Source organism: Prevotella sp. HUN102 (genome assembly GCF_000688375.1).
GTDB lineage: Bacteria > Bacteroidota > Bacteroidia > Bacteroidales > Bacteroidaceae > Prevotella.
On record NZ_JIAF01000001.1, the window covers coordinates 173015 to 230685 of the forward strand.

52 protein-coding genes and 2 tRNA genes (2 of these 54 running past the window's edge) are annotated in these 57671 nt (G+C 41.1%); 24 read left to right on the forward strand and 30 right to left on the reverse strand.

The window, feature by feature from the left end:
* The 7 genes from P150_RS0100820 to P150_RS0100850 all read left to right on the forward strand — a co-directional run.
* On the forward strand, nucleotides 1-373 hold the 3' portion of the coding sequence (locus tag P150_RS0100820) for a hypothetical protein (protein WP_028896061.1). Its footprint begins 164 nt before the window's first position; only the last 373 of its 537 coding nucleotides appear in the window; its start codon lies off the left edge, out of view; its stop codon occupies nucleotides 371-373.
* A 31-nt stretch (nucleotides 374-404) separates the two neighbouring features.
* A complete protein-coding gene (locus tag P150_RS0100825) occupies nucleotides 405-812 on the forward strand; it encodes a single-stranded DNA-binding protein (protein ID WP_028896062.1) in 408 nt (135 codons plus the stop codon).
* Nucleotides 812-2137 (forward strand): gliding motility-associated protein GldE, encoded by a 1326-nt coding sequence (gene gldE, locus P150_RS0100830; protein ID WP_028896063.1) that lies wholly within the window; start codon nucleotides 812-814, stop codon nucleotides 2135-2137. The genes P150_RS0100825 and gldE overlap by 1 nt, the downstream gene beginning before the upstream one ends.
* A complete protein-coding gene (locus P150_RS0100835; protein ID WP_028896064.1) occupies nucleotides 2118-2627 on the forward strand; it encodes a 4'-phosphopantetheinyl transferase superfamily protein in 510 nt (169 codons plus the stop codon). The genes gldE and P150_RS0100835 overlap by 20 nt, the downstream gene beginning before the upstream one ends.
* 181 nt (nucleotides 2628-2808) lie before the next feature.
* On the forward strand, nucleotides 2809-3414 hold the full coding sequence (locus tag P150_RS0100840; RefSeq protein ID WP_028896065.1) for a porin family protein: 606 nt from the start codon (nucleotides 2809-2811) through the stop codon (nucleotides 3412-3414).
* 223 nt (nucleotides 3415-3637) lie between these two features.
* Nucleotides 3638-3710 (forward strand) — tRNA-Lys (locus tag P150_RS0100845).
* Between the two features lie 36 nt (nucleotides 3711-3746).
* Nucleotides 3747-3819, forward strand: a tRNA-Lys gene (locus P150_RS0100850).
* A 203-nt stretch (nucleotides 3820-4022) separates the two neighbouring features.
* Here P150_RS0100850 and P150_RS0100855 read toward each other — a convergent pair.
* From P150_RS0100855 to glf, 28 genes are all read right to left on the reverse strand, one after another.
* On the reverse strand, nucleotides 4023-5132 hold the full coding sequence (locus tag P150_RS0100855; protein WP_255327163.1) for a nucleotidyltransferase family protein: 1110 nt from the start codon (nucleotides 5130-5132) through the stop codon (nucleotides 4023-4025).
* A gap of 162 nt (nucleotides 5133-5294) precedes the next feature.
* Nucleotides 5295-6650 carry a DegT/DnrJ/EryC1/StrS aminotransferase family protein gene (locus P150_RS0100860; protein ID WP_028896067.1) on the reverse strand — a complete coding sequence of 452 codons (1356 nt, stop codon included), beginning with the start codon at nucleotides 6648-6650 and terminating at the stop codon, nucleotides 5295-5297.
* A gap of 8 nt (nucleotides 6651-6658) precedes the next feature.
* Nucleotides 6659-7294, reverse strand: coding sequence for a sugar transferase (locus tag P150_RS0100865; RefSeq protein WP_028896068.1), 636 nt, complete (start codon nucleotides 7292-7294; stop codon nucleotides 6659-6661).
* Nucleotides 7295-7581: 287 nt separating this feature from the next.
* The gene (locus tag P150_RS0100875) at nucleotides 7582-8175 is read right to left on the reverse strand and encodes a GNAT family N-acetyltransferase (RefSeq protein ID WP_028896070.1); all 594 of its coding nucleotides are present in this window, start codon (nucleotides 8173-8175) and stop codon (nucleotides 7582-7584) included.
* Entirely contained in the window at nucleotides 8165-9307 is a 1143-nt protein-coding gene (locus P150_RS0100880) for a glycosyltransferase family 4 protein (RefSeq protein ID WP_028896071.1), read from the reverse strand. Before P150_RS0100880 ends, P150_RS0100875 begins: the two co-directional genes overlap by 11 nt.
* 47 nt (nucleotides 9308-9354) lie before the next feature.
* Nucleotides 9355-10191: a phosphorylcholine transferase LicD gene (locus P150_RS0100885; RefSeq protein ID WP_028896072.1), complete on the reverse strand. Its 837-nt coding sequence runs from the start codon at nucleotides 10189-10191 to the stop codon at nucleotides 9355-9357.
* The gene (locus P150_RS0100890) at nucleotides 10191-11324 is read right to left on the reverse strand and encodes a glycosyltransferase (protein ID WP_028896073.1); all 1134 of its coding nucleotides are present in this window, start codon (nucleotides 11322-11324) and stop codon (nucleotides 10191-10193) included. Before P150_RS0100890 ends, P150_RS0100885 begins: the two co-directional genes overlap by 1 nt.
* The gene (locus P150_RS0100895) at nucleotides 11324-12229 is read right to left on the reverse strand and encodes a glycosyltransferase family A protein (protein WP_028896074.1); all 906 of its coding nucleotides are present in this window, start codon (nucleotides 12227-12229) and stop codon (nucleotides 11324-11326) included. The genes P150_RS0100890 and P150_RS0100895 overlap by 1 nt, the downstream gene beginning before the upstream one ends.
* Nucleotides 12226-13209 carry an acyltransferase family protein gene (locus P150_RS0100900; protein WP_028896075.1) on the reverse strand — a complete coding sequence of 328 codons (984 nt, stop codon included), beginning with the start codon at nucleotides 13207-13209 and terminating at the stop codon, nucleotides 12226-12228. Before P150_RS0100900 ends, P150_RS0100895 begins: the two co-directional genes overlap by 4 nt.
* 12 nt (nucleotides 13210-13221) lie before the next feature.
* Complete coding sequence (locus P150_RS0100905) at nucleotides 13222-14451, reverse strand: hypothetical protein (RefSeq protein ID WP_028896076.1); 1230 nt, start codon at nucleotides 14449-14451, stop codon at nucleotides 13222-13224.
* A complete protein-coding gene (locus tag P150_RS0100910) occupies nucleotides 14451-15635 on the reverse strand; it encodes an EpsG family protein (protein ID WP_028896077.1) in 1185 nt (394 codons plus the stop codon). The genes P150_RS0100905 and P150_RS0100910 overlap by 1 nt, the downstream gene beginning before the upstream one ends.
* A 358-nt stretch (nucleotides 15636-15993) precedes the next feature.
* A complete protein-coding gene (locus P150_RS0100915; protein ID WP_081819248.1) occupies nucleotides 15994-16986 on the reverse strand; it encodes an acyltransferase family protein in 993 nt (330 codons plus the stop codon).
* Nucleotides 16987-17010: 24 nt separating this feature from the next.
* Nucleotides 17011-18042, reverse strand: coding sequence for a glycosyltransferase family 8 protein (locus tag P150_RS0100920; protein WP_051617391.1), 1032 nt, complete (start codon nucleotides 18040-18042; stop codon nucleotides 17011-17013).
* Between the two features lie 54 nt (nucleotides 18043-18096).
* On the reverse strand, nucleotides 18097-19017 hold the full coding sequence (locus P150_RS15595) for a glycosyltransferase (RefSeq protein ID WP_051617394.1): 921 nt from the start codon (nucleotides 19015-19017) through the stop codon (nucleotides 18097-18099).
* The gene (locus tag P150_RS0100930) at nucleotides 19017-20450 is read right to left on the reverse strand and encodes a lipopolysaccharide biosynthesis protein (RefSeq protein WP_028896080.1); all 1434 of its coding nucleotides are present in this window, start codon (nucleotides 20448-20450) and stop codon (nucleotides 19017-19019) included. Before P150_RS0100930 ends, P150_RS15595 begins: the two co-directional genes overlap by 1 nt.
* A gap of 11 nt (nucleotides 20451-20461) precedes the next feature.
* The gene (locus P150_RS15600; RefSeq protein ID WP_036931961.1) at nucleotides 20462-22327 is read right to left on the reverse strand and encodes a hypothetical protein; all 1866 of its coding nucleotides are present in this window, start codon (nucleotides 22325-22327) and stop codon (nucleotides 20462-20464) included.
* Nucleotides 22317-23393 (reverse strand): NAD/NADP-dependent octopine/nopaline dehydrogenase family protein, encoded by a 1077-nt coding sequence (locus tag P150_RS0100940; RefSeq protein WP_028896081.1) that lies wholly within the window; start codon nucleotides 23391-23393, stop codon nucleotides 22317-22319. Before P150_RS0100940 ends, P150_RS15600 begins: the two co-directional genes overlap by 11 nt.
* On the reverse strand, nucleotides 23390-24604 hold the full coding sequence (locus tag P150_RS0100945) for an acetyl-CoA carboxylase biotin carboxylase subunit family protein (RefSeq protein ID WP_036932005.1): 1215 nt from the start codon (nucleotides 24602-24604) through the stop codon (nucleotides 23390-23392). Before P150_RS0100945 ends, P150_RS0100940 begins: the two co-directional genes overlap by 4 nt.
* Before the next feature lies 1 nt (nucleotide 24605).
* On the reverse strand, nucleotides 24606-25721 hold the full coding sequence (locus P150_RS0100950; RefSeq protein ID WP_028896083.1) for a DegT/DnrJ/EryC1/StrS aminotransferase family protein: 1116 nt from the start codon (nucleotides 25719-25721) through the stop codon (nucleotides 24606-24608).
* A 9-nt stretch (nucleotides 25722-25730) separates the two neighbouring features.
* A complete protein-coding gene (locus tag P150_RS0100955; RefSeq protein ID WP_081819249.1) occupies nucleotides 25731-26813 on the reverse strand; it encodes an acyltransferase family protein in 1083 nt (360 codons plus the stop codon).
* A gap of 51 nt (nucleotides 26814-26864) precedes the next feature.
* Nucleotides 26865-27536, reverse strand: coding sequence for a CTP--phosphocholine cytidylyltransferase (locus P150_RS0100960; protein WP_028896085.1), 672 nt, complete (start codon nucleotides 27534-27536; stop codon nucleotides 26865-26867).
* Nucleotides 27533-28507 carry a DMT family transporter gene (locus tag P150_RS15605; protein ID WP_051617396.1) on the reverse strand — a complete coding sequence of 325 codons (975 nt, stop codon included), beginning with the start codon at nucleotides 28505-28507 and terminating at the stop codon, nucleotides 27533-27535. Before P150_RS15605 ends, P150_RS0100960 begins: the two co-directional genes overlap by 4 nt.
* Nucleotides 28491-30086, reverse strand: a complete 1596-nt coding sequence (locus tag P150_RS15610) for a phosphotransferase (RefSeq protein ID WP_036931965.1) — start codon at nucleotides 30084-30086, stop codon at nucleotides 28491-28493. Before P150_RS15610 ends, P150_RS15605 begins: the two co-directional genes overlap by 17 nt.
* Nucleotides 30087-30722: a hypothetical protein gene (locus tag P150_RS0100975; RefSeq protein ID WP_155952885.1), complete on the reverse strand. Its 636-nt coding sequence runs from the start codon at nucleotides 30720-30722 to the stop codon at nucleotides 30087-30089.
* A 290-nt stretch (nucleotides 30723-31012) separates the two neighbouring features.
* Nucleotides 31013-32224 carry a GDP-L-fucose synthase gene (locus P150_RS0100980; RefSeq protein ID WP_028896087.1) on the reverse strand — a complete coding sequence of 404 codons (1212 nt, stop codon included), beginning with the start codon at nucleotides 32222-32224 and terminating at the stop codon, nucleotides 31013-31015.
* 168 nt (nucleotides 32225-32392) lie between these two features.
* Nucleotides 32393-32770: a GxxExxY protein gene (locus P150_RS0100990; RefSeq protein ID WP_028896088.1), complete on the reverse strand. Its 378-nt coding sequence runs from the start codon at nucleotides 32768-32770 to the stop codon at nucleotides 32393-32395.
* A gap of 114 nt (nucleotides 32771-32884) precedes the next feature.
* Nucleotides 32885-33982, reverse strand: coding sequence for a GDP-mannose 4,6-dehydratase (gene gmd, locus P150_RS15615; RefSeq protein WP_051617400.1), 1098 nt, complete (start codon nucleotides 33980-33982; stop codon nucleotides 32885-32887).
* Nucleotides 33982-35109 (reverse strand): UDP-galactopyranose mutase, encoded by a 1128-nt coding sequence (glf, locus tag P150_RS0101000; protein WP_028896089.1) that lies wholly within the window; start codon nucleotides 35107-35109, stop codon nucleotides 33982-33984. The genes gmd and glf overlap by 1 nt, the downstream gene beginning before the upstream one ends.
* A gap of 1263 nt (nucleotides 35110-36372) precedes the next feature.
* On the opposite strand from glf, the gene mtgA reads away from it, so the two are divergent.
* The 4 genes from mtgA (at nucleotide 36373) to P150_RS0101020 (ending at nucleotide 41806) form a co-directional block, all read left to right on the forward strand.
* Nucleotides 36373-37062 carry a monofunctional biosynthetic peptidoglycan transglycosylase gene (mtgA, locus tag P150_RS0101005; RefSeq protein ID WP_028896090.1) on the forward strand — a complete coding sequence of 230 codons (690 nt, stop codon included), beginning with the start codon at nucleotides 36373-36375 and terminating at the stop codon, nucleotides 37060-37062.
* Nucleotides 37063-37130: 68 nt separating this feature from the next.
* Nucleotides 37131-39635 carry an ATP-dependent helicase gene (locus tag P150_RS0101010; RefSeq protein WP_028896091.1) on the forward strand — a complete coding sequence of 835 codons (2505 nt, stop codon included), beginning with the start codon at nucleotides 37131-37133 and terminating at the stop codon, nucleotides 39633-39635.
* A gap of 101 nt (nucleotides 39636-39736) precedes the next feature.
* On the forward strand, nucleotides 39737-40990 hold the full coding sequence (locus P150_RS0101015; RefSeq protein ID WP_028895966.1) for an IS4 family transposase: 1254 nt from the start codon (nucleotides 39737-39739) through the stop codon (nucleotides 40988-40990).
* 270 nt (nucleotides 40991-41260) lie between these two features.
* Complete coding sequence (locus P150_RS0101020) at nucleotides 41261-41806, forward strand: 30S ribosomal protein S16 (RefSeq protein WP_028896092.1); 546 nt, start codon at nucleotides 41261-41263, stop codon at nucleotides 41804-41806.
* A 279-nt stretch (nucleotides 41807-42085) separates the two neighbouring features.
* Here P150_RS0101020 and P150_RS0101025 read toward each other — a convergent pair whose 3' ends face one another.
* A complete protein-coding gene (locus tag P150_RS0101025) occupies nucleotides 42086-42307 on the reverse strand; it encodes a hypothetical protein (RefSeq protein WP_028896093.1) in 222 nt (73 codons plus the stop codon).
* A 314-nt stretch (nucleotides 42308-42621) separates the two neighbouring features.
* On the opposite strand from P150_RS0101025, the gene nth reads away from it, so the two are divergent.
* The 8 genes from nth (at nucleotide 42622) to P150_RS0101060 (ending at nucleotide 51462) form a co-directional block, all read left to right on the forward strand.
* A complete protein-coding gene (nth, locus tag P150_RS0101030) occupies nucleotides 42622-43272 on the forward strand; it encodes an endonuclease III (RefSeq protein ID WP_028896094.1) in 651 nt (216 codons plus the stop codon).
* A 100-nt stretch (nucleotides 43273-43372) separates the two neighbouring features.
* Nucleotides 43373-44083 carry a DUF2461 domain-containing protein gene (locus P150_RS0101035; RefSeq protein ID WP_028896095.1) on the forward strand — a complete coding sequence of 237 codons (711 nt, stop codon included), beginning with the start codon at nucleotides 43373-43375 and terminating at the stop codon, nucleotides 44081-44083.
* A gap of 357 nt (nucleotides 44084-44440) precedes the next feature.
* Entirely contained in the window at nucleotides 44441-44578 is a 138-nt protein-coding gene (locus P150_RS17315; protein ID WP_155952886.1) for a hypothetical protein, read from the forward strand.
* Between the two features lie 245 nt (nucleotides 44579-44823).
* Nucleotides 44824-45579: a cell division ATP-binding protein FtsE gene (locus P150_RS0101040; protein WP_028896096.1), complete on the forward strand. Its 756-nt coding sequence runs from the start codon at nucleotides 44824-44826 to the stop codon at nucleotides 45577-45579.
* 45 nt (nucleotides 45580-45624) lie between these two features.
* Nucleotides 45625-46941 carry an aspartate kinase gene (locus P150_RS0101045; RefSeq protein ID WP_028896097.1) on the forward strand — a complete coding sequence of 439 codons (1317 nt, stop codon included), beginning with the start codon at nucleotides 45625-45627 and terminating at the stop codon, nucleotides 46939-46941.
* Nucleotides 46942-47056: 115 nt separating this feature from the next.
* Entirely contained in the window at nucleotides 47057-48292 is a 1236-nt protein-coding gene (locus tag P150_RS0101050; protein WP_028896098.1) for a glycosyltransferase, read from the forward strand.
* Nucleotides 48293-49426 carry a glycosyltransferase gene (locus tag P150_RS0101055; protein WP_028896099.1) on the forward strand — a complete coding sequence of 378 codons (1134 nt, stop codon included), beginning with the start codon at nucleotides 48293-48295 and terminating at the stop codon, nucleotides 49424-49426. It abuts the gene before it with no gap.
* A 26-nt stretch (nucleotides 49427-49452) separates the two neighbouring features.
* The gene (locus tag P150_RS0101060) at nucleotides 49453-51462 is read left to right on the forward strand and encodes a fructose-bisphosphatase class III (protein WP_028896100.1); all 2010 of its coding nucleotides are present in this window, start codon (nucleotides 49453-49455) and stop codon (nucleotides 51460-51462) included.
* A gap of 700 nt (nucleotides 51463-52162) precedes the next feature.
* Here P150_RS0101060 and P150_RS0101075 read toward each other — a convergent pair.
* Nucleotides 52163-52546 (reverse strand): DUF3127 domain-containing protein, encoded by a 384-nt coding sequence (locus P150_RS0101075; protein WP_028896102.1) that lies wholly within the window; start codon nucleotides 52544-52546, stop codon nucleotides 52163-52165.
* A 221-nt stretch (nucleotides 52547-52767) separates the two neighbouring features.
* Between P150_RS0101075 and dnaN the strand changes: the two genes are divergently transcribed.
* The 5 genes from dnaN to recN form a co-directional block, all read left to right on the forward strand.
* On the forward strand, nucleotides 52768-53892 hold the full coding sequence (gene dnaN / locus P150_RS0101080) for a DNA polymerase III subunit beta (RefSeq protein ID WP_028896103.1): 1125 nt from the start codon (nucleotides 52768-52770) through the stop codon (nucleotides 53890-53892).
* A gap of 82 nt (nucleotides 53893-53974) precedes the next feature.
* Nucleotides 53975-54844 carry a 3'-5' exonuclease gene (locus P150_RS0101085; protein WP_028896104.1) on the forward strand — a complete coding sequence of 290 codons (870 nt, stop codon included), beginning with the start codon at nucleotides 53975-53977 and terminating at the stop codon, nucleotides 54842-54844.
* A 22-nt stretch (nucleotides 54845-54866) separates the two neighbouring features.
* On the forward strand, nucleotides 54867-56069 hold the full coding sequence (gene coaBC, locus P150_RS0101090; protein ID WP_028896105.1) for a bifunctional phosphopantothenoylcysteine decarboxylase/phosphopantothenate--cysteine ligase CoaBC: 1203 nt from the start codon (nucleotides 54867-54869) through the stop codon (nucleotides 56067-56069).
* Nucleotides 56047-56931 (forward strand): DUF4835 family protein, encoded by an 885-nt coding sequence (locus P150_RS0101095; RefSeq protein ID WP_028896106.1) that lies wholly within the window; start codon nucleotides 56047-56049, stop codon nucleotides 56929-56931. Before coaBC ends, P150_RS0101095 begins: the two co-directional genes overlap by 23 nt.
* Nucleotides 56932-56934: 3 nt before the next feature.
* Nucleotides 56935-57671 carry the beginning of a DNA repair protein RecN gene (gene recN, locus P150_RS0101100; protein WP_028896107.1) on the forward strand. It continues 925 nt past the right edge of the window, so the window shows 737 of its 1662 coding nt (coding positions 1-737); it begins with the start codon at nucleotides 56935-56937; its stop codon lies off the right edge, out of view.

The window sequence follows — 57671 nt, forward strand, 5'->3', positions numbered from 1 at the left end:
GGTGCGTCCGCGCGTGTATTTCATTATCATCAAGACCGAAGCCGAGACGATGCTCGATTTCAAGCAGAAGAAGGCTTTGAGAACAAACGACGTGGTTCAGCGCAAGGACACATCTGTATTGATGCACCTGACGGAGGAAAGAGACGGATGGTATGAAGGGACGATCGATTTCAAGCGAGTTGTGTTCCTGCCGGCTACGGGCAAGCACGAGTACCGCGACACGCATTTCGTGGCACGGTGCAAGTCTATCTCCGGTCTGGATTGCTATAATCGCATCATCGATTATCTGAGAGACCACGTGGATTCGCGAAGCCAGTTCCCTTCTGCAAAGGGAAAGAATTTCTCGTTCCGTTATCTCGGAATGTGGAAGTAAGATAGATTGTCTGATTTTTATAGGAAATCTTATGAACAAGGTAATGCTGATTGGAAATGTGGGTAAGGATCCCGAGGTGCGTTATTACGAGCCCGACCAGTGCGTGGCGTCTTTTACGATGGCGACTACGGAGAGGGGCTACACGCTGCCGAACGGAACTTCCGTGCCCGACCATACCGATTGGCACAACATTGTTTTGTTCAAGGGGTTGGCAAAATATGCCGAACAATACATACATAAGGGCGACAAGATTTATGTAGAGGGTAGGGTTCGTTATAGAAATTATGATGATAAGAAAGGAATGCGACGTGTGGTAACTGAAATCTATGCTGACAACATCGAATGGCTGTCGGCACCCAGAAGACAGGAACAGGCATCGGTTTCAACAATAAAGGAATCGGATGATAAGGATACTGACGATTCAAAGCTGCCATTCTAATGGAAGATTTTTTACAACTCATATCGGATAATATTGAATTTGTTGCACCAACAAGTGCTGGTGTCTATATAGCGGCCGCACTGGCCGCTTTGTTGATTTTTATATCAGGCTTTGCCAGTGGCTCCGAAATAGCCTTTTTCAGCCTTACGCCAAATGATCTGGAGGAACTTGATGCCGACAAGAGTGTCGCGGATGCGAACATTGAGCTGTTGCGCAAGGATAGTGAGCGCACGTTGGCAACGATTCTGATTCTCAATAATCTTGTGAATGTTACTATCGTGATGCTTTCCAACTTTGTGTTGGGAAGCGTGCTGAGGTTCTCGGCTGCGTGGATGGAGTTTTTCTGTGTAACGATTCTGCTGACATTTCTCTTGTTGCTTTTCGGCGAGATTATGCCGAAGGTGTTCAGCAGGCTGAATCCTCTGAAGTTTTGCAGAAGAGCCGTGAGAGGCATTATGTTTGCGAGGAAACTGTTCTGGCCGATAGAGAATGTTCTGCTGAAAAGTAGTGCCTTTGCAGAGAAGATGGTTCACAAGGAAAACCGTCAGCTTTCGATGGACGACCTTGAGCAGGCTTTGGAACTTACGAACAAGAATGAGATTCAGGAGGAGAAGGAAATGCTTCAGGGAATCATCAGATTCGTGGACAAGACGGCAAAGGAGGTGATGACTTCCCGTCAGGATATTGTCGATCTGGACATTCATTCCAATTATTCGCAGGTAATCAAGAGCATTGTCGATAATAAGTTCTCGCGCATTCCAATCTATCAGGACAGCGAGGACAATATCCGGGGCATTCTTTACATCAAGGATTTGCTTCCGTATATTTCCAAACCGGGCAACTTCCGTTGGCAGAGCTTGATTCGTCCGCCGTATTTCGTGCCTGAAACAAAGAAAATTGATGATCTTCTGCGTGAGTTTCAGGACAATAAGGTGCATATTGCGATCGTGGTGGACGAGTTCGGTGGCACGAGCGGACTGGTAACAATGGAGGATATTCTTGAGGAAATAGTCGGAGAAATCAACGACGAGTTCGACGATGAAGCAGCATCTTATTCCAAACTTGCCAATAATGTGTATCTTTTTGAGGGAAAAACGTCTATCGGAGAGTTCACGAAGATATTTGAACTCGACGATGAGTTTTTTGCCGATGTGCAGGGCGAGGCCGATTCTCTTGCCGGATTGCTGTTGGAAATCAAGGGCGATTTCCCGCTGATGAATGAGAAGATAAGTTTTGAGCAATTCACTTTTGAGGTGGTGGGAATCGATAACCGTCGAATTACGAAGATAAAAGTTTTTGTGAACGATGTTGGTAAGCATAACTGAACCTGCTGAAAATCTCCATTTGGGCATTTACAAGATAGGAGAGGGTAGAGAAGAAGAGAAGCGTGGTGCGCGGGAGCTTCTGAAGGCTATGCTTGGTTATGAGGCTGAAATCGGACATGATTCGGATGGAAAGCCTGTGATTCCCGGTTTCAACATCAGTATTTCGCACACGAAAGGTTATGTTGCCGTTCTGCTCTCTGCTGTTTTCAAGGTGGGAATAGATATAGAATACCATTCCGACCGTATTCAAAAGATTGCCCGACGCTTTCTCCGTCCCGATGAAATCTATTCGCAGAGCATTGACTTATTGACGGTATGGTGTGTCAAGGAAACGCTCTATAAACTTCGTTCTGAAGAGCATTTGACCTATCAGGAAATGCTTGTGGATGTTGAGAATACGAAGGTTTCTGATTTAAAGGCTGATAATGAATTGGAATATAAGGTTTCCGATTATGGCGATTTTCTCTTGACAATGGCGTGGGAGCTTTAGTTTCTGACAATCGTTTCTCCCCTAAATGGCGTTTATCTTGTTCCTTTTGGTGGATTTTCTTCTTTTTCAGCGAAATGTTTGTTTATTTGTCTTAAAATATTTGTTTGTTCTGTTGAATGTCTTTACATTTGTACCAGTTTTTCAACACTATTATAATAATAGCTATTTAGAGACTTATAAAATGAAGAAATTATTTTTAATGGCAGCAGTTATGCTCGCTTCAGTTGGAGCTTACGCTCAGCATGCAGTTGGTTCATTCAACATTCAGCCTAAAGTGGGGGTGAATATTGCAAACCTTACTGAGTTCAATGATGCAAAATCTCGTGTTGGTTTTGTCGGTGGTGTGGAAGGAGAGTATCAGGTAACTGATCTTTTCTCTGTTTCCGGAGGGCTTTTGTATTCTATGCAGGGTGCAAAGTATGATGTGGAATCTTCTGTTTTGAAATCAAAGGTTACTACTACTACCAAATTGGACTACATCAATGTGCCAATTATGGCTAATGTTTATGTGGCAAAGGGATTGGCTGTAAAGTTAGGTGTTCAGCCGGGTTTCAAAGTGAATGCTTCGCAGAAGGTAGATGTGGAAACTCCAATTGCAGATTATGACAAGTCAGGCGACATCAAGGCAAAGGGATTTGACTTCTCAATTCCGGTAGGTATTTCTTATGAATATGCCAACTTCCAGTTGGATGCTCGTTATAACTGGGGATTGACGAAAACATTTGAATACGGTAAGTCAAAGAACAGCGTTTTCCAGATTACACTTGGTTACAAGTTTGATATATAATTAAAAGAAATAACAAGGGAACTTCTTGATGGAGGTTCCCTGTTTTATTTATATCCATTTAAGCACGTGTTCAGAGTTAAGCGTACTTTTCTCTCTTGATTTTGAACATTTGCTTGTAAATAAGACATTCAGGATATAAATGGCAGTTTTTTCAAAAAAAGACAGAAAACCTTTGCATAGTTTGTAAAAAATCACTACCTTTGCACACGCAAAAACGAAATGAGCACCCTTAGCTCAGTTGGTAGAGCAACTGACTCTTAATCAGTGGGTCTAGGGTTCGAGTCCCTAAGGGTGTACATTTTAGGTAAAACACCAAGCTCATTCGTTTTTATGCACCCTTAGCTCAGTTGGTAGAGCAACTGACTCTTAATCAGTGGGTCTAGGGTTCGAGTCCCTAAGGGTGTACAAAAAATCCTCAAAGATTTCAAATGAAATGCTTTGAGGATTTTTCTTTATATTGCTTGTGGTCTAAAAGTAAGTTAGCCGCCGTAGATGTTAGTAAGCTGATAATTCTTTTATTTTTCTGTTTACATCCACCCTTGTTCTCGTTTTCTTTTTTCGCTTTTTTCTTTGTACCCTTGTTTCCTTATCCGCTTGTTATTACTTTCCTACCTCTTTATCGCAGCTTTTATTTTCTTTGGAATTTCTTTTGTAATTACTGCTATATTTTCTTTTTTAGAGAGGTTGAACAGATGATGGTAGTGCGAAAATTTGATAAACGTTTGTTCTATATAGTATGCAATTCCCGATCTGACTTTTGTTGTTCTTCCGTATTTTCCGAAGTTTCCTCTTTTATATACAACCTTTAGAATGTATTCTGCATACTTTCTGTCCTTTGGGGTTATGGCAATGGGAAATTCATTTTCCGGCAAACCTAACTCATCTACGAGGACTGCACCAATGGCTTTGAAGGCTTTCAGGAAATCCAGTTTAGTAAGAATTCTTATAAGAAAGTCTACGTCGATCTTGTTATTTTCATCTCCTTTGGTTTCGGCAATTTTGTTTCTATGACAGAGCACAGCCACATCGCAGAATTGCCTCAGTCCAACTCCGAGTTCTATAAGATGATGATAGAGATGAAGAAAAGTGTATGCAAGATTCAGCGTAGGATTCAGTGTAGGAATTGCCTTCCCGTCAATTACTGCATACGAAAGTTTCTCTGAATTTAGCAGACCGTCAAAGTAGATTTGATTCTCTTTGTCTGCAAATTTGAAGAGCGTGAAGTGAAGTTCAAAATCAACTTTATTGTATTGAAATGATAAATGTTGTTCTTCTTCATCATCATATTCTATATTGATTTTCAGTTCATCAGTTAATATAAGTCTTGCTCTTTCAAAATCCTCGGGATAGCAATAGAAATCTATATCACCGGGAGTCCGGTAGAGTGGGTTGGGGTAGAGCGATGCCAAGGTCTGTCCTTTTACAATAAAGAATCTGATGTTGTGTTTCTCCAGTAGCTCTGTCAGCATCAAAACATTAGAATTCAGCAGTTGATTTGCTTTTTTGATAGCTTCCAGTAAGGCAAAGGTGCGCAATGCCCCTTGCTGTGGAATCTTGATGTTGTTCTTTATCAATGCCGAACAAATAAGACTGTTCACAGTCTGCATCGATGCATATTCTGTGATAGTTTTATATTCTTCAATGGAGATTTCGTTGAAGTCAAGTGGAGTATTCCACAACTCATTATGCAGTAGATTAAGGAATCTGTTTTTACTCACTATTCTTTATTTTTAGAACTGACTGATTTGAAACTGGAACTCGGGATAAATTCTGAACCCAAAGGAAGAGGGTAACAAGTAAACAAGTTTACAAGTTCTAATTAGTATAAAACCAAACTATCCCTAACAACTTGTTCGATTATCAGGGATAGTCTGTAAAGATTATGCTATTGAACGTTTGATAGCGTCAATGATATATTTCACATCTTCATCAGATACTAACGGACCTGACGGCAGGCATAGGCCAACCTTGAAAAGTTCTTCGCTGACACCGTTTGTGTAGGCAGGGCAGTTTTTATAGACTGGCTGCAAATGCATAGGTTTCCATAGAGGGCGGCTTTCTATATTCGCCTTATCCAGTTCCATACGCATTGCTTCTATATTTGTATTTGGTTCGCAGGCAGTATGCGCCTGACCAGTTGAATGTACAACGCCGGCAGCTCCACCCACAGCTCCCTGAACAGCTTGAGCGTATGCCTTTTCTTGTCCCTTTACCTTCAAGTCCTTGTCAAGAGTGATGGTATTCAGCCAGAAGTTGGAATCATATTCGCTGTCGGGATTATCGTGGAAAGTAACTCCCTTTACCTCCTTCAGGCCTTTTGCATAAAGATCAGCCACGTGCTTGTGGTGCTCGATATGTTCGTCAAGAACAGTCATCTGTCCACGACCTATGCCGGCGCAGATGTTGCTCATACGGTAGTTGTAGCCAATCTCTTCGTGCTGATAGTATGGGAAAGCCTCACGTGCCTGAGTGGCGAAGAACATAATCCTGTTCTTCATTTCAGCATTCGGACATATCAATGCACCGCCACCTGAAGTGGTAATCATCTTGTTGCCGTTGAAGCTCATCACACCAAACTCGCCGAATGTTCCTACTGCCTGCCCGTTATATCTTGATCCGAGTCCTTCGGCTGCATCTTCTATTACAGGAATATCGTATTTAGCAGCAATCTCAAGAATCTCGTTGATTTTTGCAGGCATACCGTAGAGATACACAACAATAATTGCTTTTGGCTTCTTGCCTGTCTTTTTGATTCTGTCCTTGATAGCCTCTTCCAAAAGCTGAGGATCCATATTCCAAGTGTCCTTTTCTGAATCTACGAAAACTGGCGTTGCCCCTTGATAGGTTACGGGATGAGAACTTGCACAGAAGGTAAAACTCTGACAGATAACTTCGTCGCCGGCTTTTACGCCCAAAGCCACCAATGCCAGATGAACGGCAGCAGTACCTGCGCAAAGTGCCACAATCTGCTTTTCTTTGAGTTCTTCGTAACCCTCTTTCCATAAGTTGTCGGGAGCATCCACGTGCGGCTGAATAGATTGAGGATATTTTTCATTTGCAAACTTCTGTCCTTCAGATTTGCTGATAAAGAATCGTTTTAAATCTTCTTCAAATCCATTTACATTAGGCCCAAGTGGCACCACCCAATTGGTGTCGAACGCCTCTTGGATATACTTCATTTCATTACCTGACATATGAGCCAAGCACAATAAAATTCTTTTGTTATTATTATCCATATTTATCTTTATATTATTTCTCCTGCGTACGGCATCTTTTTGCCTAACACGGTACAAACAATCATTTTAATGTCTGCCACAAAAGAGTAATGATGGAGGTAATAGAGATTTAATCTTACTTTGTCGGGAAAGATTACATCGTCATTATACTGTTGAGCATTATCAACCTTTGCTAATAGTTCTTCCTCATTTCTATATTTGAGACTGGCTGGACCGGTAATCCCCGGTTTAAGTTTGAGAATTTCCCGAGCTTCATCCTTTAACTGGTCTGCATATCCGGGAACATCGGGCCGAGGTCCCACAAAGCTCATATCTCCTTTAAGTACATTCCATAGCTCGGGTAATTCATCGAGTTTGTATCGTCGTAATTTTTCACCTAAAGGAGTTATTCTGCTCTGCTCTGTCGATGCTATTGAAGTTGCTTCCGAATCTCTACTGGCAGTTGCAGCTGCATTGTTTACGGTCATTGACCTGAATTTATATACAGTGAACAATTTTCCGTACTGCCCTACGCGCTTTTGCTTGAACAGTATTGGTCCGGGCATCTTCAGTTTGATGAGTACTGCCACTATGACGAGTACCGGACTCAAAAATAAAAGTCCTACCAGTGCCATCGTCTTATCAAATATGTATTTCAATACCATCGTTACTTTTTATTTCTGATTTTTCTATCTCATAAATTCTTTGATATGATGGATTAACAATCTATCTCTATCTGAAATTATGCAATGCACCAATTTTATTATATTCTGTAAATGATTGAAAATCAGCTTGTAAAACCTCGGTTTTCAAATATGCGAAAAACGTATTTCGTTCTTCGCAAGAATAGGCTGTAAACGTGCGAAGATTGTTTGCCATTCTTCGGTTAATTGGAAATTGTCTTTTTACTGTCTGCAATAATAGTGTTATTATGATGGTATCCTTCATATTGTCATTTGGGCAGATATTCCACAAAATAGTCTCCGTTGTCTAATGTCTCTATTACCTTTACCTGATTTGCAGATTCAGCAGATTTTAAAGAAGCAATGTTGTCGGGGGCAATCGTCCCAAAGGAGCGCAGTCCCAATTTTGTGGCAATAGCCGTGGCACATAGATTCATCTGTTTGTTAATACCTCTTCTGCGCCATCTGTAGTCTGTGAAATATCCACGAAAACATTTACCCCAAAAGAAACTTCGCATAAAAAAATAGCCCACGGGTCGCCCTTCGTCATTACACACTATGTAAGCCAAAAAACTTTTATCTGTTGCTAACTTTCGTAAAGTTTTTACATTAAACTCGTGTGGTTTGAAATAATCGAAAGATTCCTTTGGTTGCTCGGCAAACATTTTTGCAAGCAAAGTCGCATTCTCTTGAGTCAAAGAATTGATATGGAAACCATCTTTTTCATACAATTTCGTTATTTGTGATATGACTATAAGTTTATTTTTATATCTTAAGCCAAACAGCAAGGAATTTATCCATCCAATCAGTTCCCAAATAAACGGGAAACGGTCGCGAAGTATATGTGCTATTCTATAAAGCATTGTAATAGTCTAATAATGCTTGCCAAACATCCTTTTGCTCATATCTTTCCACTATCATTCGACGAGCGTTCTTTCCCATACGTTTAACTTCCTCCTGATGTGTGAGAAACCAGCGCATAGTCTGTTCTAAAGGTTGTGTTATATCGTTTACATAAGCACCTTTCTCATTCAATGGGGCTTGGATAATCTTTCCATTAAGTCCATCTTTGATAATCTCATTGCAGCCATTAATATCCGTTACGATTGACGGCAGATTAAAGGCTCCTGCCTGCATAGGAGCATTGGGAAATCCTTCTCGATAACTTGGAAAAACCAATGCGTTTGCAACAGCTAAGAAGGGTCTTACGTCTTCTTGCCAACCTACAAACTTGACCTTCTGTGATGTTTCCAGAAATTCCTGTGTACTTTTTGAAACTGCGTTGTCTTTTTCGAACGTACCTACTAAAATAAGTTGACAATCCAATTGTCGCATACAGGCAACTAATTCCTCTATGCCCTTATCGCGCACGATACGGCCGACAAATACGAATGTAAATTTTCGGGATGCCCAATTTGCCAATTCTTTATCTATTACGGTTGCTTCGATATCATAATATTGAGTATCTATCCCGTTGATATTGCCATAGTGCAGTACACGCAAAGGTTTGTTGGTAATACCGTCCTTTTGCAATATGTGCAATACCCCCTGTCCCTCAGGTATAACATTTGTGGCAAAACGGCAACTCAATCGTTCCATTGTTTTGAGCAAATAGCGAAACTTTCCCTGTGCTCCCTGATAGCGAAGCCCAGTTACCAAGTAGATACGTCGCGGCACTCCTGCCAGCATACCTGCCACCATTGCCAACAAACTGCCCTTGGGTGTATTGGCGTGCAAGATGTCCGGGCGTTCTTTTCTGAACAATCGGTATAATCTCCATAGAGAAACAATATCAGTTTTCAGAGATATTTCCCTGTGCATAGGTATATCTATCACACGAATATCCTCGCGCTCCCCAACTGCATTCAGCACTCCTGTATCTGATGCGACACCCACCACATCATAGTATTGGTTAAGAAACCGGAGTTGCCCTCTCAGCAGACTATTCAGGCTTATATCGGCTGTGGTGATACGGAGTATTTTTTTTCGCTTCATTTTATAGTTATGTAGAATGGTATATTTTGTCTCGTATATAAGATTTGCTATGGCCAATATTCTTTTTCAAAATCTATAAGAACTGGATGATGTTTCCAAACTCTTTCTTCTAAAGGAGGGAGTTGCATATAATTGCCATAATATGTTTTTAATAATTTATCTGTATCCTTATTACACATATAGGTTTTATCCTCAAACTGTATTGAACTCCATTCCTCAAATGCTGCTTTGTCATAATAAATAAAAGCATCTTGGGCAGTTACGAAACATACAACTTTGTTTGCTTGATAGTTTTCGTCATTATACTTTTGTGTCTGATTGAAGAAAAAATTCTTGATTTTTTTATGAAATATTTTAGGTATTCCTTTTAATAGAAATTGTCCGACCCAATAAGCCAAAAATCCATCGTGATTTGAAACATAACCTCTACAATACAGCATATAAAATAAAGCAAATATGCTTTGCGTCTTGGCTCCAATCGAATTATTGCATACTTTATCCATTGGAAATATATCCACAAAAATGCCGTGATGATATTCTGTATTTTCCTCTCCCTTAGAAACAAATGCCGTACCGTTCTTTCTTATTTTCATAAAATTCTGGGGGTATTTAGGAGAGGTTTCTTGCCGTAATAAGTAATACCCCTCTTGTGGGTGTTTTTCCCAGATTTCAATAAATCTATTATAATCCTTACGTGGCATCCAAATATCTAAATCATCATCCCAAGGGATAAATCCTTGATGGCGGACTGCACCTAGCATTGTGCCATAGGCTAAGGAATAATGAAGCCCATTATCTTTGCATACTTTATCTATCACATCTAAGATTTCCAATTCAACATCCCAAATTTTGCGTTGAACGGTTTTATCAAATGTTGATTCCATTATATTGTTCCTCCATTTTTCTCATAAAAACTCATCAGCCATTTCACAGTTTCGTTAATGTCATAACCAGTCGAAGAGGTGTTGAAATTGTAGTTTTCTCTGCAATTGAGATATGCCTTTGTATGTTCTACAATGCCCTTAGCCCAAACTTCATCGCTTTCATTTAAGCTGTGCCAATGTAATAAAGGCGATATCTCCGTCTCTTTGCTAATTGTATCAGCCAAGATTGTTGGCAGGTTAGCCATTTGAGCTTCTATTACAGAAACTGGAAGTCCTTCCCATAGTGAAGGAAAAATCATTCCATCGAATGCTGACATCAATTCAGGAATATCACTCCTAACACCTGTCATAATAATCCTGTCTTGTAGATTGTCTTCCTTTATTTTCTGTTGATATACATCCTCCAATTCGCCTGTTCCGATCCAATAGCAGATTACATTTTCATAATTATTTACCAGAAACTTAAACAAGCTGTAAATTCTTGGTGGATTCTTTGGTTCCGTAATTCTCCCTACTGTACCTATTGCAATCTTCTGCTCGGGGATTCCAAGTTCTTTACGCTTTAAATTTCTTTTTTCCAGATTGAATTTAAATTTGATAACATCAACAGCATTATTGAAATTTTTGTATTTCGGGCTTTTGACAGTAGTTTTTCCATAGCGTTGGATTCCCGCTTCTGTTGAACATCCGAATAATTGATCAGCAACATAACGCGTAGGGAAAGAGAAGAATGCATAGGCGAATCCTCTGAAGTCTCTGATGGAGCCTGCACTATGTGAATGAGCTATTGTGAACTTTCCATATACTTTAGCAGCCTTTAAATAAAGTGCAGCCGAGCTTCCCAAATGCCCATGTACAATCTTTATCTCAGGATGCTGTGCAAAAAAATGTTTGCATTCCTGATAATATGATAAAACATTGTAACCTTTGAAAGCTTGTACACGATAAATCTTTCCTCCAAGCTGAGTTATTTCATCCTCAAACAAACCTTTTTCTTTCTCGTGTACCAAGAAGTCGAATTGAATCCTTGTCCGATCCAGCTTTCTATAAAGATTCATAATTATAGCCTCTGCTCCACCTCTATTCAATATATGCAGAACTTGTAAGACTCTTATCGGTTTACTTTCGTTCATCACTTACTATTCTTTAATGTTCTTTTATCTTTAAGGGCAAAGACTTCTCCTATTGGATATGTCCAGACCCATCTCAGGCCTATCTGTTTGACCTTGCTGACGAATGATCGTTTTGACCAATGTATAAATCGCCAAAAATTAATGGCTCCTTTCAACTTTTCTTTGAATGGCACATCATAGGTTACATACTCAGCATAGTTTATGCCACTAAGTTCCGGACTGTTTACACGAATTCGGACAACACTGGCGGATAAACCATCAGGAAGGTATTCAGCAACATAAATAGGCTTGTATATGTATCTAATTAATTTTTGATTAGAAATTCGTCTCCATACAAGACCTTCTGAACAGAATTTTTCACCTTCAACAGTAGGAAAAGGATGTGCTCTCAGTTCTGTTGTTCTCCAAACTTCGGCCATATCTCCTTGCACATTGTATTTGGTGCGAATGTTTATAGAATCCGAGTCAATCTGCCCAAAATCAGAGCCACCTCCGATTTTTTCACCATTAGGGAAAACCTTCAGACCAGCAATTGCTACAAAGTGGCAATCATCACGAATACGTTCCCACTCATTAGATAACCATTCCACCGCATCGTCTGTGAGGTAATCATCACTATCTAAAATAAGGAATAACTCTCCTTTTGCTTCGCTTGCTCCTGTATTGGTTGCTTGGTGTTTGCCTCCATTCTTCTGCTTTATATAACGGATATCTATTTTTTTTTCTGCAATAAAACTGCGAATAACTTCTTCAGTATTGTCTCGTGACCCATCATCAACAACCAACCACTCAAAGCTATTATTTCCTTTCTGTTCATCTTTAAGAATAGTTTGACTTAGCAGACTTTTGTAAAGACGCAATAGTAAATGCGCCCTATTATATGTTGGAGTAAATATTGTTATCATTTTTGAAATATAAGATTAGAGATTTTGTGCCATATTCTCTGTTGAATCATATTATATATAATGGCAATAGCAAAAACCAAGATGATTAAACCTAAGCCATTGGCGATATATTTCCAATACCCAATACGATAATACATTTCTGTCATAATCTCACGAAAATGAATTGACAGGCACGGCTGCATATGCAACATATAAGCTGAAAGACATGCAGATGCACAGAAATTAACCGCCTTACTATGAAACGACAATTTGTTGAAGATGAGAATGAGACAAACTGCTGGCAAAAGAATGAATGGGTTCGTATAGCGCAGTCCTAAAAGATGTAAATGGAATAGTGATGTCTGAATAGCAATAGAAACCACCAAAACGACTAATTTGTACCTTTCCAACCAAGGAATACCATATAGGTTCAAATAGCGTGCTAAAATATAAAGGTAAATAAACCACAAAATGCTATATCCTCCTCCGACACCAAACACATCACATCGGAATATTAGATCGAATACTAAAATAAAAGCGTATGTTGCTGATAAAAATATGCCTAATTGTCGTTTTGAAAGCTCCTTGACTCCTGCATTGAGCAAGGGAGCAAATAGAAAAAGACCTATATAGTCAAAAATAAACCAATAATTATTACCCCCAAAGACATATTGGTAAAGTCCATCTATTGAAAATATATTTATGCGACCTAACAAAGCAAAAACAACAGCAAAGGGAATGGTGCAGAACAGTAACTGGAAAATCAGCATTGTCAATCGTATATAGTTGCCTTTGATGCCAAACCAGCCAGATATGAGAACAAAGCCATTTACTGCACAAACACAAACTGATTGAATAATACTTTTTGTAATATGCTCTGCTTCTGACTGATAATATGGTACGGAATACCATATATTGACATGTTCCAGCATAACCATCAAAATAAGAACTATGCGTAAAAGCTCAAAACTAGAATTTCGCCTTTCCTTTTCAATTGCCATATTCTATTTTATTCATTCAAACCAACTGAAGAATTCATCAGCGATTTTCTTACGTCCGTGATTAGCTAAGACCGCTTCTCTTCCTGCTTTCGCAATTTTCTTTATCAAGTCTTCTGAATGACAATTCTCCAAAGACCATTGCCTATCTTTAGCCAGTTTAATCAGCCAATTAGCTAATTCCCCACCAGTCTCATACTGCACACAAGATTTACCACTCTCCACTGCGATGTTTTCCAAAGCTCTCAAAGTTCCAATTACCATCAAGCCATTGGCAAAGGCGTCCAACACCTTACCTTTAGTTCCTGTACCAACATTAATTGGTGTTAACTGTATCTCGTGCGATGCAACTTCTGCAGCATAATCATCGACGAAATCTTTATGTTCTATATCAAAGCCTACCCTTTTTAATTGAAATATGCAATCTGCCCAACCTTTCCCAAGAAAAGTAATATGGTAATATTCTTTGATAGAATCCGCTACTCTAATCATTCCCTTTACCGCCTCCTTCATTGCCTCTGCCATATAATGGTTACATTGGCCAGCGATCAAGAGCCGAATAGGTAATGTTAACACCTCGTTTTGACAAATGTTCTTTGAAATATCATAATGTGGATGTTGCAAGAATTGTGCTTGCACTAAAGGATTAATCATTCTAAGGAAAGCCGCGTCTTCCTTACCCACCAAAAAGTATTTGATATTAGTGCCTGTTGGATAATCTGCGGTAATTTTGGCATAGCGATGATACATTAATCCATATCTCAGCAGACTTCTTTTATAAATGGGGACTTGTGGTTGAGACAACATTCTGTAATAATACATTGCTTCGCAATCTGGAGGGAGTATTCCAATATTATATTTCTTAAACATAGAAGCATAACGCGCTAATTCTTCTCCATAAATAAACAGACCACCTTGATTATCGGCACTCAAATATTTTTCTATATCATCTATTACATTTGATGATATGTGAATGTAACAAAGTAGTGGTTTAGGCAAGAATATCCGAATATAGGGGGATTTCATCCACCTCATTCGTTTGGGTACAGGAATAGTATGTATCTTCACATCTAATTCTGTACCAGATTGCTCAATTACTTCCTTGCTACAATGATTCAAATTCAAACTCCATATTTCAGCACTTATATCCTTCCGTCTGAATTTCAAAAGGTGGTAAGGCAATGCACTGGCTCCCTTTGTGTTTGTTGCAGTTGGGGTATGTAACGTTAGTAATGCTATTCTCATTAGAACTTGGGTTTTACAAAAGAGAAAGGCTCTCTATACAGTTTATTATTATCATATTGATGGTCATACTCCCAATGTATCCAAGAGTAATCACCTTCTCTATATCCATTCGTCAAAAAAGTTTTATATGGGTATAGATTCAGATAATTTTGCCAATTTATATAAACTCTTATGTATTGAAAGAATAACATTCCTACAACTACCAAAGCCAATTGCTTCTTGGCATATAGTTTCAATAAGCTACGTTGCGAGACTAAAGTAGAAAAAACATACATAATGCCAAACATAAAATACCATGATAAACGTCCGCCATTGCCTGATCGCAGGAATACTAATAGTGTTGCACAGAACATTAATGCCATGTTGGTAAAAATAATATTTTCTCTATTATTTTCTATTTTATCATAATTATAAAGAATAGTACCAGCAAAAAGAATTACTTCCAAGATATATGCCCATCTTATCCCCGACTCTTCTGCATAACTATTAGATATATCCATCGATGTCGTTTCTATATATATATCGTATATATAAGAGGATACTCCCGAAAGTCCTAATAATAAACAAAAGGATAATCCTAAAATTACATAAGAAGGTTTTAATTTCTTTACAGGAATGAAGAATATTAGAGCATAAAATACTCCCGACTTATGCATTAATACTACTAACAAAATAAATAAAAGAAAGGCTACCCTCTTTTTCTCCAGTAAATATTTTATTGATAATGCGGCAAAAGAAACTCCCATCATCTGCCTTAAATATGTGAATGTAAAATAGAAATACAAACATAGAAATATAATCATTGCAAAGGGATAATTCTTTATATGTCTTTTAATTGCAACGTAGAAATTAAAATACATAAGTAGCGTTATGCATAAAATAAATATATATCTGTTTTTAGAGAACATTGCCACAAGACAATTCAAGGCTACAAATCCTTTCTCATATACATCTGCTATTTGAGGATCGGAGATGGAAATTCCATTTCTCATCCAATCTGCTATGTCGTCAAAATGAGAACTATAGAGATAACGATCGGAGCCTCCCATCATATCGCTCATCCCTACAAAAAATGCCAGAAAAGACATATATAAGCCTAAAACTAATTTATTTCTGGCTATTTTTTCTCCACCAAAGCTATAGAGAAAAATAGGTATAAAAATAATTATAAGATATAACCACATATTTTTTCTATATTAAAGTTGATGACGATTTGTATAATTCAATCTATTTCGTATAATCATCTTCATATCAAAATCTTCAAAATTTAATGTTATTTCCTTATTCAAGAACTTCTTTAGCCACACTCCTTCGACTCTTTTGGTATAGCAAAGTTGAACTGTATGGATTATCTTAAACCCAAATCGGTCATTAGACCGCCAAGTTCATCTTATTGTATTGCTCCCTGCCATCTTTTATTCGCTTTTCGGTATCTTGTCTGTCATTCTGTCTCGGCGTAGCCCGCTACGCCTTCGATAGAATGACAAACAATCTGCTCGATAAGCAAACAAAATATGTGCAGGCTCTAATGACCGATTTGGGTTAAATTGTAATAAGCAAATTTGACAGTTTCTGTGTGACTTTCTGAACAGGAGTACAAATTAGTAAAGGAATAATCATCACTAATAAGATTTTTTGTATATCGTTTCCCGGGCTCAGGAGTCTTGCCAATAAAATATGCAGCACATATAGCTCTAAAGTATATTTCCCTAACCAATTCCAAATGGCAAGTAACAGTTTTATCAAATAAAACTCTTGTAGCTTATGGTAAACTAGGCAAACGAACCAAATTGTGATGGGAAATAAAGCCAAGTCGCAATAATACATATAAAAGCTATTTACTCTTGAGAGTATAAATGAGAATACTGCCAAACACAAGAACAGACCTATATATTTATAAGCCGAACAACTTCTTCTTTCCACAGATAGATGGCCTATGTAAATGCCAAGGAAAAATATCGGGATTTTTGGTAATGCAAGATATACCTTACTGAAATAAGTAGGTAAGGTATAGTAGACCATCAAGCAGCCAATAACTGATGATATAGAAATCAGAATTGTCCTTTTCTGCCAGCTTCTTTGCATCCATTTATAACAAAAAGGGAAAAAGGCATACAACACAATAGACAGAGCTATGTACCACATATTAGTATCTCCAAACCAATATCCTAACGACGTTGCCAGACCTATATATTCCAAGATGTCAAACGTTCCTTTCTGATAATAGCTATATGCATAAAGAGGAATTGCCATCATCATAAATGGCAGCCACATACGTTGTATCCTTCGAATATAAAACTGTTTTAGATTGCTGTTATTGACAAATGAATAATACAGGCCAAGACCACTTAACAACAGAAATCCTGGTGTATGAACCATACAAGAAAACCGGGAAAAAACAAAGTCTATCACAGGATTAGAAAAGGCAATACCAGCCCAATCTATTGTATGGCCGAGCATAACTTCAAAGATAGCTATGCCCATTAAAACCGAACGGTATTTGCTGAAAAGTGAGAAATCAGTTCCTGTGTCCATATTAAGATAAACCAATAGTTTTGACTAAAAACCATATTTCCTCAACCAACTCTGTAGCATAAATTTTTTAAATTTTGAAGGTCGGAAAAGTATGGTAAAGAGTTTTACAAGACGAACAATGTCCAGGCATATTAATTCTATGACATCGGGAACAAAAGGACGGACATATTTTGAAATGTACGAACGCAAAAGCAATCTTCTTATGTCTTTTCGCTTCCAATCTTCGGCGTGTGTCACAATAGGATGTTCAATCCCCGCCAGTTTTACATAATACCAATAATGCTCTTGTTCCGGGAATTTCACATCCAACCACGGCTTAATATGGGCAGAATAATGAATGATAGCTGGATTATAAGCATTTTCTTCGAAATCAAAGTCTTTTTGTTCTCTGTCGAGTACTGCCAATGCGAAAATAGTATGTCCGTATTTGTAAGGCAGCTTATACCACGAATCTCTGAAAACATAATTTAAGGCATCTTGGTCTTCGAGATAAACGCGTTCCTGTTTGATATTTGAAAATTCTAGCAGTTTCTCCTGACAGTTATTTTTACGCCAATAGTCCAGATTAATCAGCATGACCCCTGCACAGAAAGCCTGTTTGCCCAAAGGCAGGCTCATCAGAGTTCGATGTTCGTCATTATAAGGTGAACAGTCTTCCACGGCAGCAACTCCGTATCCGTCAAGATTAATGGTAAAAAGAGGTTTGATATCTTTCAATACAATTACATCACAATCGAGATAAAGAACTCTCTTAATCTGCTCATCAAGCAACGATGGCAACATCAGGCGATAATAAGTTGCAATGGTGACAGGACTATTTGTTCTTCTGTTGACATTAGCGAGAGATGTGTCATCGATTTTATAGAATTGTATGTGCTGATGATAATTGTCTGCCAACTGCGTAAAAACACTTTTTGATTCCTCTTTTAAAGAATCACCGTGTAATAGATGAACAAAGATTTCATGCTCTTTATTATTGTCATAAACTGAGCAAATCATTGCTGCGCAATGCTGTGCATAATTATCGTCTGTACTGCAAGTTATATCTATTCTCATAAATTTCTAATTATTTTTAGTAAGTATATTATTACTAATAGAAATAGTTGCGTCTTAATGGCTAAATGGTTTCTTGATAATGTGTTTTATAGCATCAGCTACACATTGAGGATTGTAATATAGAGCACGGAAGAGATCTCTCCAGAATATTAAAGTGTAAATTTTGTCTACAATGTGAGCCTTTTCAAGAAAACTGATGCCTATTTGCTGGTTAGTACTTTTTTTGCTTAATATAGGGAAATTTTCTTTTATGAATTCTAAATGCTTGGGATACCGTATGATTTTGTTTAGCCTATATTTTTCATTCTGCGTTGCACCTCCTTGATTGATTCTATAAACGGACATCGTATCGCTAAGTCCGTAAATCTTTCCATATGTAGCGCATCGCAAATGCATCACAATATCTCCATAAAGCATCTTTTCGGAATTTTTGAGTTTCATAGATAAAACTTCCTTACGGAACACAACCGAATTTGTGGCAATTATCCAATTTGCGAATATTTCATCGGCAGTATAAGTTCTTTCTTCAATATTTTCGCAATTTATACTCGGCTTATTCTTGGTTTCGTTCTCTATCTTAGTGCTGTGGAAACACATAGAATACTCTTCGTTCTTTTCCAAGAAGTCTATTTGTTTCTGTAATTTGTAAGGGTCTGTCCAATAGTCATCCCCCTCACACCATGCAATATATTTAGATTCACTTTTAATGAGTGCTTCATTTATTATTCTATCTAAACTCCCATCATATCTAGAATGCATGTTCTCATCTTCAAATATGGGTTTTATTATATCAGGATATTTGTTTGCATATTCACGGATAATCTCAGCAGACTTATCTGTGGACGCATCATCATGTACAATGGCTATAAATTTGAAGTTAGTTCTTTGGATTACAAATCCATCTAGGCATTGTCTTAAATATCTCTCATGGTTGTATGCCAAACATTTTATAGTAACTAAGCTTTTTTGTTCCATTATTTCCTCTTTATTATATTAATTACTTCTTTGAGTTCTTCTTTTGTCCAGAATCTACTCATAAATAAATATATAAAAATACCTGTGATTATTGAAAAAAATAATTTTGAAAGTTCTGTGCTAAATAAAAATGTAATCGCAAAACTAAGAAATCCCGTTATAAATGAAATTAATAGTATGGGAGTTAAGTCTTTCATTTGTTTTAAATAGCCTATCTTTATTAATTTCCCCGTATAGTAAGTGTTTATGAATAATGCTATGAATGATGTGAAAACTAATCCAAAACACATAGCCTTTACTCCTAGCGGAACAGTAATAATCATTACGAGTATACCTATTATTTTTTTTATCACTTCTAACCTCAAAAATAAATCGGACCGTCCTTTTACTTGCAGAAGGTTTAAATTTATTGCATGTATTGGATACCACATCATATCAAAACATAGTATCTGCATATATGGTACACAAGAATCCCATTTCGATGTAATCACAACCCTAATTAGAGGTGATGCAGATGCTGCTAAGAGCATCATAAGTGGAAAAACGATAAATGCTGATAGCTTTAATAGCTTTCTATAACTATTTGCTAACAACTCATCATCATTTTGAATTATTGATAAAACAGGAAAAGATACTCTTTGTAAAATTCCTGTGATATTTGATGAAGGTAAACCAACCCACCCTTGGGCTCTTGAAAAGTGTCCTAGCTGAGAAGGAGAATAGAATTTTCCAATTATTATTGGATAAACGTTTACATATATTGTTCCAATCAAGCCTGACGCCAACATCTTTGAGCCATATCCAAAAAGATTATGAAATGCTTCTTTGGAAAATCCTGTTATAGGATACCAGCCTGACATAATCCACATAAGAGCCATTCTAAATATTGCATAAATTAATCCTTGCCATATTAATGCCCATACTCCATAGCCCCAGTAAGCTATTATAATTCCACTTATTCCTGAAGCAATTGTACTTATAATTGATATTTTAGCCTGAGATTTAAAGTCAACCTTAATAGTAAATTGTGCTTGCTGAACTATACATAATGAATTTATTATAATAGTGAGACCAGAAACTTTAATAATTGGATCTAAAATAGGTTGATTATAAAATTTAGCAATTATTGGCGATGTAAAATAAAGTATGCAATAACAAAGAATTCCTATTATTATATTAAAATAAAAGCATGTTGAGAAATCTTCTTCTGTTCTTTCATTTTTTCTGACTAATGCCCCACTAAACCCACTATCAACAAATGTCTGAGCAATAGCAAAAAAGATAATGGTCATAGCAACAATACCATAATCATTTGGCGAAAGAAGTCTGGCGAGGAAAATAGAAAAGATAAATTGAATTCCTTGACTTGAGAAACGGTCTATGCTACTCCAAAGTAAACCTTGAGTTGTTTTTTGCTTTAGATTTTTAGCCATTATATGATTACTTATAAATTCATATTTTGTAGAATTTGATTATATCTTTTTTCTGTAGAAATAATGTTACCATTTTCATCAACTACATTTATTCCTCCATTTTTTAGGCTTGTTTTCCATAGGGTTGCTTTAGGAAATTTATTTTCATAATCCATTAGGTAGGGAACGGCTAAGAATCCCTCTTCAAAAACTTTAAAGAATCCCTCTGGGGAGTATAGATTTGGAATATTTTCTTCAAGTAATTTTATTGCTGCTCGAACTTCATACATTAGTTTATCGTATCTCTCTTTTACGTCTAAGTCATATTTCATATTGGGGATTATTCCTAATTGTCTAGCTATACGGTATTGGTGTAGGGCATTTAGAGTAATCTTGATGCTGTCTATGACAATAGGTGGTGTTGCAAGTCTGACAGCTTCACTGTAGTTTACAACATGTATTATCTCGGGGCTATTATCATTTTCAGGCTCTAAATCATCCATCATACATGTAACAGCCGCCAGTTGAATTTTTGCTTCTTCTAAATCTGGTATAAAATAGTCTAAGCCAGCTCTTGTTTGCAAGCTAACTTTGAAGTTATTGTCTTCCAACTCTCTTACTAATTTGATTAGAACTCTACCTTTTGCCAGATCTTGCACACCCCATGTATATTTAGGTGTATTAAGCATATTTTGGAGTATGAGGTATTTAACGCCAAGTTTCTTTATTGCTTTGGCGGCTAAAAAGCCAGATACAATATAACTAACATCGTCAGCACCACGAAATGCAAAATGATGTGGTACGTTTGGTTCTACGGGCTTTCCGGTAGTAGCTATGTATTTTATAGCTTCAAAATGCTCTTTTAAATTCTCAAGTAGTGAATTTTCTCCTCTTCCGTCTAGTTCATTGAACCACCAGAAAGATAGTGCATGCCAGGATATATTCAAAGTACGCTCATGCATTTTTGCCAGACTGGGTACATTTTTTGTCCCAGAGTAAGTGCGAACTAACATTGGAGAAGCATTTTCTTGAATAATGCGATATTCAATTTCTGAATTTACAGGTACACCTCCTCCGTTAGGTTTATCTTCCCAATCTTCTCCAAAATTGGATTGTGTTAATTGAGAACTTCCGATAGATAATACGTCTAATAATCTTGAGCTTGCAAATTCCTTGCACCACGAATTGTATTCTTTTAATGCTTCTATTCTATTTGAGTTGTATGGACCTGAATGAGTTCTTATTATTGGCAAGGAATGTTTTTTTCTAGCATAATTTAATCGTGCTATGAATGAATCGTTTTTAGTTCCACATTCTTTATAGCCATAATGATCTTGTGGATATTCTAGCTTCCATCTTTCGGACTCAATGAGTTTCTTTGCAAAATCATATCTCATTTTATCGTATTCGTTATCATCTTTGAGAGATGAGGGTAGCAAATCCATCGGAACATGATATCTTTTTAATGAATCTATTGGTGTTTCATTGCCTGAAAAAAAAATGATGGAATCTCCAATTTTATTTCTGATTAGTTGACATGTATCTGGTAAGCCCGCAAATGAAATTTCTAAAATTGGACCGCCAGAAATTGCTAACATTTTATCACTGACAAATCGCATATAAAGATTCAGGAAATAGTCACATCCATCTTGAGGATCCATTCGATAGCTAAAGCCAATTCTATTTATATTATTATCGTTAATCCACTTTTTTACTAAACTATAATTATTTAATTTCGCAATGTCCTCAACAGCTTCATTCACGTCGTCTTTAGCTATTACAACTGAATATCCACAGTCACGTAGTAGATTTGATATGGTATATATTCCCATTGAGTGTATGTCTATTTTAGGTTTTATAAACCCAAAAACATCATTTGAGAGAAGTTTAGTTGCCATTTGTTATATAGTTTAGGATTTCATTTTTACTCATACCATCTAAACCTAATTTTTTTAAGGTTCTTCCGTTTATATTAAAATCTATCTCCAGAAGGTTTTCAATAATTGTTACCATAGATTCTAAGAGTGGTGTTGATACATTTGCAACTTTCCCCAATTCTAATATTGGTAAAACTCCAGTTGGTATATCTTCTGTTAATTGTCTAGTAAATATATTGCCAGGACCTTTTATATCATAGTAGGCTGGATTATTTTTCATTCGCTCCCTAAGCGTCTTCCCTGACACATTATTATATGCCACTTTAATCCATTCGTTAACACTTATCAAATTGATTCCATAAGCTTTTCCTATTTCTATTCGTTCTCTGTCGAATTTCTCTATAAATGCAGCAACTTTATCTGTCATGTCTCTATAAAACCAAAATTCATCTTGGCGTTCAATAGTAGCAGCATTAAAGAGGCAAACACAAGGATGAAACATAGCTCCTACGTTCTCCAATCCTGTATATAAAATATTGGGAACAGATTTGAAGCATGGATAAATAGGCTTAATTTTTTTAAGGATGTATTCTGTTTCGGAAGATGGTAGAGCGCAGAGGTAGACTTCGTCTTTTTTTCCAATGATGTTTACATACCCATCTTTGATAATCCGACATGCATATACTAGCGTTTGAGCTTCAGCTAAGTAATATTTCTTTTGACAACCATTCTTTGCTAAGGCTTGTTTAAATACTAATGCCCCACATGTGCGTCCGGGATTTAAAATTATTATTTGGTTATCTTGTAAATATGGAGCAATGTTTTCGGCAACTTCTTCATGTGCGTTTGCAATGGTTGTCACCATAATAATTTCAGCATCGTAAATGGCCTCTCTATAATTTGTTGTATACAGTTTAGGACTTCCTTTACCTTCTATACACCCAACATATTCTATTTCTTTTTTTCTTTTTAATGTTGCAATTTTTTCAGCATCTCTATCCCATACACTGACATTATGTCCGTGTGATGATAGATAGCCCGCGAAAGCTTGACCACCATTTCCTGCTCCTATAATTGCAATATTCATTTATTTAATAGATTATGAATCATCATATCATTTTCATTCTCATCAATAATCCTTAAAGAGTTGTCAGCAATTATAATTTTTTGTTCCATTTCTTCTTCTGAATTTGCAATAACCAAATACCCACAAGGACGATCGCTAGATGTGTTATGTTTATTATTTGTTGTTCCATCCTTCTGATATTGAAAAAATTCATTAATAATTCCTTTCTCAAGAAGATTTTCTTGCCCTTTAATACATCTGAAAGTACCATTTTGCGAATACACGTAATTCATTGTTGCATAACTGACATTTTTTATAGGAGTTATTGATGGTCTTTCTCCAAGAATCCTATCAACATAAGTTTGCATTATGTTAATTCCAGAAATGTATTCAATTAGTTTATACTTTGAACCTCCCCCCATTCTTGCACTAAATTCAATTATATAAAAACTATCAACAGATTGGATGCATTGAATTAATAAAGGACAATCTTTTAATTCGAAAACTGTTGCGATTTTATTTGCAATATGGGTAATCTTTTTTTCTTCTTCAGTAGTTAATGCAGGGTAATAGCTTTGAACTATTGTAAAGGAATTCGTATTTTTTATTTTCTTTGATTTAGTTGCACAAAGAAATTTTGCATTGTTTCCTTCAATGTAAAAATCAGCAGAAATTTCCTCTCCTGTTTTAAATTCTTCAACAATAACGGTTCGGGTTCTGCTTAGTTGTATGTCTTCTATTATTGCTTTTTTTAGGGCGTTGTGATCATAAACTTTTGTTACACCTTTTGAAGAGTTACAATCCACGGGTTTTACGACTAATGGAAAATCAAGATTACTGATAATATTTGGGCGGTAACAGTCTGTAATAATATATTTGGCAGTAGGAATATTACCGTTTATCATCGTATCTTTCATATAAGACTTGTTAGTAACATTTAATGCAGTTTTATATGAAAGATAACAAGGTAAATTTAATTCTTCTGATACTTTTGCAACAGTAAGCAATGCTTGGTCTGTACAGGCAGTACAAATCATATCTGCTTTTTCTTTAATTGCAATTTGTTTGACTTTTACGTCATCTAAGGTACTTTCTTGATAGTGTATATCCGAATATGGTTTGGCGATAGGATCTTCAAAATAGTCAATTAGTATTATTCTGTGCCTCCTTTTCTTAAGTTCATTGATTAGTGCTATTTGGTCAGCTCCTCCTGCTAAAACTATTATATTCATCTTATCTTTTATAATCAATAATGTTTATGATTTTAAGAATATCTTGTTCTGAAAGTAAATGGTGCATAGGCAAGCAAATAACGCTGTTTGCCATCTTGTGGGCTTGGATGAGGTTTTCTGGATTTGAACTTTCTAATCCGCGGTAAGTTGAGAAGTCACTGATTAGAGGATAAAAATATTTGCGTCCCAATATGTTTTGGACTCTCATCTTGGCATACAGTTCATCTCGGCTCATTCCGTATTTTTCTGCATCTATGAATATCGGGAAATAGGAGTAATTGTGTCTTACCCCCGGCATATCATCCCAAAATGAAATTCCATCAACATTTCGAAGAGCTTCACGATATGCAATTGCAACTTTCTGTCGTGCTGCAATTGCTGCGTCTACTTGTTTAAGATTCAAGAGGCCATAGGCAGAACGTATTTCATCCATTTTACTGTTTATGCCCGGCCCTACAACCTCAACTTCATTGGCAAATCCGAAGTTCTTCAGGTAGTCTATGCGCTTTTTAGTTTTCTCATCTTGCATAACCATTGCACCGCCCTCAATGGTATTGAACACCTTTGTTGCGTGGAAACTGAGCGTAGAGATTTCCCCAGCGTTCAAGATACTTTCTCCATTTACCTCTACCCCGAAAGCGTGAGCAGCGTCATAGATCAGCTTGAGTCCATACTTGTCGGCAATTGCTTGAATAGCCTCTGTATTGCAAGGCTTGCCATACACGTGAACAGGCATAATTGCCGTAGTTTTAGGTGTTATGGCTGCTTCTATTTTATCTGGATCAATATTGCCAGTTCTTGGTTCTATATCTACAAAGACAGGTTTAATGCCATTCCACCACAGTGAATGCGTGGTAGCAACGAAACTATATGGTGTGGTAATCACTTCTCCCGTAATACGCAGTGCCTGAAGAGCCGTAAGCAATGGCAACGTTCCATTCGTGAACAGACTCACATAAGGCACTTTTAAGTACTCCGCCAACGCTTTTTCAAGCTGTTGGTGAAATGAACCATTATTAGTAATCCATTTACTGTTCCATATCTCCTTTAACAACTCGTGAAAATCATCGAGATTTGGAAGTAATGGTAATGTTACTGTGATAAGTTTGTTATCCATATTAATCAATTATATCTTTCCTTTTATTTGATCTATCAGTTTCATTGCAGTATCAACCATAGGCTTTTCAATGATTCTGATGCGAAGATAGTCTATTAGCGTACAGCAGAAGTATATTGTCAGTACTGCAAGAATCACGTGATAGTAAGCATACTCCGTGTGAAAGAACCTAACATTTTGGAGAGTGTCTCTCCAAAGCCATTGTCTCATAGCATCGGAATTGGCGTGTATCAACAGTACTCCAAAAGAGCTTGCCGCTATCGTGTTTATTAGTTTGCTATGTTTTATATTCAGATTCTTGAAAAACATAAATGTACAGACTGCAACAGACACAGCAAGAACCTTGTTTGAGTCTGCAACAAAGTAATATGCCATATCTGCCATAAAAGGTTTATTAAGCCACTGAGATGCAAACAAAATAGAAATCATACTTGCGCATGCAATGAGTATAGTAGCTAAACTGCAATATCCCCAGAATCTAATATCGGTTCCTTTGTATATTGGATACAGGCGGATATAAGATGCAATAAAATAAAGCACACAGAACCATGTTATATAATTGAACGTGACTCCGTAAAAATATGAGCTTCCAATAATGGTGTATATACCCGCAGATAATGCTAAGAGTAAAAGATGAAGTTTCTGACTCAGATTTTGAATTAGGATATTTAAAAAGGGTATGAACAAGAAGAACAGTAAAAAACAACTTGTAAAGCCATCTTTAACGTTGTGGATAGGAGAGCATATTTCTATCAGTGTAGAAAGGGATAGAGAGGTATAGCCTGCCACGATAAAGATAATTCCAAATAGAACAGAATATAGTTCTACTTCTAACAGTAGTTTGAGAAATTTCTGAAGAGTTATCTTAGACTTGCACATAAAATATCCTGTAATCAAAACAAAGCAGTTGATACCCGTTTTTCCCCACATTCCAATCGTCATAAAAACAATGCTTTTAACAGTTGTTGGCTCTTTAATGGCTTCTTGTAATAATCCTGAGTTTACTACGTAATGATGAGCCACGATGAGTAGCATTGTTATTATTCTGTAAAGTTCTATATTAGAGGATCTTACGAGTTTTTCGGGGGGCATATTATTTATGAATCTGAATAGTTCTCCTGTAAGGACTATTATGTCTTTATCCTACTCTAAAGATTTCTCTAATTCTTCAAGCTCGGCAACGGTATCTATTTCGTAAATATCTTCAACGCCTTTTACGCAGATATCTAATGTCGGGTATATATTGAGTACGGCATTATCCCAGAACAAGTCTTTGAAATCTTCCTCTGTTACCAATCTTTCAATTTCGGAAGTGATTTTTTTTGCATCGTTTGCTGTCCAATAGGAAATACCTGACATTATATAGCCTGAGCCTGAACCTATAACGACTTCTTTAAGTTTATTACCATTTAAAACCAACTTCCATTCATTCTTATAGTTGTCTTTGTGCTTCGAGAAATATGTAGAAGTGGTAATGGAGGCAGGGAAACAGTTGCTGTTCATAAAGACATCACCCTCTATGACAAAGGAATCCGAGAAAAGATGCCTTACAAGGTATAATGAATAGATGTTATTGAAAACATCGTATTTATCATTGTGTATGATTTTAACATTATACTTTTCCTTGAGATAATCCAATTTTTCTGCTTTATATCCCGAAACCAATGTGATGTCGGTAACAGAGGATTCGTGAAGGAACTGAATCTGCCGTTCTATAAATGGAGTGCCTGATACAGGCACTAAACATTTGGGAATATCGTTGGTTAGCGGGCGAAGACGTGTACCCATGCCTGCTGCTAAAATTATTGCATTCATTCTGCTTTACGTTTAACGAGTGTGGCAACCGTCACTCCCGATATGATGAGTATTGAACCAATCACTATATTGAGAGTGAGTTCAGACTGAAGAAAAATAAAAGTGAAAACTACTGCCCAAAAAGAATAAGTTACATTGAAACACAATGCTTTTGCTGCACCTATGCTATTGATAGATGTGTACCACATTAAAAATGAACTTACACCGACAAATGCTGCGGCTACTATCAACAAGATGGCAGTATTGTCGGATATAACGGCAGACACTCCTTGGAATCCAGCCTGAAAGGCACCTGACATAATCGGAACAATGAGTACAATATATGCCAAAGCAGAGGTTAATTCTCTGATAAGCAATGCCATCTGTGGACTTATCTTGTCATTTTTCATACCATATCCACACACAACGGCCTCCGTTGCCCATCCTATTGCTGCAATGAGCGAGAGCATAATTCCATTTGAAATGTTTATCTGAGAATTGTCATTTGGCAAATATCCCACCAAAATTATACCAAAAATACAGATAAGCAATCCTATCCATCCCTGCATCTGTATTCTTTCTTTCAAAATAAAGACTGCCATTGCTGAGCCCAGCAATGGATAGATTGCCGTTACGGTTGCTGTCAGAGCAGGACCTCCTTCTCCAATAGCCATCATATAAAAGCTCATTGCCAATGGGCCTCCGAAAACTGCACCTAAAATACAGAACCAAGCATCCTTGATTTTAAAGGCAGGTATAAGGTTTTTCAGTTCTCCTTTAAAGCCCATAAAAAGTAGCATCCACAGTGCAGCAAAAAAGTCGTGGAGCATACTGCATACGAATGCCCCTGCAAGCAGTAAGACTGGGTCGTTGACAAAAGGACTGCAGGCCATAGCTGTTCCAATGAGAACCGTGTCAAGTCCCCAAGTCATTCCAGAGCCTATTCCCGTGATATAGCCTAATCTCTGCGTTTTCTTATTTTCCAATTTCATTGTTCAATTGTTTTAAAAGGTGCAAAGCCCGGTTATATCTGTCTATGCCATAGGTGCCGAAATCATCGCCTTTTGCTTCCTTAATTACTGTCCAAAGTGCCCATAAAACATCCATCAGAATCTGATAAATCAAAATCTTTCTTTCTGTATGTTCGGGAATTTTATCATTATAGTAATAACTCAATAGTAAGTGTTTATTGTCATCTGTAAATTCAGATTCAAGGAACAAGGCTGCCAAATCCCACAGTGGATCATTCATTCCCGAATATTCCCAATCTATCAGATAGATTTCTCCAGAAGATGATTTAATAAAATTCTCAGCAACGGAATCATTGTGGCACGGAGTGATGGTTATGCCGTATTCATTTAGCAGATTTTCCAAATCAAGAATCTCTGTCCTAACGGCATCGTACCCATCATACATCTTAGCATCTGCTTCTCTCAACAGTCTTTCGTATTTCTCTATTTCGTGAAAAACATTAAAATCGTTATTGAACCTAACGTTGGAAAGATGCAATCTTCTATAAATATCGGCTATCTTGGCAATGTTATCATTCCTCTGTATTGTTGCTCTGTTTAAAGTTTCTGCCTCAGGAACAAAATCTGCTAACTTTATACCGGTATGGCTGTCGAAATGGCGTATTGATGGGTTTATGCCAATGTTGGAAGCAAGGATAGAATTTTGTTCCTCGAAACTTCTGTTTACCATCCCATCAGAACCTAATCCGGGAACTCTCAATACATATTGCTGATGGTCAAACGTTACTTTGAAGTTCTTGTTAGACATTCCTCCGATTTGTTCTATCTTTAGGTTATCCTTAATCGTCTTATCCGGAAAAATCCTTTGGATATGAGCAACTAAATTATCATAATCAAAAGGATTGTCTTTTCGCCTGAGTTTAGGATAAATACGTTGGCTGAGTCGTTCAAAGTTTGCCTCATTATCCACATCGCCCCAAATCAGGTTAGTGAATCTTATAAACGGGCGGTCAGTAATGCCTGCGCAGTCAAGGAACATATATTCATAATTCATATATGGATTGCTGCACGCTTTCCACTTATATGCCATCTTGCTGAAGGTATATTGGCTGATTTTACAAATTCCAAGCAATTCTCCCTCTATATTGGCAAGCTGATGCCTGTCTTTTGAAATCTTCGCTATAAATCCCTCTTTAGTTTCAACAAAAGCTTCGTCTCCATTGCCTGATTCTTCCGTTACTGCCAAACAATTCTTGTATTCAGATTGACAAAGTTGTCTGATAACATTTTCCTCATAGAAAGTATCGCCTTCTACCAAGAGAAAATCCTCTTTGATATATGGCTCTGCTAAAGCCAAGGATGCCATTGAAGACGTATATCTGAAATTATTATTTTCAATAAGCGTAATCCCCTGATTGCCGTATTTTGCATACAGTTCCTTCTTGTATCCTACAACCATTATTATATTTGTGAAATCCAGTGATTTAAGAATACACAAGGTGCGGTCTATAAGGTTTATCCCGTCGGCAAACGGTCTTAAAGGATAAGGTATTTCAGAAGCCGGGTCTCTTCTTGCTATTAAGATTACTGCACTTTTCATTTATGTATGCAAATAGAGTGAAAAGGTTACAAAAGATTTTTTCTTATATGGATTATAGATATATGAAGTACTTACCGGCAATGCAAACTTACCGAACTTAATGCTCGACATATACCTCAATGCGACATTGACAATGCTGAACCGTTTACTATACTCCGTATAAAAACTCTTATTGAAAGTGGCTCCACAGCATAATGACAGCACATCATTGTTATGGAACTTATGCTGATAGCCCACTTCGCCATAAGTTGAATAGGCTTGATGGCCGTCAGCACCCTTGTCGGCTCCGAAAATATATGTCGATCCTGTTATCCATATTGGGAGTTTATTGAAGTTGTATGTTCCGTATAGTTCTACATAATGTTTGGTGCTATGACTGTCGTATTTAAAATAGGAATCTTTTTCTCCGACTCCAGAAGGATAGTAATAATCAGCAATACCGACGGACAGATTTTTATATGTATATCCTAAACTTAAATCCACTTCACTGTGAGAACCATTCAGACTGTATGTTCCTAATATGGAGGCAGAAAAACCACCTCTACTGTAATTAATCGAAGAAAATACTGTTGGTGCGGTTCCATATTCCAAACCACGCCACATATACTTCGTAGTAAGTTCAAACCCAATACTCAAAGTGTCAAGATACTTCTTGTTAGTGTTTAAGTTATTTTTATTCTCATTGGCTTGCATTGATAAAGCGAAACCTATAAATAAAAATATAAATATTCTGCGCATAATAATTTTTATTTGCTGCAAGTGATTATAAAGCAATACCAACATTGTATAATAATATTCTTTCTTATGTTGTGTATTTTTTGCGAAATATTTTTGATTTATTTAATATTGGTTTCTGTACTTACTGCTTTGAAGCGTATGGTTTATTTCAAACAATTTTCTTTAATAAAATTATGGCCAGAGGTTACTTATGCCTCCAATGACTGTTTATACCAGTCGTAAAGTTTGCTTACTCCTTGTTCCAGTTCGATGGAATGGTGCCAGTTCAGGGAGTGGAGCTTGGTTACGTCGATGAGTTTGCGGGGTGTACCGTCGGGTTTGGAATCGTCCCAGATGATATTGCCGGTAAAACCGATGGTGCTGACGATGAGTTGGGAAAGTTCCTTGATAGTGAGTTCCTTGCCTGTGCCGATGTTGATGTGGCAGTTACGGATTTCGCCGAGTGAGGGGATGGCACCGCCACGGCCGTCGCTGTTGTTGCGGTCTACTGTGCCGCTGGCAGAAGTGCCGAGATGGACGCTGGAATATTTCTCGATGCCGATGATGTCCTTGAAATCTACATTCAGGAGGATGTGTACGGAGGCATCAGCCATATCCTCGCTCCAAAGAAATTCGCGGAGAGGAGAGCCTGTGCCCCAAAGGGTAACTTTGTTGCTTTCGATGCCGTAGAATGCAAGAGCTTTCAAAATGCGTTCCTGAAAGCTGTTGCCGTCCACGTTTTCCTTGCCAATCTGTTCGCTGAGCTTAGCCACGGGATTGATAGGACGCTTATTCATATCCACCCTGATGGCATCCCAGTTGTTTTCGTGGATGAGCTTGGCCAGATATATCTTGCGCATCATTGCCGGCATTACGTGGCTGTTTTCCAAATGGAAATTGTCGTTTGGCCCATACAGGTTGGTCGGCATAACAGCGATGTAGTTTGTACCATATTGCAAGTTGTAGCTTTCGCACATTTTCAGTCCGGCAATCTTTGCGATGGCATATTCCTCGTTGCTGTATTCCAGAGGAGAGGTAAGGAGTGCGTCTTCCTTCATCGGCTGTGGCGCATCTTTGGGATAGATGCAGGTGGAACCTAAAAAGAGAAGTTTCTTTACCTTATGTTTGTAAGCACTTGAGAATACGTTGCACTGCATCTGCATATTCTGCATTATGAAGTCGGCACGGTAGAGGCTGTTTGCCATAATGCCACCGACGAATGCTGCGGCAAGGACTACTGCATCGGGCTTTTCGGTAGCAAAGAAATCTTCAACTGCTTGTTGGTTCGTGAGGTCAAGCTCAGAGTGAGTGCGACCAATCAGGTTGGTATAGCCACGGGCTTCGAGGTTCTTCCATATCGCAGAACCTACGAGGCCACGGTGGCCGGCGATGTATATCTTGGAATTTTTATTTAATGTCATTTTCTTCTTGCAGATTATGGAATAATATTCTTGCAGATGTTAATATGTGGTTCTCGCAGATTTCGGAGATTCCGCTGATGCTTCTCGGAGATAAGAGTAAGGATATTCTCGCAGATTTCGCTGATAACGCAGATATTCTGTTCTGTTGTTTTTGTGTATGCAATAATTTTACAAGTGATTGACAACTCGATGAATGTTCTGACGAATGTTGTCGGTATTGAAATTTACGAGTATTCCTAATTTTTTGTTACTTAGGCGAAGATAGGTCAGAAGTTGTTTGAAGAAAACGTTCTGCATTTCGCTGACAGATTTTAGTTCGATAATTACCTTATTTTCTACTATTATATCTGCTCTTAAATCGTTCCCAAACGACTGACCATCATATATTATAGGAATTGAAATCTGACTTTCTGCTTTTAGTCCTCTTTTCTTGAGTTCATAAAGAAGAACTTTCTCGTAAACATTCTCAAGTAGCCCCGGACCTAAAGAATTGTAAACGTTGTATATGGCACCAATGACTTCGTATGATATATCATTTTCTGTCATACTTCTTAGTGATTGGTATTTTTTTTGCAGATTGCATAGATTTATACTGAAGTGTTCTTTGGTAAACATTTACAATTTAATATCTGCGCCATCTGCGAAATCTGCGAGAGATTTCTACTTTACTATCCCTTTCTCGAGATATTCTGCGAGATTCACGTGGACACGGGAGGCGGCATCGTCGCCGGCAACTTTCTTCATATCGCTGTCTACCATAATCTTTACCAATTCCTCGAATGAGGTCTTGGTGGGATTCCAACCTAATTTGGCCTTGGCCTTGGTAGGGTCGCCCCACAGGTCTACAACATCCGTTGGGCGGAAGAAGTCGGGAGACACTTCAACGAGGACTTTGCCAGTAGCCTTGTCGATACCCTTTTCGTTCACGCCTTCGCCTTCCCACTGCAATTCAATGCCTACATATTGGAAAGCAAGTTGCGTAAATTCACGGACGGTGTGCTGTTCTCCGGTAGCGATAACGAAGTCTTCCGGTTTCTCGTTCTGCAAAATGAGCCACATACATTCCACGTAGTCCTTTGCATATCCCCAGTCGCGGCGAGAATCGAGATTGCCCAGATACAGCTTTTCCTGCTTGTTCTGCTTGATTCGTGCGGCAGCCAGCGTAATCTTGCGCGTTACGAATGTTTCGCCGCGGCGTTCGCTCTCGTGATTGAACAGGATGCCGTTGCAGGCAAACATATTGTAGGCGTCGCGATATTCCTTCATTATCCAGAAACCATAGAGCTTTGCCACGGCATAGGGGCTGTATGGGTGGAAAGGCGTGTTCTCGTTCTGCGGCACTTCCTCCACCTTGCCGTAGAGTTCGGAAGTGGAAGCCTGATAGACACGGCACGTTTCCGTGAGTCCACAGGCTCTTACTGCCTCCAAAATGCGGAGCACGCCGACAGCATCAACGTCTGCCGTGTATTCGGGAGCATCGAAACTTACCTGCACGTGGCTCTGGGCAGCGAGGTTATATATCTCGTCGGGACGGAGCTGACCTACCAAACTTACGATACACATCGAATCGCTGAGGTCGCCATAGTGCAGATGGAACTGAGGATTGCCCTCCAAATGCGCAATGCGCTCGCGATAGTCTACGGACGAACGACGGATGATGCCGTGAACATCGTAGCCCTTTTCGATAAGAAACTCTGCAAGATAGCTGCCGTCTTGCCCCGTAATGCCAGTGATTAATGCTATTTTTCGATTTTCCATTATAGATTCATTTTCAGCACCTTGTCTACGATAGGTGCCATATCGTAGTATTTGTATTCAGCCAGACGCCCTCCGAAGACCACATTCTTTTCCTCGTCTGCGAGTCGTTTGTACTGAAGATACAGATTATTGTTTTTCTCGTCGTTCACAGGATAATACGGTTCCATACCCTCCTGCCATTCCGTGGAGTATTCCTTGCTGATGATGGTCTTGGATATTTTCTCCACTTCCTGTCCGAACATTTCAAAATGCTTGTGCTCAATCACACGTGTGTAAGGCGTTTCCCTATCCGTGTAATTGACAACGGCATTTCCCTGATAATTGCTTGTGTTGATAACTTCTTCTTCAAAGCGAACCGTGCGGTACTCCAGTTTGCCGAACTGATAGTTGTAAAACTCGTCAATCTTGCCCGTGAAGATAATTTTGTCGGCAATGCCTGTCCAGTGCTCTCTGTTGTCGAAGAAGTTCGTTTCGGTCTTGGTGTCCGTTCCTTTGAGCAAGGCTGCAATCAGTTTGTTGTAGCCACCCTTTGGAATGCCTTGATAGGTGTCGTTGAAATAGTTGTTGTCGAACACCATTCTTACCGGCAGTCGCTTGATGATGAACGCCGGCAGGTCGGTGCATTTGCGTCCCCACTGCTTCTCGGTATAGCCCTTGATGAGCTTTTCGTATATGTCTTTTCCAATCAGCGTTAAAGCCTGTTCCTCCAGATTTCGAGGCTCGGCTATTCCCTCGGCATTCATTCTCGCAAGAGCTTCGGCACGCTGTTCTTCAATCTTGGCTCTGGCATCTTCGGGCGTAACTGTTCCCCACATCTGATAGAACGTATTCATATTGAAGGGGAGATTGTAGAGCTGACCTTTATAATTGGCAATGGGAGAGTTGGTGTACCGGTTGAACTCCACGAGTGAATTTACGAAGTCCCAAACAGTCTTGCTCGATGTATGAAAAATGTGCGCACCATAGGTGTGTACATTGATTCCCTCTTTGCATTCGCAATACAGATTGCCGCCGAGCTGTGGACGCTGGTCTATGACCAGACAACTCTTGCCTTGCTTTCGGGCTTTGTAGGCGCACATTGCGCCGAAAAGTCCGGCTCCGACTATAAGGTAATCGTATTGTTTCATTACTGGAATCAGCGAAAAAGTATCGGATTCATTCGAGCAGATATTTGTGCTGAAGCGTATGTTTCGTTCAGAACCTATCCTAAAAAAGAAGAAGATTTGATATCTTGTTCTTGTTTCTCAATCGCTTTGCCTTTGAAGATGAATTGCTCCGTTCGTATCAGGTTTGCGTCAGGAATACAGAATCCTCTCCTCTTTATATGGAATAAAAAGGACAGTAGCTACCTGTATCCAACAGCAACCTCCACATTTAGGCACAATGCCCGCAGAGCAATTTGAGTCAGATTTTTTGTATTATTTGAGGACAAAGGTAGTCATAATTATTCATAAATGCAAAAAATATTAACGATAATATGGGTTGTGCCGAATAAATGTTCCAATTTTGTGAATAGAATTAAGAAAAAAGAAGATTTTGAGATTTTTCTTTCTGTCTCTGTGATAGGCTCCCAATACTCGGGATAAGCTCGAATCCATCGGCTGAAAACTGTAAGAATGGGTAAAAAAACGGAATAGTAAATTGCGGGAATGGGACAAGGTGGGATGGGAAAGGGAAGAATGAGAATGGTACGACAGGATAAAGATTTATCCGTCTGGCGTGCTCTTCTTTCAATTTTGCTTATTCTGAATTTTATTTACAATATGGTCTGTATAATTTCGATATTCTGAAAGAGATATTTTTTGTTTTCAAATATGCGAATTTTGAGCGAAATTGTAAGTGGTTGACTGTTAGGTGTTTATGTTTTTGAGCGTTTTTTTGTCTGAATTTTCTGTTTAATAAGAGGATAAATAGGACTATATAATTCGTTGATAGAACATAATTTATTATTCGTTTTATGCAGTATTACATTATGTTCTTGCGAAGAATGGAAAACAATCTTCGCAAGAATGAAAACTGAATGTGCGATAATTGCGAGACGACACTCGCAAATCCATCTTCAGAGTGTCGAAAAATGGGCTTTGTTTCTCTAAAATGAGAATTTAGAATAGCCGTTTTTAAGTAATTAATATTTACAATACATCTTGCGAATAGTCTCTCGCAGATTTCGCAAATCCCGCTGATCTATTCTTTGGATTGGTATAAATAAATTTGCGTAATCTGCGCTATCTGCGAGAAATAAACTCATACGGATTTCGCAAATCCCGCAGATTTATGTTTGAGACAAGGATAAACATTCGCATAATCTGTGGCATCAGCGAGAAAATAATCTCACACGAATTTCGCAGATAGTGCAGATTTTTAGTAACTTTGCAATCATTATGGTCAAGATAGTAAAGAAAATATTCAAAATAGTGAGGTGGACAATGGCATTGCTGTTTGTCTCAAGCATTCTTGCCGTTGTCGTCTATCGTTTCATACCCGTTTATTTCACGCCCCTGATGATATCAAGATGCTTTGAGCAGATAGAGAAAGGGGAGGACATAAAGCTGTATCACGACTGGATTTCGCTGGAGGAAATGCCGCCCTCGATGCCTCTTGCCGTGATGGCGAGCGAAGATCAGCGATTCCTCATTCATCACGGTTTCGACTATGATGCCATCCAGCAGGCGGCGCGTGCCCATCTGGAGGACGGAAAGAAGCTGCGAGGAGGTTCCACTATCTCGCAGCAGACGGCCAAGAACGTTTTTCTCTGGCAGGGAAGGTCGTGGGTGCGAAAAGGACTTGAGGCCTATTTCACGTTCCTCATCGAACTGATGTGGAGCAAGCAGCGCATAATGGAGGTTTATCTCAATTCCATCGAAATGGGTGATGGCATCTATGGCATTCAGGCGTGTGCCGAAGAACACTTCGGACTGGATGCAAAGAATCTTTCCCGACTGGACTGTGCGCTCATTGCAGCGACGCTGCCGAATCCAAGGAAATATTCATCCAAATATCCTGACGACTATATGCGCAGGCGTGTGCGCTGGATTGACAGGCAGATGAGGCCGATGAAGCCGTTCCCTGCCGAGCATTAGGTATGCGCCGAACACGCTTTGAGAGGAGATGACCACAGAAAATTGCGAGAAAGAAAAGCATTGAACGAATGAAAATGGAAGATAGAAGCCAAGAGCTATTGGCTGAACTGAACGAGCGTCAGCGCGAGGCTGTTGAGTATTGCGACGGAGCTTCACTGGTGATTGCCGGTGCAGGTTCGGGCAAGACACGTGTGCTGACCTATAAGATAGCCTACTTGATAGAACAGGGGTTGGAACCCTATCGGATACTTGCCCTTACGTTTACCAACAAGGCTGCAAGGGAAATGAAGGAACGTATCGGAAAACTGGTGGACAGTCAGAAAGCCAATCAGCTTTATATGGGTACTTTCCATTCGGTTTTCTCAAGAATATTGCGTGCCGAGGCCGATAAGATAGGCTATAATTCAAACTTTACGATATACGATGAAAGCGATTCGCGCTCATTGCTGAAGAGCATCATCAAGGGAATGGGACTGGACGAGAAGAAATACAAGCCCAGTTCTGTGCATTCCTATATATCAATGGCGAAGAACCATCTGATAACTGCTGCCCTATATGCCAACGACAGGGCGGCACGGGAGCGCGATAGGAATATGAAGATGGAGGCTGTGAGCCAGATATATACGGCTTACGATGCAAGATGCCGCCAAGCCAACGCAATGGACTTCGACGACTTGCTGCTGAATACCTTCCAGTTGTTCAGCGAGCACGAGGAAGTGAGAAGCAAATATGCTGAGAGATTCCAGTATGTACTCGTAGACGAGTATCAGGACACGAACTTTGCACAGGTGTCCATCGTGGGGCAGTTGGCGGCAAAGCACCAGAGGGTCTGTGTCGTCGGCGACGATTTTCAGAGCATTTACTCATTTCGTGGTGCGAATATCGACAATATTCTCGATTTTCAGCAGAAGTTCGCCAATGCAAGAACGTTCAAGTTGGAGCGGAACTATCGTTCCACGCAGAATATCGTGCGGGCTGCCAACTCGCTGATGAAGCACAATGCCCGTCAGATTCCGAAGGACGTGTATTCCGAAGAGGGAGTGGGGCAGAAGATTTCCTACAAACCGTGTTACAGCGATAAGGAAGAGGCGATGGTTGTAGTGAAGGAGATACAGCGGCTGAAGCGTGCCGAGGGATGCGGCTACGATGGTTTTGCCATCTTGTACCGAACAAACTCGCAGAGCAGGAGCTTCGAGGACGAGCTGCGCAAGAATGCTGTGCCGTATAAGATATATGGTGGCTTGTCGTTCTATCAGCGAAAAGAAATCAAGGATATCATCGCCTATTTCCGATTAGTGGCGAATCCAAATGACGAGGAGGCTTTCAAGCGTATCATCAATTACCCCGCGCGGGGAATCGGTGCGACGACAGTGTTGAAAATAATAGAATGTGCGCAGACGAACGGGGTTAGCTTGTGGGATGTGCTAACAGCCCCCGACCGTTACGGACTGGATGTAAATAAGGGAACGATGGCGAAACTGAGTTCTTTTGCATCGCTCATCGTAGGTTTTATTCAGCGTCTGGCAGTTACGGATGCCTACGAATTGGGAAAGGAAATCATACAGATGAGCGGCATCGCACAGGATTTGATGTCGGGAACGGAGCCTGATGATTTGTCGCGCCGTGAGAATCTCGAAGAGTTTCTTGCCGGTATGCAGTCTTTTGTCGAAGGAAACCGGGAAGAGGGCAGGGGCGATGAGGTTTATCTGACCGACTTTCTTCAGGAAGTGGCACTCTATTCCGATCAGGATAAGGAAGAAGACGACCGTCCGAAGGTAACGCTGATGACCATTCACGCTGCCAAGGGACTGGAATTTCCCATCGTTTTCGTGGTCGGTCTGGAGGAAAACATCTTCCCCAGTCCTATGTCGGCAGATTCAAAACGGGGAATTGAGGAGGAGCGAAGGCTGCTCTATGTGGCGATTACGCGTGCCGAGCGGCATTGCATCATAACGAATGCCAAGAACCGTTATCGTTTCGGTTCGATGCAGTTTGATAATCCGAGCCGATTCCTCAACGATATAGACCCAAGATTCATTGAAACGGAGGGGCTCGTGGGTGGCTCTACCGATAGAATGCCGTGGGACAGAGGCAGTTCTTCCGACAACTTCCGCGATTATGAGCCGAATAAGCCCTATACGGGCAGCAGGTCGTGGGGTCAGGATTACGGCAGGTTGGGTGGAAGATGGCAGAATTCCAATCCTGTTGCAAGTCAGTTCCGTGCCGATCCTAAGCCTAAGATAACCGAAAGGAAGGCTCCAGAGCGTGCCGTAGACCCTCTGTCGGAGCGCACAAAACAGAGATTGATGAGCGAAGGGGGCAACTTCAGGCGTCTTTCCTCGGCGATGACGAATGGAGGACGCACGATGGATGCGCCGTCGCAGGACTTGTTTTCCTCTGCTTCGGGTGGGAATGGACTGTCGGAAGGTGCAACCATTGAGCATCAACGGTTCGGCATCGGCAAGGTGCTGAAGCTCGAAGGAGTGGGCGAGAATGCGAAGGCAACGGTGGAATTTGTGAATGCGGGCACGAAACAGTTGCTGCTAAAGTTTGCAAAATACAAGGTGTTGTAAGAAAGATAAGAGACTCTCTAAGGAAGATTTAAGATTCTCTAAGAAAAAACACTACTGTCCAAAGAAAAATTCTTGAACCTAATTCAAATTGATTATTTTCAATGAGTTACGCGAATATTATTTTTTCGAGATTTGGTTTTGTACTTTTGCAAATCGTATTGCAAGAGGCAGAACTCATGAATCAAGGAAAGACCGTATTCGCTCAAATCATGTCGCTCATACCAAGATATGAGTTCGACAAGTGCGTAAAGAGATACAACGGCAATAGACATGCCATCGGCTTCAAATGCAGAGACCAGTTTATGGTGATGAGCTTTGCCCAGTTCACCGACCAGATTAGTCTCCGCAGCATTGATGCGACGCTGGTGGCTCTCTCTTCCAAGCTCTATTCGAGTGGAATAAAGTATATCCAACGTTCGACTTTGGCCCATATCAATGAGACCAAGGATTGGCGTATATACCATGATTTTGGGCAGAGCCTGATAGCCTGGGCAAGAGAGCTGTACCAGGACGAACCGTCCCGGCTTGACGTGGATGGCATCGTGTATGCCTTTGACAGCAGCACCATCAAACTGTGCCTCCAGCTTTGCCCGTGGGCTCGTCTGCATCATGACAAAGGGGGTGTAAAGATGCATACACTTCTGGATTTGCGTGGCTCCATACCAACCTTCATCCATCTGACGGAGGCTGCTGTTCATGATTCCAAGACCATGAGTCTGATTCCCGTAGAACCAGGAAGCTACTATCTCATGGACAAGGGTTATGTTGACTTCAGACAGTTGTTCAACCACTTCCATCGTCAGCAGGCTTTCTTTGTGACAAGGGCAAAAGATAACATGAGGTATGAGGTAGTTGAGGAACGTCCTGTAGACAAACAGACAGGAGTTACAAACGACACCATTGTCAGACTTACAGGACCAAGAACCTCCAAGTGGTATCCAGACACACTGCGCATGGTTGTTTACGAAGATTATGCCACAGGTAACGTCTACAGATTCTTGACCAATGACTTTACTCATTCCTACCTGACAATCGCAGAACTCTACAGGGAACGCTGGCAAGTGGAGTGCTTCTTCAAATGGATAAAGCAGCGAATGCACATCAACTCGTTCTACGGAACGAGCCAGAATGCTGTATTCTCGCAGATTTGGATTGCTATCTGCGATTATCTGCTGCTTGCCGTTGCAAAGAAAGTGTACCATATTGAACAGGATCTCTATATTTTATCGGCTGCCATCGGGAAGGTTCTCTTTGAGAGGAAACCCTTAGGCGAACTATTCGTTAAACCAAAACGTCCTCAGAATGACTCCAATGATGGTCAGCAGACCTTATGGAAAAATTTCTTTGGACAGTAGTGAAGAAAAAAATAAGGTTCTGTAAGACAAATACAAGGCTCTTTAAAACAAGATTACGGATATTTTATCTTTAGAAACTTGCTTGTCCCCTCATCCCCTTGTCTCCTCTTTCCCTTATAAAAAGTCTCCTTATTTCCTCGTATCCTCATCTCTTTTCCTAACTTTGCTGCAATATAATTTGGTAGTTAGGAAATAAAGAAGTAATTTTGCATCGCCGTTACGAGTTAATGGCACAAAATTCAAACCTAATAAAAAATATTTTAAAGAATTATGGCAACAAAAATCAGATTGCAGCGAGGTGGTCGCAAAGGCCATGCTATCTATCGTATAGTAATCGCTGACGTTCGTGCACCACGTGATGGTAAATTTACTGAAAAGATTGGTACTTACAATCCAAACACCAATCCTGCCACAGTAGATTTGAATTTCGACCGTGCTCTCTACTGGGTTCAGACAGGTGCTCAGCCAACAGACACAGTGCGCAACATCCTCAAGGGCGAAGGTATTTATATGATGAAGCATCTCCTTGGTGGTGTTAAGAAGGGCGCATTCGACGAAGCTGCTTGCCAGCAGAAGTTCGATGCTTGGAAGCAGGCTAAGGTTGCTTCAACAGAAGCATTGGAAAAGAAGACTGCTGATGAGAAGAAGGCTAAGGCAGCTAAGAATCTTGAAGCTGAAAAGAAGGTGAACGAAGCTATTGCTAAGAAGATTGCTGACAAGAAGGCTGCCGCTAAGGCAGAAGAAGCAGCAAAGGCAGCAGCCGCTGAAGCTGAGGCTCCGGTTGAAGAAGCTACTGAGGCTCCTGCTGAAGCATAAATTCATACTTCAAAAAGATTTCAAGGCCATAAACTTTCGGGTTTATGGTCTTTTTTGTTGATTTCAATATTAGCCTTTTCCTGTTGTTAGTGCAGAGAAGCGTAATAAAATGCGTTTGAAAAGAGACGTGTTGTGAAAATTATTTGAGCATTTATGAAAAATAGGTATTATGAATCTCTGTGGTGAATGGAGTTTCAGAACACGTTATGGCATAAAATATCATAGCTGTATTGAGAAATCAATACAGCTATGATTACATTATAGAAGTCTATTCCTCTTTTAGATAGACTTGTAACCTCTGGTGTAATTCTTTTTAAGCAAGTCTCTCAACGATAGCTCCTTGCCTCCGTTATGTTCAAATGCTTCGTGCATTTCCTCCCATCCTTCAGACTCTTCTTCAGAATGTGTGAAAGTGATAGCCTTGCTCTTTGCTTCTGCAATAGCCCATCCTATTAGCGCGATGACGAGCAATGCTGCTAAGCCAATGATTGGTGTTGCCATAATTGTTTTTGTTTTTTATTCTGATGCAAAAGTACGTTAAGTTTATGAGAATGCCAAATTTTATCTAAGTTTTTAGTATCTTTGCAGAGAAAGTGGAATGGAGGATATGAAATGGGAGATGGAAAATGTGAAATGTGAAATGTGAAACGTGAAACGGAAAATGTGAGAAGATATATTCTGGGAATAAGATTCAATGCGTATACATTTGATTCCCCTTTTCCCATCTCCCTTTTCCCATCTAACATTTCCCATTTAACATTTCCCATTTAACATTTCCCATTTAACATTTCCCTTTCCCATAAAAAAGAAATAAGATGACAAGAAAAGAACGTTACGATTACATATTGGAATATTTCAGGCAGAACGTAGGAGAGGTAACGACGGAATTGATGTTTGGCTCTGCGTTTCAGCTTCTTTGTGCAACATTGCTCTCGGCACAATGCACGGATAAGCGCATCAATGAGATTACGCCGGCATTGTTTCACCGTTATCCCGATGCAAAAACAATGGCTGCGGCTGAAGTGGAGGAAATTTTTGAATATGTGAAAAGTGTTTCCTACCCAAATTCCAAAGCCAAGCATTTGGTTGAGATGTCAAGAATGCTGGTGGACGATTTCGGAGGAGAAGTGCCGTCGAACCCAGACGAACTGGTGAAACTTCCCGGAGTAGGTCGGAAAACTGCCAACGTTATTCAGGCTGTATGGTTCGGCAAGCCTACGCTGGCGGTAGACACGCACGTATATCGTGTGAGCCATCGGTTAGGACTGGTGCCGAAAGATGCCAACAATCCACGAAAAGTAGAGGATTATCTGATGAAGAATATCCCTATCAATGAGGTTTCTTCGGCACATCACTGGATATTGCTTCACGGAAGATATATCTGCAAGAGTGCACGGCCGATGTGCGAGAAGTGCCAATTTGAGTTCTTTTGTCCGAAGCTGTTGGAAGACAGTAAGCTGGGCTGAAAAGTAATTCATTATTATGATACGATCTGATTTCGGTAAAAAGTCGGAATCATCGGTGTTAAAGTAGCAGTTAGGGTTTTAATCTTGAAATTAAAAACAAATGAATACAAAACAGATAAACAAGTTTCTGAAAGATATTGCAGCGAACAATAATCGTGATTGGTTTCAGGAACATAAGAAAGAATACGATTCAGCAAAAAAAGATTTTGAAGCAGGTATTGCGCAGGCTATCAGGGTATTATCGACCTTCGACGACGAAGTGTCGCACCTTGAAGTGAAGGATTGCACCTACCGGTTCTATCGAGATATCCGTTTCTCGCCCGATAAAAACCCCTATAAGCGGCATTTTGGTGCATTTATATGTGCAAAAGGCAGAAAGGCGTTGCGTGGAGGCTACTATCTTCACATTCAGCCGGGTAATTGTATGATAGCGATAGGTTCTTACTGGCTGCCGACAAACATACTGACTTCGTGCCGTAATGAGATAATGGCGAATATTGACCAGTGGCGAAAGATTGTGGAAGACGGTCGTTTTGTCAAGACTTTCGGCTATCCGAACGAGGGATATTGGGAAAATGAAAAGGTTACGTCGAAAGGATTTGGCTTATCTGCCTTGAAAACAATCCCCAAAGGTTTCCCACGCGACTATGAGTTTGCCCAATACCTCCGAATGAAAGACTACTGTTGTTGGATACAGGTGCCTGACGATTTCTTTGAGGGCGATAAATGGATGGACAAGTTTGTGGAAATCTGCAAGATAGGCAAGCCAATGATGGACTTTATGAATGCCGTCATTGACGATTATGAATAGTTGATGAGTAGACGAGTGGACAAGTAGACGAGAGGACAAGTAGACGAGAGGACAGGTTGATTTTTCCGTTATTAATCTACTGATATGGAGTTTTATACTTGTAAATTCGCCTACTTATTTTCTTGTATTTCTTAGATTGCGAATTAACCCGAACTAAGTTGTTTTACAAACGTGCGAAGATTGCAGCGCATTCTTCGCACGTTTGCATTGTAATCTTCGCAAAAACGCATTGCATTCTTCGCAAGATTGGAAAGGGATAAAATATCACTTGATTTTCAGGCGTTTATGTTGTAGAAAACGAATAAGAAATAATGGATTATCCATCGTTTGAAATCAAATCGGATTCTGAGAGAGAGAATGAAAAGAAAACTATGGTTCTGCCATCTTTCACTCATCTACATTGCCCGACCAGACTCTTCTTTCAGGCGACGGACAGATGGGAAAACAAAGGAAAATGGTGTGGTTGTTGAGTTTGAATGTTTGCTCAAACTGTGAATTATATATTATTATTCTCTTTCAAGTTGATTATTCCAAGGGTTTTTCGTAACTTTGCGAAATGAACGCAGAGGGTATTAGCTTATGAAAGCAACGACTGTTTTGTTTCTCCATTGTCCTGACAGGCAAGGAAAATGCCACGGAACGGAGAAATGATGCAGCGAATATCCAAGACGGCACGGACTGTATTGAGGACTATCCGACATTAAAACAGAACAATTTAAAAGAGATAATAAAACGTCAAAATGCTAATAGATTACAGAAAGGTAAATATCTACCAAGACGACAGACTGGTATTGAAAGATGTAGACTTTCAAGTAAACGAAGGAGAATTTATCTATATCATCGGCAAAGTGGGCTCGGGTAAGAGTTCGCTGCTCAAAACGATATACTGCGAACTGGACGTGGATAAGGACGATGCAGAGAAGGCACAGGTGCTGGAAGCATCGGTCTTGTCGGTAAAGCGCAGCCACGTTCCGGCACTGCGGAAGCAGATGGGCATCATTTTTCAAGACTTCCAGCTTCTGCACGACAGAACGGTGAAGAAGAATCTACGCTTCGTGCTGAAGGCTACGGGCTGGGAAAACGGTGCCGAGATTGACAAGCGCATTGATGAAGTGCTTGAAGAAGTGGGAATGCTTGACAAGAAGGAGAAGATGCCGAGCGAACTTTCGGGCGGCGAACAGCAGCGCATTGCCATTGCGAGAGCCTTGCTCAACAAGCCGAAGATTATCATCGCCGACGAGCCTACGGGAAATCTCGACCCGGAAACTGCATCGAACATCGTGAGAATACTGAAGACGGCGAGTGAGGACGGGGCGGCCGTGATTATGTCTACCCACAACGTCCACCTCATCGACCAGTTCCCGGGCAAGGTGTATCGCTGCAAGGACGGTGGTTTCCATTTGGCTACAAGCGAAAATGACACCAAGGACTTGGAGGAAGAGGCTATGACGGTAGAGGGAATAGCAGAACCTCTCGATTTTTCCGATGAGGAATAAGCGAGAGTTCAGCAGACAATGAGTAAGAAATATAATTGAAAGTATATGAAAGTAATGAAATTCGGCGGAACTTCCGTAGGCTCTCCGGAGCGTATGAAAGAAGTAGCCTCATTGGTAACAAGGACGGGCGAACCCACTTTTGTGGTTCTTTCTGCAATGAGCGGGACTACAAATTCGCTGATAGAGATTTCCGATTATCTCTACAAGAAGAATCCGGAGGGGGCAAACGAAGTTATCAATAACCTTGAACAGAAGTATTCCGTTCACGTAGATGAGCTTTTCTCCACCGACGAATACAAACTGAAGATGAAGGATTTTCTTTCAGAGGAATTCAATTATCTGCGTTCGTTTACCAAGGACCTCTTTACTTCATTTGAAGAAAAAAGCATAGTTGCGCAGGGAGAGGTTATCTCTACCAATATGATGGCAAGCTATCTTCAGGAGCAGGGTGTGAAGGCTGTGTTGCTTTCCGCGCTCGACTTTATGCGCACCGACAAGAATGCCGAACCCGACTCTATGTATATTAAGGAGAAACTTTCTGCCATTATGGAAGAAAATGAGGGTTATCAGGTCTATATCACACAAGGTTTCGTCTGCCGCAACGCATACGGCGAGGTGGACAATCTGCAACGCGGAGGATCCGATTATACGGCTTCGCTCATTGGTGCCGCGCTCAATGCCGAGGAGATTCAGATTTGGACGGACATCGACGGTATGCACAACAACGACCCGCGTGTGGTGGAAAAGACTGAAGCTGTGCGCCAACTGAACTTTGAAGAGGCTTCAGAACTTGCCTACTTTGGCGCAAAGATTCTCCATCCCACTTGTGTTCAGCCTGCAAAATACGCCGGTATTCCTGTCAGACTGAAGAACACGATGGCTCCGGATGCCGAAGGAACCATCATCAACAACGTATTGGCGCAGAAGAAAATCAAGGCCGTTGCAGCAAAGGAAAACATCACGGTCGTCAAAGTGAAGTCGAGCCGTATGCTCGGTTCGCCGGGATTCCTCCGCAAGGTGTTTGAAATCTTCGAGAGTTATCAGACTTCCATCGATATGGTTGCCACAAGCGAGGTGGGTCTTTCAATGACCATTGAGAACAGCGCGCACCTCGATGATATTGTGGACGAGCTGAAGAAGTACGGCACCGTAACCGTGGAGCCTTCTATGTGCATCGTCTGTGTAGTGGGCGATCTCGACTGGAGCAACGTCGGTTTCGAGGCATTGGCAATGAATGCGCTGAAAGACATACCGGTACGTATGGTCAGCTATGGCGGCAGCAACTATAACATATCATTCCTTATCAAGGAATCTGATAAGAAGCAGGCTTTGCAGTCGTTATCGGACGTGCTTTTCAATTAGCCTTTCACTATTATATGGCAGTGATTTGTTGCGCCTAATGCTTCCAAGAGGCTATATCTCGGAAGAAATTTAAACGCTATTCAAGTAGGCTATACGCTAAACACTTAATTCGCAAATGCTTGAAATCGATTATATCACGGTTATTTCGTCAGTAGTGCTGATTCTTTCGGCACTACTCACTCCTCTTTTCAATCCGTTTTTTCGCAAGCCACGCATATCGGAATCTGCAACAACAGACGAAGGAGACACGAATATATCGGCTGAACAAAATGAAAACGCTGTTTCGGAAAACAATGAAGAGGATTCCGAACCTCAAATAAGCAATTCTCCGACAGCCATAGCTCCTCCCGTTTCCATCGTCTTTACGCCTAACGACGATGCAGAGACGCTCTCCAAGAATCTTTCCATTTATCTTTCGCAGGACTATCCCGACTACGAAGTGATAGTAGTTGCGCCACAGGGCGATTCCGAAACAGAAGACATACTGAAGATTTACAGCGAGAATCCAAGGCTCTACACCACCTTCATTCCCGAATCATCGCGCTATATGAGCCGGAAGAAACTTGCCATAACATTGGGAGTCAAGGCGGCAAGAAACGAATGGGTACTGATGGCAGACATTTTCTGTGCGCCACAATCAGACCAATGGCTCAAGGTCTTGGCACGTCATTGTGAAGACAGAAGAAACCTTGTTATAGGCTATACAAGGTATGAAGACGAGACTCCTGACTTCTGGAGATTCGAGCGTTTCCACACAGCGTGCTATCTGATGCGCGAAGACCAAAAAGGCAAACCATACAGATGCAACTCCAATGCCCTGTTGTTCAGAAAGAGCGACTTCAATAAGCACGACGGATTCCGAGGCAACCTGAAATATCTCCGTGGCGAGTTTGATTTCATCGTGAACAAGTATTCCCACAGGGATTCGCTTGCATTGGAAAACTCTGAAACGGGAACGCTCATCGAACCATACCCCACACACAAGCACTGGCTGAACAAACACCTTTATTATATGGAGAACAGGCAGCATCTGGAACGCTCCACAGCTCACAGATTCCTGTTCGGTCTCGACCAGACGGCTATGTACCTGAACTATATTCTTATCATCGTGGCGGCGTGTTGTTCGGGTTTTATGCAAAACTGGATACTATTGGGTGCAGCCGGTGTTGCACTCATCGTAACGCTTTCTATGAGAATGCTGATTGCAAAAAAAGTGCTTACACTTTTCAATGAAGAGATCCCTGCGTGGAAAATAATTCCATTTGAACTACGTTTAATATGGCAGAACCTTAATTACAAAATTAAATATTGGCGCGCCAACAAATACGATTTCATATCACACAAACTATAAATGAAGATTCTTCATTACATAGACAAACTGGAAAGAGACGACCTTCTTTCAACCTATGTGAGTGAGCTTGCTGCCAATGAGGCGACCCTTGCAGAAGTTAAAATCATCACTTTGAAGGAAGATGCCCGTCAATCAATGTCTGATTTCAATCCGGACATTGTGCATATCCATGCGTGTTGGAGCCGTAAAGCCTATGAATGTCTCGCCGCTGCCATCAAACAGAAACGCGGTACGCTCTATTCGCCTCACTGGGGACTGTCTCCACTGAGCAGAAAAAGCGAGCAGCCCATTTCAAAATCCATAAAACAGGGGCTTTACCAACGCAAGATGGTGGAAAAAGCCGACGCCGTTCTCGTTACATCGAAGGCTGAAAAGGACGAAATAGAAGGCTCAGGATGGACAAAAAGAATAGACATCGTTGGTGCAAGCATCCTTAACAAGAATATATCTGCCACGGCAATGGCTGAAAACATTGTCGGCATTTACGATAAGGTAATTAATACCCGATATAGAAAGACCGTTGAAAACGCCGAGATACACGCCTTGAACGCATTGCTTCACGTTGGTTTGCGTCAGGAGAAACAAACCAAGAGACTATCAAGCGACGATATTTTGGCTCTGAGAAAGCTCACGCCGCAGCAATGGAGAAAGATATTGCTGATGGCCGACGACGAAAACGTGCGCGAATACGTAGACATCGGTGCTCAAAGACTTCAGTTGGATATGCCGAACATCGACACCAAGGCCATTATCCGCTATCCTTCTCTATCGCCAAAAGACGACAAGGAACTGAAGGATATGGAATACTCGAAAAGAGGCGATACGGAAGATGCCGGCGAAGACCTCATTTCCATTGCCCACAAGCTCTCGAATGCCCGAAAGTGCATAGAAAAAAGGCAATTCAGCCTGCGACATCTTGCAGAAATCTATCAGACAGTAAGGTTCGAGGAATACGATGAAGACAAACTCGCCGTCGTGCTGAAGCAGCAGAGAATATTCAAGTTCTCAAGGCGCATCATACAAGTGTTACAGGACTACCTGTATCTTGAGGAAGGATTTATGCCCTTTGAACCTCTCGACGACGACAAAACCAAGACCATTGAAGAAAAGATAATCAATAAAGAATATTACTAATCTATAACTAAAGCGAGAAAATAGCTATGACAAACAAGAACTATGACCTTCAGAAAGATGAACGCTACCTGCATCTGCTCGCGCAGTCTTTCCCGACGATTGCCGACGCAAGTACGGAAATCATCAATCTCCAAGCCATTCTCAACCTCCCGAAAGGCACGGAACACTTCCTTGCCGACATTCACGGCGAGTATGAGGCCTTCCAACACGTGCTGAAGAATGCTTCCGGAAACATCAAGAGAAAGGTAATGGAGCTTTTCAGCGATACATTGCGGGAGTCGGAAATCAGAGATCTCTGCACACTGATCTACTATCCGGAGCAGAAGATAGAGCTGGTGAAGCAGGTAGAGAAAGACATTGAAGACTGGTATCACATCACTACCCACCACCTTGTGGAAATCTGCCGCGACGTTTCTAGCAAATACACACGCTCGAAGGTGCGCAAGTGTCTGCCGATAGACTTCTCATACATCATTCAGGAACTCCTGCACGAGCATTCCGACGACAAAGACAAGTCTGACTACGTGGGCACAATCATCGCTACCATCATCTCTACGGGCAGAGCCGACGACTTCATCATCGCAATGTGCAAGGTTATCCAGCGTCTGGTCATCGACCATCTGCACATTCTCGGCGACGTCTACGACCGAGGCCCGGGCGCACACATCGTTATGGACATTCTCAAGAACTACCACACTTGGGACATTACTTGGGGAAACCACGACATTCTGTGGATGGGAGCCTGCGCTGGAAACGATGCCTGCATCTGCAACGTTATCCGAATCGCACTGCGCTACGACAATATGGACACCATCGAGGACGGATACGGCATCAACCTGCTGCAACTGGCCACTTTCGCTATGGACGTCTACGGCAACGACCCCTGCACGGAATTCATTCCAAAGGTAATCAATGCCACGCTCGACGAGAAGGGAAAGCAGCTCATTGCACAGATGCACAAGGCCATCAGCGTGATTCAATTCAAGATAGAATCGCAGATATTCAAACGTCATCCGTCGTGGAAGATGGAAAACCGTCTGCTCTATGAAATGATTGATTACGAGAAGGGCACTATCAAGCTCGACGGAAAGGAATATAAACTTACCTCCTGCAACTTCCCGACCATCGACCCGAAGCATCCCGACAAGCTCACAAACGCCGAAAAGCTGCTGATAGAGAAACTGCACCATTCGTTCACGGCGAGCGAAAAGCTGCGCGAGCACATCCTCTTGCAGCTCCGTCACGGATGTATGTACCAAACCGTGAATGGCAACCTGCTCTATCACGCCTCAATTCCGCTGAACGAAGACGGCACATTGAAGGAAGTTGAGGTGTATCCTAACGTATCTTTCAAGGGCAAGGAACTGCTCCACAGGGTGGGAATGCTCATCAGAAAGGCTTTCCAACAGAATCCACAGGGCGAGAATGCCAAGGAAAAGCAATACGCCATCGACTATCTGCTCTATCTTTGGTGTGGCCCCGAAAGTCCGCTGTTCGACAAGGCGAAGATGGCAACCTTTGAACGCTACTTCCTCAAGGAGAAAGAAACCCACCACGAGGAAAAGGGATTCTACTTCAAGAACCGCGACAACGAAGCCATTGCCGATATGATTATGGCCGAATTTGGCATTACGGGTCCAAACCGACACATCATCAACGGACACGTCCCCGTACACGTGAACAAGGGCGAACAGCCCATCAAGGCGAACGGAAAGCTGATGGTTATCGACGGAGGATTCTCTGAAGCCTACCACAAGGAAACCGGTATCGCAGGCTACACGCTCGTCTATCATTCAAGAGGATTTGAACTGGTGCAGCACGAACCTTTCTCTTCAACAGAAGATGCCATCAAGCGGGGCAGCGACATTCTCGGAACTACGCAGATAGTGGAAATGAACCAGAAGCGGCTGAAAGTGGCAGACACCGACAAGGGTACGGAACTGAGACTTCAGATTGAGGCACTCGAGGAACTCCTCTACGCCTATCGCCACGGCTTCATTACCGAGAGAGAGCGCAAGAATCCTCCAAAGGTGTAGGCTTGAAATGAGAAGATAAGACAATGAGGCGGCAAGCTGACAAAAAATCAGCGTATAGAAACAACAGAACATAAAAGAACCCCGGACTTTCCAACGAAAGTCCGGGGTTTTTCTATGCTTTTATCCGAAGTCAGGATAAGCTCACAAGGGGACAAGATATATTTATGTGAATGTGTGTTGCGGAATAAATGCCGACTTCTTTCCATCATTTATCTGTACCTTCCTTGAAGCCTTTACCCTTTCTGTGGCAGCAATTAGGTGGGAGTCTGTGAATTTGCGTAATCTGCGAGAATATTTTCACATTGCATACTAATTATTCTTTAATTGTCCCGTCGCTTTATCGCTCACGAATTTCGCATATTCACAGATTTTATTCTTGCCACAGAGAATGCAAAGCATTCAAAGGAAAGCGTAGATTTTATTTTCGGAATCGAGAACAAAGAAATTGCCTTTGCAGACAGATAGGAAAAGACGATTTTCATTCTTGCGAAGAATGCAATGTAATCTTCGCAAGAATGAAAAACAAACGTGCGAAGAATGGAACGCATTCTTCGCACGTTTGAAAATTAAGGATTTAACCTTTGATTTTCAAATACTTACAGTTTGGTTGGTAATTCTCATACTGCATCATTCCGAACTGATGCCCGACAAGGATCCGACAAGTCAGAATGACGAATAGTTCCTGATGCCTCTTTCTTGTTTAGAATGGCAGGTCGTCAGCAGAATCGCTGCTTTCCTGAGCCGGAGGGAAAGGTGCCTGCGAACCATTCATAGGCGCAGCCGCTGCAACCGGAGCACCAGCCTGTGCTGCCATCGCATCCACGCGCTGCACATTCCAAGCACGGATACTGTTAAACCAACGGCCATTATATTCGCGGGCGTCAATATCGAAGCTCACAATGAGTTCCTCACCTGCCTTGATGGCAAACTGGTCGATACGGTCGGCACCAAACAAATTGAATACCATCTTCTTAGGATACTGGTCGTGTGTTTCCAATACATATTCCTGAGACTTCCACGGACCGCGGGCAGATGTTCCTTCACGAGCTTCCAATACAGCAATAACTCTTCCTTGTAATTCCATATTTAAATTTAAAATGATTTTTGTTTCGTTTTTCTAAATCTGATTGCGAAATTACTAAAATACTTCTAAAAACAAAAACTTTTAGACTTAATTTTTGTTTTTCACATAGCTTTTTCGTATTTTTGTACGATAAAGATTTGATGCTGATTCGGCTTTGCACTTATCGGGCTTCAAACTTCATTCACAACTGGGAATAATAACTAAAATACATAAGGATACTAATGAGATTTACCATTTCAAGCACTGCCCTGAGCAGTAGATTGCTATCACTCTCCCGAGTTATCAACAGCAAGAACACATTGCCTATCCTCGACTGCTTCCTTTTCGAAGCACGAAACGGTCAGGTTGTCATCACAGCATCCGACAGCGAGAACGTGATGCAGAGCACTCTGAATCTTGACAGTTGCGAGGGCGAAGGCACCTTTGCAGTCAATAACCGCAACATTCTCGATGCAGTAAAGGAACTTCCCGAGCAGCCGCTTACCGTAGACGTGAATATGGGCGAGTTCAAAATGTACATTACCTACCAGAACGGTTCTTACAACTTCCCTATTCTCAATGCCGATGAGTATCCGAAGGCTCAGCCGCTGACTGACGGAGCTGCCACAATCAACATTGACTCGGCTCTGCTTGCAGACAACATCACACGTTCGCTCTTTGCAACAGCACAGGATGAACTGCGTCCGGTAATGAATGGTATTTACTTTGACCTGACGGCAGACAGCCTTGCTATCGTTGCCAGCGACGGACACAAGCTCGTCCGCAACAAGAATTTCGCCATCAAGAGCGATTCGCCTGCTGCATTCATCCTTCCAAAGAAGCCTGCATCGCTCCTGAAGAATGCCCTGTCGAAGGACGGCGGCGACGTGGTTATCCGTTTTGATGCACGTTCTGCCGAGATTTCATTTGCCGAAGGCAATCTCACTTGCCGTCTCATAGAGGGAAGATACCCGAACTACAACAGCGTTATTCCTGAAAACAATCCGAATCAGATTACCATCGACCGCAAATCGCTCATCGGTGCCATCCGCCGCGTGCTGCCGTTCGCAAGCGATTCCTCACAGTTGATTCGTTTCCATATCGACAACGGCCAGTTGGATCTCAATGCAGAAGACATCGACTTCTCAACGAGTGCCAAGGAAAGCATTACCTGCGAGTACAACGGCAACGGTATGAGTATCGGCTTCAAGGGTTCAAGTATGCTCGAGATTCTGAACAATCTCCAGAGCGAGGACGTAAACATCCAGTTGGCAGACCCATCGAGAGCAGGTGTGGTAATTCCAAGCGATCAGCCGGAGAACGAAGACGTGCTGATGCTCATTATGCCAATGTTGCTCAACGACTAAGGCTGAAAGCCCGGTCAGAGCAGAAATCATATACAGGCAGCGGCGAACTTGCCTGCTGCAAATGGACTTAAACAAACTTAGAATGTTGTTAAATCTCAAAAAGCCCCTTGTTGTTTTCGACCTCGAAACAACGGGGCTTGATCTTGTTAAGGACAGGATCATCCAAATTTCATACATCAAGGTCTTCCCCGAAATGGAGGGAGACAGGCACAAGGAAGAGCGTGGAAACATCTTTATCAATCCGGAGAAGGAGATTCCACAGGAAGTGGTGGAGCTGACGCACATCACGGAAGAGGATGTGAAGAATGCTCCCACCTTCAAGGAGAAAGCAAAGGAACTGGCAGAGAAATTCTCCGGCTGCGATTTCGCAGGCTTCAATTCCAACAGGTTCGACGTGCCGATGCTCGCCGAGGAATTTCTGCGCGCCGGCGTAGACTTCGATTTCTCGAAGTGCAGGCTCATTGATGCGCAGAACATATTCCACAAGATGGAAAGAAGAAACCTTGCAGCGGCCTACAAGTTCTATTGCGGGCGAAAGATGGAAGACGATTTTCAGGCACACAGGGCCGACGAAGACACCGAAGCTACGTGGAGAGTGATTCAAGGTCAGTTGGATATGTACGCTCCCGGCAGACAGGAAGAGGCAGACAGAGTGCTCAACAACGATATGGATGAGTTGGCAGAATTCTCTACGATGAACAATTCCGTAGACTTTGCCGGCAGAATTGTATGGAAAGAAGTTACCGACAAGGACGGAAACGTGCTCCTCGACGAAGACAAGAAGCCGCGCCGAGTTGAGGTTTTCAACTTTGGCAAGTACAAGGGATGGGAGGTGTCGGAAGTGCTGAAGCGTGATTCGGGCTATTTCAGTTGGATGATGGCTGGCGATTTCACTTTCAACACCAAGCAGGTACTGACCCGTATCCGTTTAAGAGAGTTCAACAACAGGTAAGACAAGCCACAGAGAAGATAATATGCTGAAGGGAAAGAAAATAGTTTTAGGCATCACGGGGTCGATAGCAGCCTATAAGAGTTGTCTGATTATTCGTCAGCTCATAAGGAAAGGCGCGGAAGTACAGGTAGTTATAACGCCGTCGGGCAAGGAGTTCATTACCCCGATTACCTTGTCGGCACTTACACAGAAACCCGTAATAAGCGATTTCTTTTCTCAAAGAGACGGCACGTGGAACTCACACGTAGACCTCGGACTGTGGGCAGACGCTATGCTCGTCGCTCCCTGTACGGCATCAACGCTCGGAAAGATGGCAAACGGCATTGCCGACAATATGCTCATTACCACCTATCTATCTATGAAAGCCCCCGTTTTCGTGGCTCCGGCAATGGATCTCGATATGTACAGGCACCCTTCAACGCAATCCAATCTTGCCCTGCTGCAATCTCGAGGCAATCATATAATAGAAGCAGGGAGTGGTTTTCTCGCCAGTGGACTGGAAGGGAAGGGACGTATGGAAGAACCGGAAGCAATCGTGGAATGTCTGGAAACCTTCTTTGAGCGTGAAGGCAGAGAAAAACAAGACCTAAAAGGTAAAAAGATTCTAATAACTGCCGGTCCTACATACGAAAAGATAGATCCTGTGCGTTTTATAGGTAACTATTCTTCGGGTAAAATGGGCTTTGCCCTTGCCGAGGAGTGCCTGAAAAGGGGAGCAGAGGTAACGCTCGTAGCAGGTCCGGTGTCGCTCAAGTGCTCAACGGACATCAATCGGATAGACGTGGAGAGTTGCGCGCAGATGTATCAAGCTTGTGTGGACAACTTCCCCTCTATGGATGGAGCGATACTCTGTGCCGCCGTGGCCGACTTCAAGCCTGCCGACTTCTCGCAGACGAAAATCAAGCGGGAGAAAGACAATCTTCATCTCGATTTAGAGCCTACACAGGATATTGCAGCCAAACTCGGCACACTGAAGACCGATGGACAGCGTATCGTGGCTTTCGCATTGGAGACAAACGACGAGGAAACGAATGCGCAAAGGAAACTGGAAAAGAAGAACGCCGACTTCATTGTTCTCAATTCCACGCGCAATCCGGGCACAACTTTCCAGTCTGATGACAATCAGATAACCATCATTTCAAAGAAAGGAAAAAAGGAATATGGCAAGAAAAGCAAACAAGAAGTGGCTCACGACATTATTGATGAGCTTTCTTCTATCCTCTAACACCTTGTGCAATGCACAGGAACTGCAAGCTAAAATCACCATCAATCATAATCAGATTCAAGGCACGGACGCTTCCGTTTTCGACAATCTCCAGCAGACTTTGGAGCAGTTCGTAAACGAAAGGCAATGGACGAATCTTAAATTTCAGAAGAACGAGCGCATCGTCTGCAACTTCAACATCACTGTTACGAAGTACGACCCAAGTACGAATGCCTTCACTTGTACGGCTCTCATACAGGCAAACCGACCTGTCTATAATTCGGCTTATACCACGACTTTGTATAATAATCAGGATGGCGATTTCAATTTTAACTTTGCCCAATTCGACCAAATAGAGTTCAATGAGGAAAATATTGACAATCAGCTCACTGCCTTGTTCGGTTACTATGCCTATTTAATCATAGGACTCAACCTCGATTCCTTTGCTCCTATGGGTGGAGAAGATGTTCTTCAGCGATGCCTTAACCTTACCAACAATGCGCAGAACTTGAGTTTCACGGGATGGAAGGCCTTTGAAAACTCGCGCAACAGATTTGCTATTATCAACGACTATCTTGACGGTGCAATGAAGTCTTTCCGACAACTGCAATACGACTACTACCGTACCGGACTGGACGAAATGGCAAACAGTGCCGAGCGTGGGCGTACAAACATCACAACGGCACTCGAAAACTGTCTCAAAAAAGCGCACGAGGACCGGCCGATGAGCCTTCTTCCACAGATATGGACCGACTATAAGAAAGAAGAGCTTGCCAATATATATTATAAGAAAGGTACGCAGAAGGAGAAAGAATCGGTCTACGAAATACTTTTCGGCATCAATGCCAGCCAGAATGCGTCGTGGGATAAAATCAAACAATAAACTATGCTCAAGCATCTATACATAAAGAACTTCACGCTCATCGACAAACTCGACATCGATTTCCACCCCGGCTTCTCCGTTATCAGCGGCGAAACCGGTGCCGGTAAGAGTATCATCCTCGGTGCAATAAGTCTTCTGTTAGGCAACAGAGCCGACAGCAAGCAGATAAAACAGGGCGAGAAGAAGTGCATCATAGAAGCCAAGTTCGACCTTTCAAAGTACGGATTTGAAGATTTCTTCGTCGAAAACAACATCGACTACGATTCCGAGGAAACGATTCTCCGAAGAGAGATTGCAGACAACGGAAAGTCGCGCGCCTTCATCAACGACACACCTGTGCCACTCACGCTGATGAAGCGCATCGGCGAACAGTTGGTAGACATCCATTCTCAACACCAGAACCTCCTTTTGCAGAAAGAGGATTTCCAACTGAACGTGATTGACATTATCGGACAGAATGCAAGCGACATCGCCAAGTATCAGAAGGCTTACAAGCAATACAAAGAAACAGAGAAGAAGCTCGAGCAACTCAAGAAGAACATAGCCGAAAGTGCTGATAACGAAGAGTTTATGCGCTTTCAACTGGACGAACTCTCCAATGCAAATCTGCAAGAAGGACTTCAGGAAGAACTGGAACAGGAAAGCAACACGCTCTCCCATTCAGAGGAAATAAAGTCGTCTCTCTTTGAGGCCGACAATATACTGAACGGCGACGAACACGGCATTGTCTCCAGTCTGAA

Bases quoted from the DNA above. Each gene is read 5' to 3' on its own strand.
- P150_RS15610 (WP_036931965.1), bottom strand. From the start codon at position 30,086: ATGAAAAGTGCAGTAATCTTAATAGCAAGAAGAGACCCGGCTTCTGAA.
- P150_RS0100945 (WP_036932005.1), bottom strand. From the start codon at position 24,604: ATGAATATAATAGTTTTAGCAGGAGGAGCTGACCAAATAGCACTAATC.
- P150_RS0100990 (WP_028896088.1), bottom strand. From the start codon at position 32,770: ATGACAGAAAATGATATATCATACGAAGTCATTGGTGCCATATACAAC.
- P150_RS0101010 (WP_028896091.1), top strand. From the start codon at position 37,131: ATGAAAATGGAAGATAGAAGCCAAGAGCTATTGGCTGAACTGAACGAG.
- P150_RS0101020 (WP_028896092.1), top strand. From the start codon at position 41,261: ATGGCAACAAAAATCAGATTGCAGCGAGGTGGTCGCAAAGGCCATGCT.
- P150_RS0100885 (WP_028896072.1), bottom strand. From the start codon at position 10,191: ATGGAATCAACATTTGATAAAACCGTTCAACGCAAAATTTGGGATGTT.
- gldE (WP_028896063.1), top strand. From the start codon at position 812: ATGGAAGATTTTTTACAACTCATATCGGATAATATTGAATTTGTTGCA.
- P150_RS0100900 (WP_028896075.1), bottom strand. From the start codon at position 13,209: ATGGCAATTGAAAAGGAAAGGCGAAATTCTAGTTTTGAGCTTTTACGC.
- P150_RS0100980 (WP_028896087.1), bottom strand. From the start codon at position 32,224: ATGACATTAAATAAAAATTCCAAGATATACATCGCCGGCCACCGTGGC.
- glf (WP_028896089.1), bottom strand. From the start codon at position 35,109: ATGAAACAATACGATTACCTTATAGTCGGAGCCGGACTTTTCGGCGCA.
- P150_RS0100860 (WP_028896067.1), bottom strand. From the start codon at position 6,650: ATGGATAATAATAACAAAAGAATTTTATTGTGCTTGGCTCATATGTCA.
- P150_RS0101050 (WP_028896098.1), top strand. From the start codon at position 47,057: ATGCTTGAAATCGATTATATCACGGTTATTTCGTCAGTAGTGCTGATT.
- P150_RS0100910 (WP_028896077.1), bottom strand. From the start codon at position 15,635: ATGTGGTTATATCTTATAATTATTTTTATACCTATTTTTCTCTATAGC.
- P150_RS17315 (WP_155952886.1), top strand. From the start codon at position 44,441: ATGAAAAGAAAACTATGGTTCTGCCATCTTTCACTCATCTACATTGCC.
- P150_RS0100950 (WP_028896083.1), bottom strand. From the start codon at position 25,721: ATGGATAACAAACTTATCACAGTAACATTACCATTACTTCCAAATCTC.
- P150_RS0100955 (WP_081819249.1), bottom strand. From the start codon at position 26,813: ATGCCCCCCGAAAAACTCGTAAGATCCTCTAATATAGAACTTTACAGA.
- dnaN (WP_028896103.1), top strand. From the start codon at position 52,768: ATGAGATTTACCATTTCAAGCACTGCCCTGAGCAGTAGATTGCTATCA.
- P150_RS0100940 (WP_028896081.1), bottom strand. From the start codon at position 23,393: ATGAATATTGCAATTATAGGAGCAGGAAATGGTGGTCAAGCTTTCGCG.
- P150_RS0100920 (WP_051617391.1), bottom strand. From the start codon at position 18,042: ATGAGAATAGATATAACTTGCAGTACAGACGATAATTATGCACAGCAT.
- P150_RS15600 (WP_036931961.1), bottom strand. From the start codon at position 22,327: ATGGCAACTAAACTTCTCTCAAATGATGTTTTTGGGTTTATAAAACCT.
- P150_RS0101045 (WP_028896097.1), top strand. From the start codon at position 45,625: ATGAAAGTAATGAAATTCGGCGGAACTTCCGTAGGCTCTCCGGAGCGT.
- coaBC (WP_028896105.1), top strand. From the start codon at position 54,867: ATGCTGAAGGGAAAGAAAATAGTTTTAGGCATCACGGGGTCGATAGCA.
- P150_RS0101040 (WP_028896096.1), top strand. From the start codon at position 44,824: ATGCTAATAGATTACAGAAAGGTAAATATCTACCAAGACGACAGACTG.
- P150_RS0101015 (WP_028895966.1), top strand. From the start codon at position 39,737: ATGAGTTACGCGAATATTATTTTTTCGAGATTTGGTTTTGTACTTTTG.
- P150_RS0101055 (WP_028896099.1), top strand. From the start codon at position 48,293: ATGAAGATTCTTCATTACATAGACAAACTGGAAAGAGACGACCTTCTT.
- P150_RS0101095 (WP_028896106.1), top strand. From the start codon at position 56,047: ATGAGCTTTCTTCTATCCTCTAACACCTTGTGCAATGCACAGGAACTG.
- P150_RS0101060 (WP_028896100.1), top strand. From the start codon at position 49,453: ATGACAAACAAGAACTATGACCTTCAGAAAGATGAACGCTACCTGCAT.
- P150_RS0100840 (WP_028896065.1), top strand. From the start codon at position 2,809: ATGAAGAAATTATTTTTAATGGCAGCAGTTATGCTCGCTTCAGTTGGA.
- P150_RS0100875 (WP_028896070.1), bottom strand. From the start codon at position 8,175: ATGCTTTATAGAATAGCACATATACTTCGCGACCGTTTCCCGTTTATT.
- P150_RS0100895 (WP_028896074.1), bottom strand. From the start codon at position 12,229: ATGATAACAATATTTACTCCAACATATAATAGGGCGCATTTACTATTG.
- P150_RS0100930 (WP_028896080.1), bottom strand. From the start codon at position 20,450: ATGGCTAAAAATCTAAAGCAAAAAACAACTCAAGGTTTACTTTGGAGT.
- P150_RS0100960 (WP_028896085.1), bottom strand. From the start codon at position 27,536: ATGAATGCAATAATTTTAGCAGCAGGCATGGGTACACGTCTTCGCCCG.
- P150_RS0100825 (WP_028896062.1), top strand. From the start codon at position 405: ATGAACAAGGTAATGCTGATTGGAAATGTGGGTAAGGATCCCGAGGTG.
- P150_RS0100835 (WP_028896064.1), top strand. From the start codon at position 2,118: ATGTTGGTAAGCATAACTGAACCTGCTGAAAATCTCCATTTGGGCATT.
- P150_RS0101025 (WP_028896093.1), bottom strand. From the start codon at position 42,307: ATGGCAACACCAATCATTGGCTTAGCAGCATTGCTCGTCATCGCGCTA.
- P150_RS0101035 (WP_028896095.1), top strand. From the start codon at position 43,373: ATGAATACAAAACAGATAAACAAGTTTCTGAAAGATATTGCAGCGAAC.
- P150_RS0100915 (WP_081819248.1), bottom strand. From the start codon at position 16,986: ATGGACACAGGAACTGATTTCTCACTTTTCAGCAAATACCGTTCGGTT.
- P150_RS15605 (WP_051617396.1), bottom strand. From the start codon at position 28,507: ATGAAATTGGAAAATAAGAAAACGCAGAGATTAGGCTATATCACGGGA.
- P150_RS0100880 (WP_028896071.1), bottom strand. From the start codon at position 9,307: ATGAAGCGAAAAAAAATACTCCGTATCACCACAGCCGATATAAGCCTG.
- P150_RS0100905 (WP_028896076.1), bottom strand. From the start codon at position 14,451: ATGAGAATAGCATTACTAACGTTACATACCCCAACTGCAACAAACACA.
- P150_RS15595 (WP_051617394.1), bottom strand. From the start codon at position 19,017: ATGGAACAAAAAAGCTTAGTTACTATAAAATGTTTGGCATACAACCAT.
- gmd (WP_051617400.1), bottom strand. From the start codon at position 33,982: ATGGAAAATCGAAAAATAGCATTAATCACTGGCATTACGGGGCAAGAC.
- P150_RS0101085 (WP_028896104.1), top strand. From the start codon at position 53,975: ATGTTGTTAAATCTCAAAAAGCCCCTTGTTGTTTTCGACCTCGAAACA.
- P150_RS0100865 (WP_028896068.1), bottom strand. From the start codon at position 7,294: ATGGTATTGAAATACATATTTGATAAGACGATGGCACTGGTAGGACTT.
- P150_RS0100890 (WP_028896073.1), bottom strand. From the start codon at position 11,324: ATGAACGAAAGTAAACCGATAAGAGTCTTACAAGTTCTGCATATATTG.
- nth (WP_028896094.1), top strand. From the start codon at position 42,622: ATGACAAGAAAAGAACGTTACGATTACATATTGGAATATTTCAGGCAG.
- P150_RS0101075 (WP_028896102.1), bottom strand. From the start codon at position 52,546: ATGGAATTACAAGGAAGAGTTATTGCTGTATTGGAAGCTCGTGAAGGA.